Source organism: Variovorax sp. Varisp41, from assembly GCF_047325085.1.
In the GTDB taxonomy this organism is placed as follows: Bacteria; Pseudomonadota; Gammaproteobacteria; order Burkholderiales; family Burkholderiaceae_C; genus Variovorax.
The window spans coordinates 6,508,502-6,561,412 of sequence record NZ_CP168540.1 but is presented as its reverse complement, the minus strand read 5'-3'; the positions used below and the strand labels follow the sequence as shown (position 1 = coordinate 6,561,412).

Below are 52,911 nucleotides of genomic sequence, written 5' to 3'. Positions count from 1 at the left end.
CCGAGATCAGGATCGTGATCGCCAGGGTGACCGCGAACTCGCGGAACAGCCGGCCGACCACGTCGCCCATGAACAAGAGCGGGATCAGCACCGCGATCAGCGACACCGTCAGCGAGATGATGGTGAAGCCGATCTGCGTGGCGCCCTTGAACGCGGCCTGCAGCGGCTTCTCGCCCTCCTCGATGTAGCGCGCGATGTTCTCGATCATCACGATCGCGTCGTCCACCACGAAGCCGGTGGCGATGGTCAGCGCCATCAGGCTCAGGTTGTTGAGGCTGTAGCCCAGCAGGTACATCAGGCCGAAGGTGCCGATCAGCGAGATCGGCACCGCGATGCTGGCGATGACGGTGGCGCGCAGGCTGCCGAGGAAGGCGAAGATCACCAGCACCACCAGCACGACGGCGAGCACCAGCTCCATCTGCACGTGCTCGACCGAGGCGCGGATGCCGGCCGTGCGGTCGCTCAGCACCTCGACCTTCAGGCCCGCGGGCATGCCCGCCTGAAGCTCGGGCAGTTGCGCCTTGATGGCGTTGACGGTGGCGATCACGTTGGCGCCGGGCTGGCGCTGCACGTTGAGGATGATCGCGGGCGTGAGCGTGCCTTCGGCATCGCCGTTCGTCTTGGTGCCGGCCCAGGCGCCGAGCTGGTTGTTCTCGGCGCTGTTGACCACGCGCGCCACGTCGACCATGCGGATCGGCGCGCCGTTCTTGTACGAGACGATCAGGTTCTTGTAGTCGTCGACCGTGAGCAGTTGGTCGTTCGAGTTGATGGTGTAGGCGCGCTTGGGGCCGTCGAAGCTGCCCTTGGCGCCATTGGAGTTGGCCGCGCTGATCGCGGTGCGCAGCGCGTCGAGGCCGATGCCGTTGGCCGCCAGTGCCTGGGTGTTGGCCTGGATGCGCACCGCGGGCCGCTGGCCGCCGCTGAGCGACACCAGCCCCACGCCCGAGACCTGGCTGATCTTCTGCGCCAGTCGCGTGTTGACGAGGTTCTGCACCTCGGTCAGCGGCAGGGTGTCGGAGGTGATCGCCAGCGTGAGCACCGGCGCGTCGGCCGGGTTGACCTTGGCGTAGACCGGCGGCGCCGGCAGGTCGGCCGGCAGCAGCGAGCCGCCGGCGTTGATCGCGGCCTGCACTTCCTGCTCGGCGACGTCGAGCGTCTGGCCCAGCGTGAACTGCAGCGTGATGATCGACACGCCCGCCGCGCTGGTGGAGCTCATGCGGTCGAGCCCCGACATCTGGCCGAACTGGCGTTCGAGCGGCGCGGTGACGGTGTTGCTCATCACCTCGGGGCTGGCGCCCGGGTAGAGCGTCTGGACCTGGATCGTCGGGTAGTCGACCTGCGGCAGCGCCGACAGCGGCAGGAAGCGGAACGCCACCAGGCCGGCCAGCACGATGGCGACCATCAGCAGCGAGGTCGCCACCGGCCGCAGGATGAACGGGCGTGAAGGGCTCATGGATTCAATTCGTCGTCGAGGGCGCTGCGGGCGGCGCGGCGGGAGATGCCGAGGCGGAGGGCCGGCGCGTCATTGGCCTTGCGGCGCCTGGCGGCGGCCCTCGCCCTGGCCGCCCTGGCCCTGGCGCTCGGCCATGCGCTGCCAGCGCTCGAGCGCGGCCGGGTCGCCGCGGTCGAGCTGCTCGAGGAAGCGCTTGCGGCGCTCGAGCTGCTCGGGGTCGTCCTTGGCCGCGTCGAGCATGCGCTGGCGCTGCTCGGCGGTGGGGAGCTTGGGGGCCGCGGCGGTCGGTGCGCCGGCGGGTGCGGCCGGCTGGGCGCCGGTGGTGGGTGCGGCCGCGGGGGCCGTTGCCGGTGCCGCCGCTGGCGCAGCGGGCGCCGTGCCCGGCGCGGCGGACGACGCGGCGCCGCCGGCCGGGGCCTGCCCACCCTGCCCGCCCTGGGCACCACCCTGCGCGCCGTCGCGCTGGCGCCGCCCGCCACGGTGCTGGCCATTGGCGGCGGCACCGGGCGCGACCGTGGGCCGGTCGGCCTGGGTCTGCACGCGCGCGCCGTCCTTCAGGCGGTCGCCGCCCTCGGTCACGACCACCTCGCCGGCATTCAGGCCGGCGGTCACGGCGATGTTGTCGACGCTCGATTCGCCACGCGTCACCACGCGCTGCGACACCGTGTTGTCGGCGTTCAGCACATAGACATAGTCGCCGTTCGGGCCGTTACGCATCGCCGTCACCGGCACCACCACGGCGCTGGTCACGGTGCGCAGCAGCAGGCGCAGGTTGACGAACTGGTTCGGGAACAGCGCGCCGTCGGCATTGGCGAAGCGCGCCTTGGCCTTGACGGTGCCGGTCTGGGTGTCGACCAGGTTGTCGAGCGTGGAGAAACTGCCGGCAGCGAGCTGCTTGACGCGCGCGCGGTCGAAGGCGGTGGCGGGCAGCCTGGCGCCGGCGGCCAGTCGCTGCTGGACCTCGGGCACGCGGTCCTGCGGCACCGAGAACACCACGTCGATCGGCGCCATCTGGGTGATGACGGCCACGCCGCCGCTGGTGCCGGTCGAGACGTAGTTGCCCACGTCCACCGGCCGCAGGCCGATGCGGCCGCCGACCGGCGCCGCGATGCGGGTCCAGGCCAGGTTCAGCCGCGCGCTGTTCTCGTTGGCGCGGTCGATCGCGACCGTGCCCTCGAGCTGCTTGACCAGCGCGCTCTGGGTGTCGACGTCCTGGCGCGCGATCGAGTCCTGGCCCAGCAGGGTCTGGTAGCGCTGCAGGGTGACGCGCGCCGCGGCGAGCTGCGCCTCGTCGCGCTGGCGCGCGCCGGTGGCCTGGGCCAGCGCGTTCTGGTAGGGCTGCGGGTCGATGGTGGCGAGCACGTCGCCCTTCTTGACCATCTGCCCTTCCTGGAACAGCACCTGCGTGAGCACGCCCGAGACCTGCGGCTGCACCGTGACATTGGCCAGCGGCGTGACGGTGCCGAGCGCCTCGAGCTGGATCGGGATGTCGGCCTGCCGCGCGGTCGCGATGCCGACGGTGCTGGAGGCGGCACCGCCGCCTCGCCCGCCTCCGGGCCGCCCGCCCGGGCCGCCCGGCCCGCCAGGCCCGGCGCCGGGACCGGCCGCCGGCGTCTTCGAGCGCTGCACCAGGTACCAGGCGCCACCGCCCAGCGCCACGAGCAGGATCAGCGCGATCAGGCTGCCGAACCAGCGGCGGCGACGGACCTGGGGATGCGTGGGCGACACGGTGGCCGGCAGGGGTTCGGGAGGCGTTTGGGGATCCATGGGAGAGAGAAGAGAGCCTGATCGGGTGCGGCCTAGAGTACAGCGCCAAAAGGTGTATGCAGAGTTTGCTGTGCCGTAAACGGGCGGTAAAGCTCGCGTACCCCCGCTTGCCGCAGGACGGCGTGCCGTTCCGGCGTCGCTCGAAGCCGCGCGCATTTCGCGCCGCCGGCAGGCACTTCGCGCCGCCGGCCCCGCATTTCATCGCAACACCGTGGCAGTCCCGCGAGCGGGCCGGCACAGTCCGCTCCAACGCCACCGGGCCTCCATCCTTTCTCCCGAACCCTTCGTCCGCCTTTCAACCCTTCAACCGATCCAGGAGTCTTTCCATGCTGATCCAGATCCTCCTCCATACGCCCAAGTGGGTGTTCGCCGTCTTCGCGCTGCTGGTCTGGTTCGGCGGCAAGCAGCTGCTGTCGGGCAGCGTGGGCCTGACGCGCATCACGCTGATGCCGATCGCGATGGGCGCGCTGTCGCTGATGGGCGTGGCCTCGGCCTTCGGCGATTCGCTCGGCGCCCTGCTCGGCTGGGCCGCCGCCGCGGCCGTGATGATCGCGCTGGTGCTGCGGCGCCCGCTGCCCGCGAGCACCCGCTACGACGCCGCCGCGCGCCGCTTCCACCTGGCCGGCAGCGCGGTGCCGCTGGCGCTGATGATGGGCATCTTCTTCACCAAGTACGTGGTGGGCGTGGCGCTGGCCCTGCACCCCGAGCTGCGCCACGACAGCGTCTTCGCGGTCGCGATCCCCGTGCTCTACGGTGCCTTCAGCGGCGTCTTCGCGGCCCGCGCCCTGCGCCTGTGGAAGCTGGCGATCGCCACCGACGCCATGGCCAGCCGGGCCGGCGCCGCCTAAGATCGCCGCCGTCCATTCCCTCCCCATCCGCCTGCAGGAAGCGCCATGTCCGTCCTCGTGCTGATCCTCAAGATCTCGGTGTCCGTGGTGCTGATCGCCTCGCTGGCCGAAGCGCTCGTGCTCTCGTGGCGCAACGGCTGGCGCGGCTACGACTGGAAGGCGGCCGGCATCTCGGTGTTCGACTTCCTGGTGCGCGAATACCCGCTGCGCTGGCTGCTGCCGCTGGCCTTCTGGGTCGGCGCCATGGACTGGCTCTACGCGCACCGCCTCATCACCCTGCCGATGGACCACTGGACCGGCTGGGCCGCCTGCTTCATCGGCCAGGAGTTCTGCTACTACTGGTACCACCGCGCCGCGCACCGGGTGCGCTGGTTCTGGTGCACCCATGCGATCCACCATTCGCCCAACGAGCTCAACCTGTCGGCCGCCTACCGCTTCGGCTGGACCGGCAAGCTCACCGGCACACTGGCCTTCTTCATGCTGGCGCCGCTCCTGGGCATGCCGCCGCGCGTGGTGCTGATCATGCTGACCCTGAACCTGCTCTACCAGTTCTGGATCCACGCCACCTGGATCCCGAAGCTCGGGCCGCTCGAATGGGTGCTCAACACGCCCTCGGCGCACCGGGTGCACCATGCCTCGAACCTCGAGTACCTGGACGGCAACTACGGCGGCGTGCTGATCGTGTTCGACCGCCTGTTCGGCACCTACATCCCGGAACGCGCCGACCTGCCCTGCCGCTACGGCCTCGTGAAGCCGATCACCTCGTACAACCTGCTCGAGATCGAGTTCGGCCAATGGCGCGCGCTGTTCGAGGACCTGGCCTCGGCCCGCTCGGTGCGCGCCTTCGTCGGCTACCTCGTGAAGCCGCCGGGCTGGAACCCCGACGGGCCCGGCGAGACCACCGAGGAGCTGCGCCGGCGCGCGGCCGTGCAAGCCCCGGCGCCCGTCCCCGCCCCCGATTTCATTCCCGTCCAGATCAAGGAGCCGTCATGAACATGTCCTCGTCCCCCTCTCCCGCGGAGCTCGAGAAGCGCGCCCGCCGCCGCGCCGGCGCCAAGATGGGCTGGTACATCCATGCCTTCGTCTACGTGCTGGTCAACCTCGGGCTGGTCGTGCTGTCGGCCTCGAAGGGCCACACCTGGGCCGTCTATCCGCTGATGGGCTGGGGCCTGGGGCTGCTGGTGCACGGCGCCGTGATCTGGTTCATCGCGCCGGGCGGCGACTTCTACGAGCGCCTGGTCGAACGCGAGCGCCGCGCGCTGGCCGCCGGGGAGCGCCGTTGAGCCAGGCCCCTGCCGCCGCCCGCCCCAGGTTCGGCACCGAGAACCTGCGCGACCTGCTGCGGCACGGGCTGATCACCGCCGTCTTCTGCTGCCTGATCGCGGCCGCGCTCAGCATCTCGAGCGGCCGCAGCTGGGTCAACCACATGGTCTATTCGATGTCGATCGGCCTGATCAGCTGGCTGTGCATCGACGGCGGCCGGCTGCTGATGAGCGGCCACCGCGAAGTGCTCTGGCCGCATGGCCCGCAGAGCATCGCGCTGATCGGCTTCGGCGTGACCGCCGGCTTCCTGCTCGGCAACCTGATCGGCGACGCCTGGAGCGGCGCCCCCTTGCTCGACTTCCTCGACTACCGCGGCCACAAGCTGGCGACCACGCTCACCATCACGCTGGTCGCCACCGCCGGCGCCTGCTTTTTCTTCTACAGCCTCGGCAAGAGCAAGCACCTGCAGGGCCAGATCGAAAAAGCCAGGCGCGATGCGACCGAGGCACGGCTCAAGCTGCTCGAAACCCAGCTCGAGCCGCACATGCTGTTCAACACGCTGGCCAACCTGCGGGTGCTGATCACGCTCGATCCGCCGCGCGCCGTGGCCATGCTCGACCGGCTCAACAGCTACCTGCGCGTCACCCTCAGCGGCTCGCGCACGCTCGCGCACCCGCTGGGGGCCGAGTTCGACCGGCTGGCCGACTACCTCGAGCTGATGTCGGTGCGCATGGGCGAGCGGTTGCGCTACACGCTCGAGCTGCCGGCCGAGCTGCGCGAGGTGCCGGTGCCGCCGCTGCTGCTGCAGCCGCTGGTGGAGAACAGCATCCGCCACGGCCTCGAGCCCAAGGTCGAGGGCGGCGAGATCGCGGTGCGCGCGCGCCGCGAGGGCGAGCTGCTGGTGATCGAACTCAGCGACACGGGCATCGGGCTCGATGCCGCGTCGCCGTCGACGTCGCGCGACGGCGGCGGCTTCGGCCTCGAACAGGTGCGCGAGCGGCTGACCACGGTCTATGGGCCGCGCGCCGCCCTGACGCTCGCGCCCGGCGAGCACACGGGCACCCGCGCCACCTTGCGCTTTCCGCTGCAGGCTTCCTCCACCGGCGATGCGCCGGCCGCCTCCCCCACGCCATGAACACTGCCACCTCCCCCACCGCGCTGATCGCCGAGGACGAACCGCTGCTCGCGCAGGCGCTGAAGGCCGAACTGGCCGCCGCCTGGCCCGAGCTGAAGATCGCCGCCATCGCGGGCGACGGCCGCAGCGCCGTGCGCGAGGCGCTGCGGCTGCTGCCGCAGGTGCTGTTCTTCGACATCCGCATGCCGGGCCTCGACGGCCTGGGCGCCGCCACCGAGCTGGCCGATGCCTGGCCCGCGGACGAGGCACCGATGCCGCAGCTGGTCTTCGTGACCGCCTACGACGAGTACGCGGCCCGCGCCTTCGAAGCCCAGGCGATCGACTATGTGCTGAAGCCGGTGCAGCCCGATCGGTTGCGCAAGACGGTGGCGCGGCTCAAGCAGGCGCTGGCCGCGCGGCCGACGGCCGAAGCGCCGCCCGACGAGGCGCTGGACCGCACGCTCGCGCGCTGGCGCGAGGTGCTGGCGGCGGCGGGTGGCGCCGGCGCGCCGCTGCCCGAACCCTCGGCCGCGCCGCTGCGCATGATCGCCGCCAGCGATGCCGGCGGCAGCACCGTGCGCATGGTGCCGATCGACGAGGTGCTGTATTTCGAGGCCGCCGACAAGTACCTGCGGGTGCTGACCGCGGACCATGAATACCTGATCCGCACGCCGCTCAAGCAGTTGCTGCCGCAGCTCGATGCGCAGACCTTCTGGCAGGTCCACCGCGCGGTCGTCGTGCGCGCCTCGGCCATCGAGGCGGTGCACCGCGACGAGGCCGGCAAGCTCGCCCTCGACCTGCGCGGGCGGCCCGAGCGGATCCCGGTCAGCCGGCTCTACGCCCATCTTTTTCGCGCCATGTGAAATCCGGGCCGGTGCGTCGCCCAAAGAAAAAGCCGGCTCCGAGGAACCGGCTTTTTCATTTGCTCACGTCTACCGTGGCATTTCAGCGCCAGTGGCCATGGCCGCGGTAGTAGCCGCGACCGTAGTAGCGCGGGCCGTAGTAGGCCGGCGGCGCGTAGTACACCGGGGCCGGACGGTAGTAGACCGGCGGCGGGCGGTAGTACACCGGCGGGGGCGGCGCGTAGTAGACCGGGGCCGGCGGCGCGTAGACCGGCGCCGGGTAATAGGCCGGGGCACCCACGCCCACCGACACGCCGGGAACGCCGACGCCGATGGACCAGCTCACGTCGCCGCGAGCGCTGGCTGAGGTGGCCGCGAACAGGGCACCGGCGGCGACGACGCCTGCGGCGGCCCACTTGAAGAAGGTAGAACGGGTGACGCTCATGATGTTGGACTCCTTGTAGGGTGGGCATTCGCTGCCCATGTACGTATTGAACGCGCCAAATGCAAAGTGGTTGCCCGCCACATTGTGAAGAGCGTTGCCAAAGGTAACCTGAAGAGTCCCCTAATTAGAATGCGTCGATGACCTCCCCGACCGACAAAGACGTCGCAAAAACACCCGCCGCACCCAGCAATTTCCTGCGCCACGTGATCGAAAACGACCTCGCCCAGGGCGCCTACGCCGGCCGCCGTTGGGGCGGGGCCCCGGGCGATGCCGAGCACCACGCCCATGGCATGAGCGATCCGGCCCGGGTCCGCCTGCGCTTTCCGCCCGAGCCCAACGGCTACCTGCACATCGGCCACGCCAAGAGCATCTGGCTGAATTTCGAGCTCGCGCGCGAGTACGGCGGCGTCTGCCACCTGCGCTTCGACGACACCAACCCCGAGAAGGAAGAGCAGGAGTACGTCGACTCGATCCGCGACGCCGTGGAATGGCTCGGCTACGAGACCTACCTGGCCGACCGCCCGAGCGCGCCCGGCGTGATGCAGCCGCACGAGTACTTCGCGAGCGACTACTTCGACTTCATGTACCGCGCGGCCGAGTACCTGATCGGCGCCGGCCTGGCCTACGTCGACGAGCAGTCGGCCGACGAGGTGCGCGCCAACCGCGGCGACTTCGGCAAGCCCGGCACCGACAGCCCGTACCGCAGCCGCAGCCCCGAGGAGAACCTCGCGCGCTTTCGCGAGATGCGCGACGGCAAGCTCGCCGACGGCGCCGCCACCCTGCGCGCCAAGATCGACATGGCGAGCCCCAACATCAACATGCGCGACCCGGCGCTCTACCGCATCCGCCGGGCCACGCACCACAACACCGGCGACAAGTGGTGCATCTACCCGATGTACACCTACGCGCACCCGATCGAGGACGCGCTCGAGCAGATCACCCACAGCATCTGCACGCTCGAGTTCGAGGACCAGCGCCCGTTCTACGACTGGCTGCTCGACCGCCTCGCCGAAGGCGGCCTGATCGCCAGCCCGCATCCGCGCCAGTACGAGTTCGCGCGCCTCAACGTGACGCATGTGCTCACCAGCAAGCGCAAGCTGCGCCAGCTGGTGGAGGAAAAGCATGTCGACGGCTGGGACGACCCGCGCATGCCCACGCTGGCCGGCCTGCGCCGCCGCGGCTACACGCCCGAGGCGCTGCGCCTGTTCTGCGAACGCAGCGGCACCACCAAGTCGGGCGGCTGGATCGACTACGCCGCGCTCGAGGCCGCGCTGCGCGACACCCTCGACCCCGTGGCGCCGCGCGCGATGGCGGTGCTCGACCCGGTCAAGCTGGTGATCACCAACTGGGGCGAACTCATGGGCGGCGACGCTGCGCTCGACGACTGCTCGGCGCCGATCCATCCGCACCATCCCGAACTCGGCAAGCGCGCCTTCAAGCTGGGCCGCGAGGTCTGGATCGAGCGCACCGACTACGAGGACGTGCAGCCCAAGGGCTTCTTCCGCCTGTTCCCCGGCAACAAGGTGCGGCTCAAGTACGGCCATGTCATCGAGTGCACCGGCGCCACGCGCGATGCCGAGGGCAAGCTCATCGAGGTGCAGGCGAAGCTGGTGCCCGACACCAAGAGCGGCACCCCGGGCGCCGACGCGATCAAGGTCAAGGGCAACATCACCTGGGTGGCCGTGGCCGACGCGGTGCAAGCCGAGGTGCGGCTCTACGAGCGGCTGTTCTCCGAAGCCAATCCCGGCGGCGGCGAGTTGCTCGAGGAGCTCAATCGCCACAGCCTCGAGGTCTGCGCGGCCTATGTCGAGCCCTCGCTCGCCGACGCGAAGCCCGAGGCGGCCTTCCAGTTCGAGCGCCACGGCTACTTCGTGCTCGACGCCAAGGCGGCCGCCGCCGGGCAGCGCGTGTTCAACCGCGCGGCGGGCATGCGCGACAGCTGGGGCAAGTAGGCCCCGGCGCTCTCGCCGCATCACGAACCGGGGCCGCGTGCCCCGGTTTTTCATGGTGCTTTCCGACAACCGGGCGCGGGCCATGCCGCCACAATGCGGCCCATGTCACGCATCCTTCACGCTCCGCTCTCCACCCGCCGCACGCTCCTGATCGGCACCGCCGCCCTGCTCGCCCTGCCCGCCACGGCGGCGACCAAGAAGGCCGGTGGCGCCAAGCCCCAGCCCCCCGAAGTCTGGCCCCGCGCCTCCCAGGTCCCGGGTGGCATCGCGCGCCTCTCGCTCGGCCCCGCGGCCGCGCGCCCGCTGGCCACCACTGGCGGCGACGGCAACCAGCCCGTGCTGGTACTCGGCGACGCCATCGAATGGACCGCCCTCGTCGGCATTCCGCTCGCGGCCGAACCCGGCGAGGCCAGCATCTCGGTGCAGGCCCGCCCCGATGCCGCGCCGCGCCAGCTCGGCTACAGCATCGCGCCCAAGCAGTACCGCGAGCAACGCCTGAACGTGGCGCCGCGCACCGTCGACCTCTCGCCCGAGGACCAGGCGCGCTACGAGCGCGAGCGCGACCACCTCGCCACCGTGACCGCCACCCGCACCGAGCTGCGCCCCGATGCCGCGCTGCAGATGCGCGTGCCGGTGCCCGGCCGCCGCTCCAGCTCTTTCGGCCTGCGCCGTGTGTTCAACGGCCAGTCGCGCAATCCCCACAGCGGCATGGACATCGCGGCCGGCACCGGTACCCCCGTGCTCGCGCCGCTGCCGGGCAAGGTCATCGACACCGGCGACTACTTCTTCAATGGCGGCACCGTCTGGCTCGACCATGGCGGCGGCCTGCTGACCATGTACTGCCACCTGAGCCGCGTCGACGTGAAGGTCGGCGACGTGCTCCAGACCGGCGACAAGCTCGCCGCGGTGGGCGCCACCGGTCGCGTGACCGGCCCGCACCTGCACTGGTCGGTGATGCTCAACCGCGCCATGGTCGATCCGGCGCTGTTCATTTCCGCCTGAACGTTGCGCCGGCACCTCGCCGGCGGTCCGGGCCGGGGCGCCTCTGTTGGCAAGGCGCTCGACGCAAGTAACAATTCGTTTTCAGACCGCGCGCCGGGAGGCCCCATCTCGGGGACGCGCGCCGGTCCGTTTCACTTGCACCAGCCCTCATGCAGAAGAACACGACCAGCGCGACCCGGACCGGCAATGCCATGCCCATCAGCGACGTCCAGATCCAGAAGGCCGTCGCGACGCTCTCGAACGCGCTGCGCGCCGAGAACATCCAGGACCAGAGCTACCTCGGCCTGTACGTGGGCGAGGACGCGCTGCACGACATCCACAACCTCAACAACCAGGTCATCTATGGCCGCCGCGGCTCGGGCAAGACCCACCTGCTGAAGGCGCTGCAGGAGAAGATCAACAACGACTTCGCGGCCTCGCGCCGGATCGCGGTCTACATCGATGCGCGCACCATCCTGCCGCATGCCGAGGCCGACGGCCTGAGCTGGGAGCAGTACGCGGTCATCCTGTTCAAGAACATCATCCGCAGCCTGGTGAACGCGTTCTCGAGCAACCTGCGCGCCATCCACGGCCGGGACGACGTCATCCCGCTGCGCCGCGATCCGCTCGACGCCGAAGCCGAGCGCCAGCTGCAGCACCGGCTCGAGGCCATCCAGCGCGAGCTCGACGGCAGCTCGCTCAACAAGCTCAAGGAGACGGCCCTCGCCGTCGAATCGATCGCGCAGGCCGGCGCCTCGCTCAAGCTCTCGAAGGCGCCCGAGCTGCAGGCCTCGGGCAGCCTGCAGACCAAGTCGCAGGAGTCGAGGCTCAAGGACCAGTTCATCAGCGTCTTCGACATCGCGAACCTGCTGCAGGAGCTGAGCGAGGAACTGCAACTGAACCGCGTCTTCTGCCTGATCGACGAATGGTCCGAGATCCCGAACTCGGCCCAGAAGCACCTGGCCGAACTGGTCAAGAAGTCCTTCATCGCGAGCCGCTTCAGCTTCAAGATCGCCGCGATCCCGAACCGCACCGACCTCGGCCACAAGACCGACGAGAAGTTCTACGGCCTGGAGGACGGCGGCGACATCTTCGGCTACCAGCTCGACAACCGCTACGTGTTCGAGATCGACAAGGCCAAGACCCGAAACTTCTTCAACCAGCTGCTGTGCAAGCACCTCGAGCAGCACAGGCCCAGCCTGTCCGACGAACTGCTGCTGCCCTCGCGCAAGAACAACGACGCCTTCATCAACGCCTTCCTCACCAACAAGGCGCTGGGCGAGCTGCTGATCGCGAGCGCGGGCATCCCGCGCGACTTCATCAACCTCTTCATCCATTCGTACGCGCAGTTCAAGAGCTCGGGCTCCAAGCACATCTCGATCAAGAACGTGCGCGCCGCCACCTCGGGCTGGTACGAGACCGACAAGAAGAAGCAGGTCGACGAGCACTCGGTCGAGAAGAACCTGCTCGAGAAGATCGTGCAGGAGATCGTGGTCGGCAAGAACTCGAGCCATTTCATGATCAGCGAGAAATACTCGGCCAATCCGCACATCCTCGGGCTGGTGGATTTCCGCGTGCTGCACCTGCGCAAGAAGGGCTACTCGCACAAGGACATGGCGGGCGAGACCTTCAACGTCTACTCGATCGACTACGGCTGTTACAACCACCTGAACATCACGCGCACCGCGCTCGACAACAACACGCTCGAGAACCTCAAGGTGCGCGACGACATCCGCGACATCCGCCGCATCCACCTGAGCGACGCCTTCTTCCAGAAATTCCAGCTCGCGGTCGGCGAGGCCTTCATGTGCGAGCACTGCAAGAAGCCGGTCGACACCACGCACGCGGCCTTCGTGAAGCAGTCGCTGTGCAACCACTGCTTCGAGAAGATTCCGGCGCGCAGTGCGCTGGCGGCTTGAGCGGCGCCCGTCTCAGATCGGCTGCGTCAGGTAGAGCGCCTCGCGCCCCACGATCACGCGCTGCGCGGGCATGAACACGGTGCAGTCGTCGACCGGCGCACGGATCTCGTCGGGGCCGTTGGTGGCGATCAGCTCGCCCTTGGCGAAAGTCTCGAAGCCGATCAGCGGGCGCACGAAGGCGAAGTCCTCGCTCTGGATCACGTGCGTCTGCAGCAGCTTGAAGCGACGCTGCGGCTCGGGCGTGGGGGCGGCCGGGTCCTTGTCGACCAGGCCGAAGTAGGCGAGGAAGTCGTAGGTGACGGCGGTGGCAAGGTCCGATGCCGAGCGCAGGAAATGCTGGCCGCACTCGACCACCATCGCCACGCCCTTTCCGTCGGGCCCGCCGTGGCTGCCGTACTGGATCAGCGGCGTGCCCGAGCCCAGGCCATCGGGCATCACGAGATGCACGGGCGGCCGGCCGATGGCCATCGCCACCTTGGCATTGCGCTCGAAGGACGGATAGACCCAGAACGGCACCACCGGCTGGCTGGTGGAATGAATGTCGAGGATGTGATCGGCGGCCTCGACCACCGGCCGCAGGATGCGCGCGCGGCGCAGCTCGGGGCTGTCCTCGGTGCCATCGAGCCACTCGGGCGACCAGATGCGGTTGAGGTTGTGGACGATCTGGCGGCTGTCGTAGGGCGCGGCTTCGGTGAAGGACTCGTAGGCGTCGATGTTCGCGAAGCTCACGGTGAGCGTGCCGATCTTCGGCCGCACGCCATGGTCGAGCAGGTGCGTGGCGGCCGTCATGCCGCAGATCTCGTTGCCGTGGGTCAGGGCATTGATGAGCACGTGCGGGCCGGGCTTGCCCGATTCGAAGCGGTGCACGTAGTCGACGCCGACATTGCCCTGGCGGTAGGCGGAGAGGTCGCGCGGGAGGACTTCGAGAGCGGGTGGGGATTGCGTCATGGTGGGGTGTGGCGGCTCGGGCGGGATCGGGGTCGCGCGAGTTTGCTACAGGCGGCGCGTTCTTGCTGGGCGCCGGTTCCGGCCCGATACGCTTCAAATTTGAAGCGTATCGGCGCAATTTGCGCTTCAGGCCGACGATTCCCCGCGCCGCGCCAGGCACTCGGCCAGCGCCTCGACCCCTAGCTGATAGACCCCCTGCCGCCGATGCACCTCGAACCCCAGCCGGCGGTTGATCGCGAGGATCGGCGCATTGGCCTCGGCGTTGTAGGTCACGACGGTGCGCAGTTCGGGATGCAGCGCGCGCACGCTGTCGAGCATCGCGGCCTTCACGGCCTTGGCCAGCGAGCGGCCGCGCCAGGCGCGCGCCACGCCGGTCAGGCGCTGGTGCAGGCGGTCGGGGGTGCGCGGGTCCCAGTGCGCCTCGCACATCGCGGCCAGCGTGCCGTCGGTGTCGACCAGCAGCACCAGGTGGTGCTCGCCGCCGCTGCGGTCGAGTTCGCGGTACCAGTTGGCGTAGCCGTCGAGCTCGTAGCGCGCGGGCGGCAGCTCGAGTTCGCCGAGCGGCATGTCGTTGAAGAGGTCCGAGAACGGCGCCAGCAGTTGCGCCAGGCGCTCCATCGGCGTGCGGCCGGGATGGATCTCGAAATGCAGCGCGCCGCCGGCCGTGCCCTGCGCCTTCCAGCGTGCGAGCTCGTCCGCGTCGAGGCCGTCGATCCGCATGCGGTTCTCGACCACGCGGTGCTTGAGGACCGCGCCCGAGGCTTCGAGGAAGGCATGGCCCGGAGGGTAGAAGGTGTTCATCGTCGCGACGGTCTTGCCGTGCTCGCGCATGAAGGCCAGCAGCGGCACCAGCAGCCGGCTGCCGATGCCGCGGCGCCGGTGCGCGCCGAGCACGCCGAGCCAGGCTTCCATGTGCAAGGCGAAGGGCTCGCTGTTCGGTGCGTCGGGCCGGCGTCGCCAGAGGATGATGTTGCCGACCAGCTCGTCGCCCTCACGCGCGACGAAACGCTCGGCCTCGAAGAAGGGCATGCGGCGCCGCGCGTCGTGCTCGAAATCGGCATCGGCGGCCTGCGGCTCGCCGGGGTGCAGCTCCTCGTCGCGGATGCGCCGGTATCTGTGGAAGCGCGCCCATTCGGACGCGTCGTCCGCATGGACATCGAAGCGCCGGATCTCGATCGTGTCGTTCGCCATCTCCCGTCCTCCGTGTTCTTGCCGGGGGCGCGATTGTGCCGAAGCGCGGTCGCGTGGCGCGCGCGGGCGAACGCATCTTTGGCTTGGCCGAAGGTTGGCGCTTCGACAATGGCGTTTCCGCCACCTTCGACGAGGAGTTCGCACATGCCCTTCCCGCCGCTGTCCCGCCTGGCCCTGGCCGCCGCGGCCCTGCTCGCACTCGCGGGCGCCGCCGCGCAGGAAACGAAGACCGACCCCGTCTACACGCGCGCGCGCCTGATGTCCTCGCACGAGGAGCCCGGCGGCAAGCTGTACCTGCACCTGAAGATCCCGCCGCGCTCGAAGATCCCGTTCACCACCCAGACCTTCAGGCTGGCCGACCGCAGGCTCGCGGCCGACATCGCCGACGGCACGCCGGTCGAATTCCTCTCGCGCCGGCTCGACGGCGAGAACACGGTGGTGGCGATCCGCGCGGTGGCCGAGTGCCCGCGCTTCCAGAAGTGCTGAGCCGCCCCCACCGCGAACCGTTCACCAGTTGACTTCGCGCTCCGGCGTCGCCGAGATGTGGTGGATCGAGAGGTCGGCGCCGTCGAATTCCTCTTCCTGCGACAGCCGCAGCCCGACGGTCTTCTTGAGCACGCCGTAGACCACGGCGCCGCCGAGCAGCGCCCAGACCACGCCCATGACGGTGCCGATGAGCTGCGCGCCGAGGTTCACGCCGCCGATGCCGCCCAGCGCCTGGGTGCCGAAGATGCCGGCGGCGATGCCGCCCCAGGTGCCGCACAGGCCGTGCAGCGGCCAGACGCCGAGCACGTCGTCGATCTTCCACTTGTTCTGCGTCAGCGTGAACATCGCGACGAAGATGGCGCCGGCCACGCCGCCCACCACCAGCGCGCCGATCGGGTGCATCAGGTCGGAGCCCGCGCACACCGCCACCAGGCCGGCCAACGGGCCGTTGTAGACGAAGCCGGGGTCGTTCCTGCCCATGGCCAGCGCCACCAGCGTGCCGCCGACCATCGCCATCACGGAGTTGACCGCGACCAGGCCCGAGATCTTGTCGATGGTCTGCGCACTCATCACGTTGAAGCCGAACCAGCCCACGCACAGCACCCAGGCGCCGAGCGCGAGGAACGGGATGTTCGACGGCGGATGCGCGGCCAGCGAGCCGTCGCCGCGGTAGCGGTTGCGCCGCGCGCCCAGCAGCAGCACGGCCGGCAGCGCGAGCCAGCCGCCCACGGCATGCACCACCACGGAGCCCGCGAAGTCGTGGAATTCATGGCCCGTGACCGAGGCGATCCAGTCCTGGATGCCGAAGTGCTTGTTCCAGGCGATGCCCTCGAAGAAGGGATAGACCAGCCCGACGATGACGGCGGTGGCGATCAGCTGCGGCCAGAATTTGGCGCGCTCGGCGATGCCGCCCGAGATGATGGCCGGGATGGCGGCCGCGAAGGTCAGCAGGAAGAAGAACTTCATCAGGTCGTAGCCGCTCCTGGCCGACAGCTCGGTGGCGCTGACGAAGAAATGGGTGCCGTAGGCCACGCCGTAGCCGACGAGGAAGTAGACGATGGTCGAGACCGAGAAGTCGACCAGGATCTTCACGAGCGCATTGACCTGGTTCTTCTTGCGGACCGTGCCGAGTTCGAGAAAGGCGAACCCCGCATGCATGGCCAACACCATGATCGCGCCTAGAAGGATGAACAGCGCGTCTGCGCCCTGTTTGAGTGCGTCCATTGGAGCTTCTTGCTGGTTTTTGGATTGATTTGGTGCGCCGCACCTGAATTCAGCAGGACGGCGGGCCAATGAAGCAAAAATGGTGCCCACAAGCTCGTCAATGGTGCGAAACGGGCCGAGATGGGGCTCAACGAACCCGGTGGGCAGGCACGGCGCACCGGAACGGATGCCGCCTGACGGTGCATGGCGGCACCCCGCGGCGGTTCAGGAGGCCGTCGCGCCGCGCAGGGCCTCGCGGTAGCGCCGGCTGCACGGCACGGTGCTGCCGTCGTGCATGTGCAGCCGGGCATCGCCGCCGTCGAGCGGCTCGATCTCGCGCAGCCGCGAAAGATTGACCGCATGGCTGCGGTGCACGCGCACGAACAGCGCCGGGTCGAGCTGGGTCAGGAAGTCGGTCAGGGTGGCGCGCAGCAGGTAGTCGTGGCCATTGACGTGCAGGCCGACGTAGTTGCCCTCGGCCTGCAGCCAGTCGATGTCGCTGGCGGCGATCAGGAATTCGCGGCGCAGCTTGCGCACCAGGAAGCGCTCGGGGCGCGCGGGCGCCGGGGGCGGTGAGGGTTCGGCGGGCGGCGGCGCGGGCGCGGCATCCGCCGGCTGCGGCGACGCTTCCGGTGCCTCGTCCGGCGCGTCGAGCACTCGCGCCTCGCCCTGCCAGCGCAGCATGAACATCCGGTAGGCCCAGATCCCGAACACGATCGAGACGTAGGCGCGCACGTCCTTCAGGTATTCGTAGCCCCACTGCGCGGCCCAGCCGCCGAAGGCGTAGTGCTCGCCGGCCACTGCATAGGCCAGCGAACGCAGCGCGAACATCGCCATCACGTGGACCCCGCTGAACACCACGCTGGCCGCCAGGTGCCATGCCAGGTAGCGCGCCAGCCTGCCGGGCGCCAGCGAGGCCAGCGGCGAGAGCCGGCGCTCCAGCGCCACGATGGCCGGCACCAGCAGCAGCAGGACCAGGTGGCTCGAGCCCTCCCAGACCACGATCTCCCAGGTCTCGCGCGGCACGGCGCGCGAGCGCGCGTCGACCATCGCCACCATGGTGTTGAACAGCGCCTGCAGCGCCATCACGACGATCCAGAAGCCGACCTCGACGTAGCGGCGGATCGGCTCGTAGCGGTGGTAGAGGTCTTTGCGCGGGCCGGCCATGGCCGGCGATTGTCGCGATCCGCGTGGCGAATGGGGCGACAGGGGCGGCCCAGGGGGCGGTTTTCTCCCCTGGTTTCGTCCCAGCGGGCTCACCGCTCGTCACAAAGTGCCGGCGATCCGTCCCCGGGGCGCGCCGCGGCGGCATCGCGCCTCGACCATGGCCACCTTTGCAGTCAGGAGCCCCCATGCCCGCCACCCCACCGCCCGCCGTCGAGCGCCGCCACGACATCGACGCCCTGCGCGCCCTCGCCTTCCTGCTCATCATCGTCTACCACGTGGCGATGTACTACGTGGCCGACTGGCCCTGGCACCTCAAGAGCCCGCATGCGGCCGAGTGGCTGCAGTGGCCGATGCGGCTGCTGAACCTGTGGCGCATGGACCTGGTGTTCCTGATCTCGGGCGTCTCGCTGGCCTTCCTCGCCCGCCATCAGGGCACGACGGCGCTGCTGGGCGGCCGCGGGCTGCGGCTGATGCTGCCGCTGGCCTTCGGCATGGCGGTGGTCGTGCCGTACCAGGCCTATGCCGAGGGCGTCGCCAACGGCCTGGTGGCGCCGGGCTTCGGCGCCTTCCTCGCGCGCTACCTGACGATAAGCCAGCCCTGGCCCAAGGGCGCCTTCGCGGGCGCCGAGTTCGGCATCACCTGGAACCACCTCTGGTACCTGCCGTACCTGTTCGTCTACACCGCCGCGGTGGCGTTCACGCTGCCGCTGTGGCGCTCGGCCGCGGGCCAGGCGCTGCGACGGGCCTTCAACGGGCTGCGCGGCGGCTGGCTGCTGCTGGTGCCGGCGCTGCCGCTCGCGGCCTTCACGCTGCTGCTGGCGCCGCACTACCCGCCGACCCACGACCTGGTGCGCGACCCCTTCCTGCACAGCATCTACTTCACCGTCTTCCTCTACGGCTACTGGATGGGCGCGGACAGCGGCATCTGGCGCGAGCTCGAGCGGCTGCGCCGCGTGTCGCTGGCGCTGGCCGTGGCGGTGGTCGCCGCCTACATCGCGTCGCGCACGCTGGGGGCCGGCCGGGTGCCCGACGAGGTCAACGCCGTGCTGCGCTCGCTCTACCTCTGGGCCGCGGTCGCCACCCTCCTCGGCCATGGCCACCGCCACCTGAACCGACCCTGGCCCTGGCTGCGCTGGGCCAATGCCTCGGTCTATCCCTGGTACATGCTGCACCAGACGCTGATCGTGCTGGCGATCGTCCGGCTGGCGCCGCTGGCGCTCGGCCCGGTGCTCGAGCCGGCGCTGATCCTCGCGGCCACGCTGGGCGGCTGCTGGCTGCTCAACGACGCGCTGATCCGCCGCGTGCGCTGGCTGCGGCCGCTGTTCGGCCTGCCGATGCGGGAAAAGCGGGCGCCGCGGCCGGCGCCCGCGGCGGCCCTGACGGCCGCGCGCTGAAGGCCTCAGCCCTTGTCCTCGACCGGCACCAGGATCGTGCTGCCCGTGGCCACCAGTTTCAGCGTGCCGTCCTCGGCCTCGCCGAACAGCTCGGCGGCGGTGAAGACCTGCTTGCGCCCGGCCTTCACGACGCGCCCGCGCGCCACGAAGGCGCGGCCCAGCGCGGGCGCGATGCAATCGACCGAAAAGTGCGAGGCCAGCACGCGGCCCGCCACGGTGGCGGCCGCGAAGCCGCAGACGGTGTCGAGCAGCGCGCCGATCATGCCGGCATGGAGGAAGCCGGCGTACTGGCCCATGTCGGCCTCGCGCCATGCCATGCGCAGCTCGGCCTCGCCCTGTTCCGCACGCACGACTTCGAAGCCGGCCCAGCGGTTGAATGCGGCCGATCGGTTCACGGCCTGGATGGTGTCTAGCATCGGATGCTCCTTCGAGAGGGGGACTCTCCTTGTCGACCGGAATGGGTCGAGTCCACTCTACGAAGCGGCCCCCGGCCGGCCCGTCGCGCCCGCGACCGGAACGCGCGCGGCAGTTGCGTCGGCGACAGCGCGCACCGCGGCCGCGCCAAGGGATGGCCGGGCGCCCGGGAAGGCGCCTCAGGCGGCCGCGTCGTCCTCGGCGGCCGCGGCCTTGCCGCCCTTGCGCTGCTGCTTGCGCGCGGCCTTCTTCGCCTCGCGCTCGGCATCGGCGCGCTGGCCCTCGGCCAGCCATTGGGCGAACTCCTCGGGCGTCTCGAGCGTGATGCGCCCGAGGTTGCCGGCGCGGAACTCGTGCATCACGATCTCGGCCGCCTTCTGCAGGTTCACGCGCCCCTTGCCGAGCAGCGCGCCGCGCTTGCGGCCGATGGTGTCGAGCAGCGCCTCGTCGCGCATCTCGGCGAGCTCCGCGGGTTCATGTTCGTGCTCGACCAGCTTGAAGCGCGCGACCAGCCCCGCCGCGTAGTGCTGCTTGAGGTAGCCGAGCAGCTCGAGCGCCACCTCCTCCTCGTCGAAGGCGTTGCGCCCGACCGCGCCGCTGGCCGCGAGGTTGTAGCCGCTCTTGGGCACCACGATGCGCGGCCACAGCATGCCGGGCGTGTCCCAGAGGTAGAAGTCGTCGGCCAGCGTGATGCGCTGCTCGAGCTTGGTGATGCCGGCCTCGTCGCCGGTCTTGGCCTTGCGACCGCCGGTCAGGGTGTTGATCAGCGTCGACTTGCCCACGTTCGGAATGCCGCAGATCAGCACCCGCATCGGCTTGGCGAGCCCGCCGCGGTTGGGCGAGAGCGCGTGGCAGGCGCGCACGATCTGCTGCGCGGGCGTCGACAGGCTGGCGTCGAGCGGGATCGCGCGCGTGGCCGGCAGGCCGTTGTAGTGCGCGAGCCAGCGCTCGGTGCGCTCGGGGTCGGCCAGGTCCTGCTTGTTGAGCACCTTGAGTGCCGGCCGGTTGGCGGTCAGCCGCGCGAGCATCGGGTTGGCGCTCGAGCCGGGCAGCCGCGCGTCGAGCAGCTCGATCACCACGTCGATGTCCTTCACGCGCTCGGTGATCGCCTTCTGCGTGAGATGCATGTGACCGGGGAACCACTGGATCGCCATCGGTGCGTGTTCTTTCTTGTGTCTGTGGCTGCGGGAGGGGGCCGGGAGACGGTGCGTGCACCGGTCCGGGGTGCGCATTGTGAACCGCGAACCTGAATCGATCGATACGCCCCCGCCGCGCGGGGATACCGGGGTCTTTGCCGCGCGCGGCATGGCCGCACGCTTGCAAAGTCTTGCGCCGCTCGCGCGTGCCAGCCCCTATGATTTGTCGCAGAGCGCGCCTTCCGGCGTCGGTCGAATCCAGACTTTTTTTCAAGGAGTTGCCGCGATGAAACCCGTCTCCGAACTGCTCAAACGTCACGACTCCGCGGCCTGGCGGACCTCGCCGGGCACCACGGTGTTCGATGCGCTGGCCACGCTGGCGCATTTCGAGGTCGGTGCCCTGATGGTGATGGAGGGCGACCGGCTGGTCGGCTTCCTCTCCGAGCGCGACTACACGCGCAAGGTCGCGCTGCAGGGCAAGAACTCCAAGGAGGTCAAGGTCTCGGAGATCATGACGCCCGACGTGATGACCGTGAACCCGCAGACCCCCACCCACACCTGCATGGCGCTGATGAGCCAGCGCAAGTTCCGCCACCTGCCGGTGGTCGACGGCGACAGGGTGGTGGGCATGATCTCGATCCAGGACCTGATGGACGACATCATTGCCGACCACGAGCAGACCATCGAGCAGCTCACCCACTACATCCAGAGTTGAGCGAAGGGGCGCCGCCGCGCCCTAATTCCCGCGTCAGGCAGACGCAACACGGCGACGCTAGACTGCGCGCGCCCGCCCTCGCGGCCGGGCGCCGTTTCCTGGTTCCTCTCCCCAGATCATCGAACAACAAGGGCCTGCAATGAGCCTGCAGTCGGCCGAGCTGCTTTTCCGGCAGGGCCAGTATTCCGCTGCGCAGAAAGTGCTGCTGCAGCTGCTGAAGAAAGGCCAGCACATGGCCGCCGCGAACCGGCTGCTGGGCTTCATCGCGGGCCAGGCGCAGGATTTCTCGCAGGCCATCGAGCGGCTGCGCGTCTCGCTGCGCTACGACCCGAATTCCCTCGAGAGCTGGTACTACCTCGGCGTGGCCTGTCAGAAGTCGGGCCAGCACCGCGCCGCGGCCGAGGCCTTCGGCGCGCTGCTGCAGCGCCAGCCGAACCTGTTCGAGGCCGAGCACGACCTGGGCCTCGCGCTGCTCGCGCTCGGCAAGGCCGGCGAGGCGCTGGCCCATTTCGACCGCGCGGTGCAATTGCGCCCGGGCGCCTTCGAGGCCCACATGAACCGCGGCGCGGCCTGCGGCAAGCTGCGCCTGCATGCACAGGAACTTCAGTGCTACGAAAGCGCGCTGGCGCTGCAGCCGGCGCATCCCACGCTGATCGAGAACTACGGCACCGCGCTGTGCCAGGCGCGGCGCTTCGCGGACGCGGCACGCCTGTACGACCGGACCCTGCGCGAGCATCCCGGCGACACCGACTACGCCTTCGCGCGCGGCGGCCTGCTCTATGCGCGCGCGGCCATCGCCGACTGGCAGGACTTCGACGCCCAGATGGCGCTGCTGCGCGAGGACATCCGCGCGCAGCGCGAATGCATCGAGCCCTTCGCGCTGCTGATCCTGCCTTCCACGCCGCAGGAGCAGCTGCAGGTGGCGCGGCTGCATGCGCAGCGCCACTACCCGATGGCGCCCGAACCGCTGCACGCGCCGGTGCGCGCCGAGGGCGATCGCCTGCGCGTCGGCTACATCTCGGCCGACTTCGGGCGCCACGCCACTTCCTTCCTGGTGGCCGAGGTGTTCGAGCGCCACGACCGCGAGCGCTTCGAGGTCACGGCGATCTCGCTGCGCCAGAGCGACGGCAGCGCGATGCGCGAGCGGCTCGAGCGGGCCTTCGACCGCTTCGTCGACGCGCACGAGCTGTCGGACAGCGAGACCGCGCAGGCCATCGCCGACCTCGGCATCGACATCCTGGTGGACCTCGGCGGCTACACCATCGATGCGCGGCCCTCGGTGCTGGCGCTGCGGCCGGCGCCGCTGCAGCTCAGCTACCTGTGCTTCCCGGGCACGCTGGGCGCGCCCTTCATCGACTACCTGGTGGCCGACCCCTTCCTGATTCCCGAGGCCGCGCGCGCGGACTACAGCGAGAAGATCCTCTACCTGCCCGACGCCTACCAGCCCAACGATTCGCGCCGCGAGACGGCGACCGGGCCGCTGTCGCGTGCCGATGCCGGCCTGCCGGAAGGGGCTTTCGTCTTCTGCAACTTCAACAACGGCCAGAAGCTCACGGCCGCGTTCTTCGACATCTGGCTGCGGCTGCTCGCGCGCGTCGAGGGCAGCGTGCTGTGGCTCAAGGGCGGCACCGAGGCCTACGAACGGAACCTGCGCGAGCGCGCCAGCGCCCACGGCATCGCGCCCGAGCGGCTGGTGTTCGCGCCCTGGGCCGAGCAGTCGGCCCACCTGCAGCGCCTGGCGCTGGCCGACCTGTGCCTGGACAACCTGCCCTACAACGCCCACACGACCGCCAGCGACGCGCTGTGGGCCGGGCTGCCGCTCGTGAGCTGCGTGGGCCAGACCTTCGCCGGCCGCGTGGCGGGCAGCCTGCTGGGTGCTGCCGGCTTCCCGCAGCTCGCGACCGACTCCCCGGCCGCCTACGAGGCGCTGGCCCTGGCGCTCGCCACCGACCCGCCGCGCCTCGCGGCGCTGCGCGCCGAGCTGGCCGCCGCGCGCGGGCACTGCGCGCTGTTCGATACCGCGACCTATACGCGCCACCTCGAAGCGGGCTTCGCCGCGGCCTGGGAGCGCCACCGCGCGCAGTTGCCGCCCGATCACATCGTGGTGTCGCGCCTGGGCGCGTAGGCCGGTCTCTTCATCGCCGCATCGCCAACCCTGCCCGGCCCGCCGGCAGGGCCTTGGCCTACGCTCGCCGCCATTTCAACGTTCAGAGTGGAGTCTCGTTTCGATCCTCCAACCTGACATCCAAGAAGGGAGACATTGGGCATGCAGATCCAGGTCAACACGAGCAACGGCATCGACAACAAGGAAGCGCTCGAGCGCTGGGCCGACACCGAGATCCAGCAGCAGCTGCAGCGCTTTCGCGACGACGTGACGCGGGTGGAAGTGCACCTGAGCGACGAGAACCACGAGAAGGCCGGAGAACGCGACAAGTGCTGCGTGATGGAGGCGCGGCTCGCGCACCACCAGCCGCTGGCCGTGAAGCAGCACGCTTCCAGCATGGACGAAGCCTTCCGCGGTGCGTCCGACAAGCTCAAGCGCCTGCTCGACAGCACGCTGGGCCGGCTGCACAACCACCGCGACCGCGAGTCGATCCGCCGCGACGGCGGCGCGGGGCTGGTGGCCGAATAGCCTTCTTCAGCGTCGGCGCGCGCGGCGCGAGGGCGCGGGCTCGTCCGGCTGGCGCGGCGGGAGCGCCGGCTCGGGCTCCCCGGTGGGAATGAGCGGCGGGCGCTGCCCGCTTTCGATCCAGGCGTCGTAGAAATCGATCTTGCGGTCGACCAGCGACAGCGCGCGCTTCCATTCGGCGATGGTCCGGTTCACGCGCTCGCGGTGCGCCGCGAGCAGCGCGCGCCGCTCGGCCAGGGTGGCGCGGCCGCGCAGCGCGAGTGCCGTGTACTCGCGCATCTCGGCGATCGACATGCCGGTGCGGCGCAGCCTGTCCATCAGGTCGAGCCAGCCGATGTGGGGCTCGCCGTAGAGACGCCGCCCGCCCGCGTCGCGCACCACGCCGGGCACCAGCCCCTGGCTCTCGTACCAGCGGATCGCGTGCACGCTGCGGCCGGTGCGCTGCGCCAGCTCGCCGATCAGGAACGGCGTGCCCTGCGCGACGCCGCGCCGGGCCTCAGGCGCCGGCATCGGCCGGGGCCGGGACCGGGACCGGGACCGCCGGCGCTTCCAGCGCCGAGGCCACCAGGCCGGTGTCGAAATATTCGATCAGTTCCTTCACCAGGCCTCCCTCGAGTCGGTAGACGTAGCAATAGCGGTTGTTGTAGCGGCGCCCGGCATGGGTCAGCACGTCGCCGCTGAATTGCACCACCACCCGGTCCTCGTCGGCCAGGACGTGCTCGGTGCGGCTGGTGTAGGGGGTGGCGAACTGGGCGAACAGCGGGTTCAGCAGCTCCTCGCGGATCGCCTTCCTGCCGCGGTAGGTGCGCGACCAGGCGGTGCTGCCCTCGAGCTTCCAGGTCGCGTCGTCGGCGAAGCCCTCGAGGAAGGGCCGGCTGTTGCCCTGGTCGAGCTGGGCGTGGATGTGCTGGATGAACGCCTTGTTGCTGGCGGTGGTGGTGGTCGTGGTCATGGCGATGTCCTCTGGAGGGTCGATGGAAAGCACCGGAAGGCCCGGTGAATTCCATTGGAAGTGCTCGTGTGCACTCGAGGTCAAGCGCCCTGAACGCCCGGCCGGAATTCAGCCGCGCGCCGCCTTCGCCTTCGCGACTTCGTTCGCGCCCTGCGCGGTGCCGCTCTGGGGCACCTGCTCGCCCTCGCGCGCGCGCACCTCGTCGAGCCGGGCGGCCAACTGCTCGGGCGTGTCGCCGCCGATGCCGATCCACGCGCCCTGCGTGAGCGTGATGTGCGCGGCCTCGAAGGTGCCCGCACCCGCGCACAGGATGGCGCGCGTGGGCGCGTTCTCGGCCGCCAGCACCAGCATCGCGGGCACCACGGCCTCGGGCTGGAAGGCCTCGAGCATGTCGGGCGGGAACAGGTCCTCGGTCATGCGCGTGGCCGCGGTGGGCGCCAGGCAGTTGACGCGGATGTCGTTCTTCGCACCCTCGATGCTCAGGGTCTGCATCAGCCCCACCAGCGCCAGCTTGGCGGCGCCGTAGTTGCTCTGGCCGAAGTTGCCGTACAGGCCGCTCGAGGAGGTGGTCATCACGATGCGGCCGTACTTCTGCGCGTTCATCAGGGCCCAGACGGCCTTGGTGCAATTCACGGCGCCCATCAGGTGCACGTCGACCACCAGTTTGAAGTCGGCCAGTTCCATCTTGGCGAAGCTCTTGTCGCGCAGGATGCCGGCGTTGTTCACGAGGATGTCGACCCGGCCCCAGGCATCGACCGCCTGCTGCACCATGGCCTGCACGGCCTCGAAGTCGGTGACCGAGGCGCCGTTGGCGATCGCCTCGCCGCCCGCGGCCTTGATCTCGTCGACCACCGCCTGCGCCGCGCTCACCGAGCCGCCCGAGCCGTCGCGCGCGCCGCCGAGGTCGTTGACCACCACCTTGGCGCCGCGCGCCGCGAGGGCCAGCGCATGCTGGCGGCCCAGGCCGCCGCCGGCGCCGGTCACGATGGCCACGCGGCCCTGGAAGTCGATGCTGCTGCTGTCGTTGCTCATGTCGTCTGGGTCTCTCGGAGGATGGATGGAAGACGCGTCCGAACCGCACGCGCCGCGGCGCGTTTTACCTCAGAAAGCCCCGGAGGCCCGCGACCGGGCCGCCTTGCCAGTCACCCGTGCGACGAGGTTTCGTGCAGGGTTTCGCAGTAGGCGACGAGCTGGTCGAGCTCGGCCGACTTGTCGAAGAAGGCGTCGGCGCCCAGCAGGCGCGAGCGGTCGCGCATCTCGGCGGTGGCGTAGTTGCTGAGTACCACCACCTTCTGGTGCGGCGCGCGCTGGCGGCAGGCATCGAGCACGCCCAGGCCGTTGCCGCGTTCGAGGAACAGGTCGACGATGGTCAGGTCCCAGTCGTCGCGGTGGCGCTTGAGCCATGCCACCGCCTCGTCCTCGCTGCCGGCCACGGCCAGCACCTCGGTCTCGGTCACGTCCTCGAGGAAACCCACGAGGTTCTCGCGGATCACGGGGCTGTCTTCGACGAGGTAGGCCTTGAGACTCATGATCGCCCGCCCCGCGCGGCGCCTCCCTGCGGATCGGCCAGGGAGCGAAGCGGTGCGGGAAGGAACGGCGGGCTGACGACGGCTTGCATGAGGCCATCCTCTCAGCCATGCGGCGGTGCAGCGTGAGCCAGCGGCACCGACCGCCTGTAGGCCACGGGCCAAGACGGCTGTCGTCAGCCGGAGGCCCGGCGGCCGGGCTTCAGGCCGCGACGGCCACCCGCTGGCCCCGGCCCACGCCCAGGCGCGCGGGCGAGACGTACTGCTCGCGGTAGATCTCGAACGGCAGGGTGTCGGCCATCTCGATGCGCTTCTGCTCCTGGATCGAGTCCTCGGTCATGCGCGCGAACTCGGCACGCTGCGCCTCGGAGAAGGGCAGCGCCATGAGCGCGGCGCGGGTCTGCTCGGAGCGCGCGCGAACGAAGCCGACGAAGGAGTTGGCATGCTCGCGCTCGATCGCCGCGAGCACCCGCGCCGAGGGCAGGCTGTCGGGGTTGCCGAGCGCCTCGCGCGCCGCGCGCACCGCCTCGGCATGGGCCGTGCCGCCGTGCGCGGCATCGAGCCGCTCGGCGATCGGCGCGCACTGCTCGATCAGCTCCAGGCCCCAGTCGACCAGCGTCACCGGCTGGCCGCCGCGGCGCAGCGCCAGGCCCGGCTCGCGGCCGCGCGCGGCCGTCAGGTGCTGGTTGTGCGCGAGGTCGGCGATCTCCTGCGGCGTGTCGTCGGGACTGTCGCTCAGCAGGCAGTGCAGCAGGAACACGTCGAGGAAGCGCATCGTCTGGGCGTTGATGCCCACGGTCTCGAAGGGATCGAGGTCCATGAGCCGGACCTCGACGTACTCCACGCCGCGCTCGCGCAGCGCATGCAGCGGGCGCTCGCCGGGGTTGATCACGCGCTTGGGGCGGATCGTGCCGTAGAACTCGTTCTCGATCTGCAGCAGGCTGGTGCCGAGCTGGTTGTAGTCGCCGCCGAGGTTGCGGATGCCGATGGCCTCGTAGGCCGGCCACGGGCGCGTGAGCGCGTCCTGCAGCGAGGCGCCGTAGCCCTCGAGGCTGTTGTAGCTCACGGCCAGCGAGGCCTGCGCGTCGCTCTGGTAGCCCAGGCGGCCCATGCGCAGCGAGGTGCCGTGCGGCATGAACATGCTGCCGTCGCCCAGCGGCTGCAGCTCGTGCGGGCGGCCCGCGACGAAGCTCGAGCACAGCGCCGGCGAGGCGCCGAACAGATACAGCAGCAGGAAGGCGTGGCGGCGGAAGTTGCGGATCAGCGCGAAGTACTCCTCGCTCGAGACCTCGGGCAGCGACCAGTTGTAGTGAATGCCCGAAATGGTCTGCATGCGGCGGCCGTAGCGGTGGCTCAGGCCCATGCGGTAGACGCTCTTGGCGCGGCCCACGTTCGAGGAGCCGTAGCGGCCGATCGGAATGGTCTCGTCGGTCGGCAGGCCGCAGGGCATGCTCGAGACCCACATGCGCTCGTCGCCGAGCTGGTCGAGCACGCGGTAGGTGAACTGGTGGACGCGGGTCAGCTCGTCGAGCGCGGCCTCGGCATCGCCGTGCACGCCCGTGATCAACTCGAGCTGCGACTCGCTGAAGTCGGTCGTGATGTGCGGATGGGTCAGCGCCGAGCCGAGCGCGAGCGGATGGGGCGTCAGCGCGAGCTTGCCGTCGGGCAGCGCGCGCAGGCTTTCCTTCTCGATGCCGCGCCGCATGCCCTTCAACCGCCCGGCCGAGAGCGAACCCAGCCTCTCCTGCAATCTGTTGCTCATATTGTTATGACCCATCAATCTTCTGAGGGGCTGGAAGGTAGCACGGCGGCGCGGGCGCTGCTCGTGCAGGGAAACCCGCTGCCGGCTATGCTGCGGCTCGCTATTTTTTCCATAGCATCACCTTTCGATTCGGTGGGGCGATCAGCTCTTTTCGGGGGGCCGTGAAGCAGCGCCCGAACGGCCCGCGAGGCCGGCCAGGTCGATCTCCTCGGACTGGTAGACATGGATCTGCGGCGGCCCGTCGGCCATCGCGGCCAGCGCCTTGCCGAAGGCGCGCGAGGCCTCGACGCGGAAATGCACCTGCAGCGCCGCCATGTCGCTCCAGCGCTCGACGAAGGTGAGGCGCAGCGGCTGCATCGCATCGGTCGAGACCTCGTGCGAGAGGCAGCCGGGCTCGGCGCGCGAGCGCTGCACGTGCTCGACGCTGATCGCGAGCATGGCCTGCAGGGTGTCGGGCTTGGCGGTGGCATGGCCGATGACGAGGATCATGGGGTGTCTCCTTTTTCGTGTCGCGGGCGCCTCGGCCCGCCGGTTCAGGGGGCGAGCACGCGCAGCAGGAAGGCGTTGAGGTCGCCGATCTCCTCGAGGCAGACCGAGTGCGCCATCGCGTACTCGCGCCATTCGACGGCGTAGCCCAGCGCCGCGAGCGCGTCGCGCGACTGCTGGGCGCGCGCGATCGGCACCACCGGGTCCTGCCGGCCATGGGCCAGGAACACCGGCGTGTCGTGGTTGGACGCATGGCGCTCGGCCGCGGTGGTGGCCGCGATCGGCAGGTAGCCCGAGAGGCCGACGATGCCCGCGAGCCGCTCGCCATGGCGCAGCCCGGTCATCAGCGCCATCGCGCAGCCCTGCGAGAAGCCGGCCACCACGATGCGCCCGGCCGCGATGCCGCGCGCCTTCTCGTTGGCGATCAGCGCCTCGATCGTGGCCTGCGAGCGGCGCAGGCCGGTCTCGTCCTCGCGCGCCACCAGGTCGGCCACCGCGATGTCGTACCAGGCCGGCATCTGGTAGCCGCCGTTGATGGTGACCGGGATCACGGGCGCGTTCGGGAACACGAAGCGCACCGGCCCCACGCTCGAGAGGTCGAGCTCGTTGGCGATGGGCACGAAGTCGTTGCCGTCGGCGCCCAGGCCATGCATCACGATCACCGTGGCGGAGGGATGGGGGGCGGTTTCGATCTCGATGGGGGGACGGGACATGGTCGGTGAAAGTCGTGAAAAAGTACGCCAAACAGGCGCGGATGGCCGGACCTTAGCGCATTCGGGCCGGCGGGGGCATTGATCCGGCACAGGGATTCGCCCCATCCCGCGCACCCGGACGGCCGCTTGGCCGACTTGCGCGGCGCGGCCTCGCCCCCAAGATGGTCCGCAAGAACCCCAGCGAAGGACCCCGCGTGAGCCATTCCCCACCCCTGGTCGATACCAAGCTGGCAGGCCTCGTGCTGGTCTGCGGCGAGTGCGAGGCGCGCAAGGACGGTCCCGCGAAGCTGCAGGCCAGGCCGGTGCGCAAGGAACTGAAGCACGAACTGCGCGATGTGCCGCTGCGGCTGCGCGTGGTGCAGTCCAGCTGCCTGGGCCTGTGCCCGAAGAAGGCGATGGCCCTGGCGGCCGTGGCGCAGGGCCATGCGCCGCTGGTGGCGGAAGTCTGCCGCGACGAGGATGTCGCGGCCTTCGCCCGGGCGCTGGCCAAGTCGGTGCGTTGACCGGCTTCTATTCCGCCTTGATGCCGTTCGCCTTCACGATCTGCGCATAGCGCTCGTACTCGGCCGCCACCTGGCCCTGGAACTGGCGCTGCGCGAAGCCGGTGGCCTCGATGCCCTGGGCCGCGAGGTCGGCGCGCGCGGCCGGCGTGCGCACGATGCGGCCGGCCTCCTGCGCGATCGCGTCGACCACCGGCTGCGGCGTGCCCGCGGGCGCGAACAGCCCGAACCAGGTACCGGCGCGGTAGCCAGGGTAGCTCTCGGCCAGGGTCGGCACCTCGGGCAGCAGCGGATGGCGCTTCTCGCCGCCCGTGCCCAGCGCCACCAGCCGGCCGCTGCGGATGTGCGGCAGCGCCGGGCCCACGGCGATCAGCATCACGTCGACCTGGCCCGCGATCACGTCCTGCATGCCCAGCGGACCGCCGCGGTAGGGGATGTGGGTCACGTAGATGCCGGCCTTCTGCTTGAACAGCTCCATGCCCAGCTGCTGCGGGCTGCCGTTACCGGCCGAGGCGTAGTTGATGCGGCCCGGCTGCGCCTTGGCGGCGCGCACGAAGTCGGCCACGCTGCGATAGCCGGTCTTGGGATTGGCCACCAGCACGAAGTCGATCTGGCCCAGCGACACCACCGGCAGCAGGTCGCGCCGCGCGTCGTAGGGCAGGCTGGCCTGCAGGTTCGGCAGGATGGTGATCGGGCCGTCGGCACCGACCAGCAGCGAATAGCCGTCGGCCTGCGCCTTGGCGAGCCCGTCGGCCGCGAGGATGCCGGCCGCGCCGGCCTTGTTGTCGACCACCACCGGCTGCTTCCACTGCGCCGACAGCCGCGACGAGAGGTAGCGCGCGAGCACGTCGGGCGAACTGCCGGGCGTATTGGCCACGGTGATGTGAACGGCCTTGGCCGGATAGGAAACGTCGGCGCTTTGCGCCTGCGCGCCCAGGGCGATCGACGCGCCGGCCCAGAACAGAAGGGCCGGCTTGAACAGGGAGGGGACGCGCATGGAGAACTTTCGGGTACGGACTGGAGAACGCGCGCGATTCTGTCGCGCCCTCGTCCGGACGCGAACGACCCATTCGTCAGATGCTTAGGTCGATCCGGACATAAGCGCCCCGCTCAAGCCGCGCGCAGCGCGTCCAGCTGGCCGTAGAACGCGTCGACCTGCCGCTGCGCGCCCTCGCGCATCGCCGCGTTGCGCAAGGCGCAGCCCGCGGCGTCCTCCACCGCCCCGGCCTCGCCCACCCGGCGCGAGGCGTCCTGCACGAAGCGGCACATCGGATAGCGGCGCTCGCCGAAGGCGCCCAAGGTGGCGTCCGAGATGCCGTGCTCGGCCAGCATCCGGGCCAGCACCACCGCGTCCTCCACCGCCATCGCCCCACCCTGCCCCATGAACGGCGTCGAGGCATGGGCCGCGTCGCCGATCAGCAGGAGGCGCCCCGCATGCCAGGGCAGCGGCGCCTGCACCTCCTCGACCGCCGTGTAGAGCAGCTCCGAGTCCGCGCCGAGCTGGTCGAGGAAGGGCCGCGCCGGTCCGCCGAACTCGGCGAAGCGCTCGCGCATGCGCGCGGGCCATTCCTCCTTCGGATACCAGCGGCCGGCCGGCTCGGCGACGGTGCCGAAGAGGTAGAGCCGGTCGTCGGCGATCGGCATGATGCCCAGCCGCTTGCCGATTCCCATCATCATGATCTTGGCCACCAGCGCGCGCGGCCGCTCGTGCACGCTGCGCCAGACGCCGAAGCCGGTGTAGCGCGGCGCGAGCGGCCCCGCCACGTGTTCGCGCAGCTGCGAACGGATGCCGTCGGCGCCGACGACCAGGTCGAAGGCCTGCGCCGTGCCGTCGGACAGCAGCACCCGCGCGCGCTCGCCCTCGGTGTCGACCCGCTCCACCGTGGTCGCGAGCCGGATCTCCACGCCCAGCGCCGACAGCCGGTCTGCCAACACGCGATGCATCTCCGAGCGCTTGATGCCCACGATCGGCGCCGCGCCGCCCTGCGAGCGCGGATAGAACACGTCGACGATCGGCGCGCCGAGGTGGTCGAGGTAGACGTTGCGCCCGTCCTCGATCGCGAAACCGGCCTCGAGGATGCGCGGCAGCACGCCCACCGCGCGCAGCGCCTCGAGACCGTTACCGTAGATGAAGATGCCCGAGCTCTGGAAACGCCATTCGGCCTGCTTCTCGACCAGCGTGACGCCGAAGCCCCGGCTCGCCAGCGCGATCGCCGCCGAACAGCCCGCGATGCCGGCGCCCACGACGAGGATGCGTTCGGGCCGCGTCATGCGCGCACCGCCGCGAGCGCGGCGCTCACCCGTTCGATGTTCGAGGCATTGAGCCCCGCGACGCACAGCCGCCCCGAGCCCACGAGGTAGACGCCGAAGCGTTCGCGCAGCGCATCGATCCGTGCGGGCGCGAGCCCCGTGTAGCTGAACATGCCGTGCTGCGCCACCAGGTAGTCGGAGCCCGGCCCTAGCGCCCGATGCAACGCGCGATGCAGCGCCGTGCGCATCGCCCGCATGCGCAGCCGCATCGCCTCGAGCTCGGCGCGCCATTGCGATTCGAGCGCGCGGTCCGTCAGGATCGCCTGCACCAGTGCCGCGCCCTGCCCCGGCGGGCACGAATAGCTGCGCCGGATGCCGAGCTTGAGCCGGCCCAGCAGCCGCGCCGCGTCGGCGCCCGGCGCATGCACGGCGAGCGCGCCCACGCGTTCGCCATAGAGCGAGAAGATCTTCGAGAACGAGCTCGCCACCAGGCAGGCGATGCCGCGCCGCACGCATTCGCGCACCGCCCAGGCATCCTCGTCCACGCCCTGCGCGAAGCCCTGGTAGGCCATGTCGAAGAAGGGCAGCAGGCCGCGCCGGGCGATGGTGTCGAACAGCGCGCGCCATTCGTCGTGCGAGGGATCCACGCCGGTCGGGTTGTGGCAACAGGGGTGCAGCAGCACGATGTCGCCGGCCGGCAGCTTGCCGAGCGTGGCGATGGCGCCATCGAGGTCGAAGCCGCCGGTCCTGCCGTCGTAATAGGGATAGTGATCGACGCGCAGCCCCGCACCCTCGAAGATCGCCGCATGGTTGGCCCAGGTCGGGTCGGGCATCCACACCGTGGCCTCGGGAGACAGGTCCTTCAGCAGGTCCGCGCCGGTCTTGAGTGCGCCCGTTCCGGCCACGGTCTGCACCACCACGATCGGCGCCGTTTCGAGCTCGCCGAACACCAGCCGCCGCACCGCGTCGCGGTAGGGCTGCGCCCCCTCGGTCGGCGCATAGACGCTGGGCGCGTCGGCCTCGGCCAGCAGCGCGCGCGCCGCGCGCACCGAAGCCAGCACCGGCACGCGGCCCTGCTCGTCGCAATAGATGCCGATGCCGAGATTGACCTTGTGCGGCCGCGGGTCGGCCTTGTACGCCTCGAACAGGCCGAGGATGGGATCGTCGGCATAGGCCGGCAGTTGCTCGAACACGCGTGCTCCAGAAAGAAAAACGAAAGAAAAGGCTCAGAGCCGCGTGCGCACCGACCACAGCTCGGGAAAGAAGCGGTGGTCCACCACGCTGCGCAGCCAGCCCACGCCGGCCGAACCGCCGGTGCCGGGCTTGAAGCCCAGGATGCGTTCGACCGAGACGAAATGGCGCCAGCGGTACTGCGAGAACACGTCGGCGATGTCCATCAGCGCCTCGCCGAGCCGGTAGAGATCGTTCTCGGGCGCCGGATCGCCGTAGACCTGCAGCCACGCTGCCTCCACGCCCGCGTTGGGTGCGTAGCTCGCCGACCAGTCGCGCTCGAGCGCCTCGGCCGGCACGGGCACGCCGCGCCGGTGCAGCAGCGCGAGCACGTCGTCGTAGAGGCTCGGCGCATTCAGCGCGCGCTCCATCTGAGGCCAGACCTCGGGGTTGTTGGCATGCGCGCGCGCCAGCGGAATCGACTTGTTGCCGAGGATGAATTCCACGTGCCGGTACATGTAGGACTGCTGGCCCGAGGCGATGCCCAGCGTGTTGCGGAACTGGTTGAACTCGTGCGGCGTGATGGTCGAGAGCACGTCCCAGGTCTTGGCCAGGAACTCGAGCAGCGCGCGCACCCGCGGCGCGAGCTGCAGCGCGCCGACCACGTCGTCGGCGCGCACGCGCAGCTGCATGTTCGAGAGTTCGTAGTGGATCGCCTTGAAGCTCAGTTCCTTGCAATGAGTGATGCACATGAAGACCATCTCGTCGTGGCCTTCGCTGCGCATGTGCTGCAGGCTCAGCAGCAGGTCGTTGCGCTGGTGCTCGAGGTAGGGGTTGCTGCGGCCCTCGAACCGCAGCAGCGGCTCGCCGTCGGTGTCCCGCACCGTGGCCGCGCGCTGGTGGTTGTCGCCGGCCGCGATCGGCTTGACCAGCGAAAGCTCGAGCGCGGGATCGCGCACCGCGGGAATCACGCGCTGCCGCCGGGCGCGCGAGGGGGAAGCCGTCATGTCGTCGTCTCTCTGGCCTGCATGCTGCGCGGGCCGTGATGGGGATGCGGCGATTCTTCGGCCCCGGGGCCGGCGGCTCAACCTCCGGCGCGCCGGATTTGGTCACCGTTCGTCCGTGACCGGACGATGACGGCGTTCAGGCGGCGCCGTGGCGCCGGGCGTAGGCGCTGGGCGTGAGCCCGGTCCAGCGCTGGAAGGCGCGCGAGAACGCCTTCTCCGACGCGTAGCCCACCGACTCGGCCACCTGGTACAGGCTCAGCTGCCGGTTCTTGAGCTTCTCGGCCGCCAGCGTCATGCGGTAGGAGCCCAGGTAGTGCATCGGCGTGACGCCCACCAGCGCGCGGAAACGCTCGCTGAAGATGGTGCGCGACAGATAGCTGGCCTGCGCCAGCGTCGCCACCGACCACGGATGCGCGGGCCGCTCGTGCATCAGCGCCATGGCGCGCGCGATGCTCTCGTCGTCGAGTCCACGCAAGGTGCCCAGGCGCTCGGCCGGCGCCGTGGCCGGCTGCGCGTAGAGGTGCTCGCAGAGGATGTGGACCAGCAGCAGGTCGGCCATGCGCGCGGCTGAGAGCTGCCAGCCCGGGCGCTGCGCCACGGTCTCGTTGACCAGCGTCTCCATCGCCAGCGCCAGCGAGGCGGTGGTGGGAATCTGCGCCTGGCGCAGCACGATCAGCGGCGGCAGGCTCGCGATGATCGAACCCAGCCCCTGGGCAGGAAGCCACAGGTGCAGCGAGAACAGTTCGGTGACCGGACCGCCGCCGCCGTGCGAGAACACGATAGGGTGGTCGCCGTGGCGGCCGGTGGAATGCGCGGCGATCAGCTCGCGGAACGGCCGCGCCTCGAGCCCCGGCGCCGACGACACCGTGTGCGCGCCGCCCTGCGGCAGCATCGCGATGTCGTGCGGCGCCACCTGCACCGGTTCGGCATCGCCCACCGAAATCCAGTAGGGCGCGCCGGTGCACAGGCGGATCAGCGGGCCGTCCACGCCGGTCGAGTGCAGCGCCCACGGCGCCGAGAGCGAGAAGCGCGCCGTGACGGCGCGCTCGGACTTGTAGCCCGCGAGCAGGTGGCTCAGTGCGTCGCCGTCGCGTCCCGTGTCCATGCTGTCGTGTCGTGGCGTCCGTGGTCTGTCCGATTCGCGCGGATTATCTGGCATGGAAGCCGGGCGATTCACCGCGGCGCGCCCACGACGACGCGGGATGCAACACAATGGCGGCTCGCATGAAGACAACGACCTCGCAACCGAAGCCCCGAATGGCCCACGCAACCTTCGACAGCGAAAGCCAGCTGCGCGACCGCGGACTGCGCGTCACGCGCGCCGCCCAGACCGTGCTCGAGCTGCTCGAGCACACCTCCCAACCGCTCACGCACGACGAAGTCGCCGCGGCCTACACCACCGCCACCGGGGAGGAACCCGACCGGGTCACGATCTACCGCGTGCTCGACCGGCTGGTCGAGGTCGGCCTGTGCGACCGCCGCGTCGGCGCCGACCGCGTGAACCGCTTCGCGCGCCACGTCGAGGCCGCCTCGGGCAACACCTTCGAGTGCGACCAGTGCCACAAGGTGCTGGCCCTGCCCTCCGACCCCGAACTGCCGAAGGTCATGGGCCGGCTCGGCCGCGCGCTGCGCAAGCAGGGCATCGACACCCGCCGCACCGCGCTCACCCTGCACGGCACCTGCGGCGACTGCGTGCCCGCCGAAGCCGCACCCGCGGCCCGGCCCGCCGCCCGCCCTACGCGTTCCAGGACGGGAAAGGGTCCGGCAGGTTCTGCCACCACGAGGCGCCGTAGCGCATCTCTTCCTCGGTGAGCAGGCAGGCATCGAGCCGCGCGCGCAGCGCGGCCTCGTCCATGCCGATGCCGATCAGCACCAGTTCCTGGCGCGCATCGCCCGTGGCCGGGTCCCAGTTGGCCTGGATCAGCGCCAGCCCCTCGGGATCGCCGGGCCAGTGCTCGCGCGGCACCGCCGCCCACCAGAAACCCGCCGCGCCGTAGCGGCAGGCGCCGCCGGCCTGCGACCAGCTGCCCGCGCGCGTGGGCCGGCTCGCGAGCCAGAAGAAGCCCTTGGAGCGCACCACGCCCTCCCATTCCTGCTGCACCAGGTCCCAGAAGCGCTGCGGATTGAACGGCAGCCGCGCGCGGTAGACGAAGCTGCGGATGCCGTAGGCCTCGCTCTCGGGCAGGTGCTCGCCGCGCAGCTCGGCCAGCCAGCCCGGCGCCTGCTCGGCCTGCGCGAAATCGAACAGGCCGGTGTCGAGCACCCGGTCGAGCGCAATGCGGCCGAACTGCGACAGCTCGATGCGCGCGCGCGGATTGAGGCTCTTGAGGATCGCCATCAGCCGCTCGCGCTCGGCCGCGCTCACCAGGTCGGTCTTGTTGAGCACCAGCACGTCGCAGAACTCGATCTGCTCGATCAGCAGGTCGACCACGGTGCGCGCGTCCTCGTCGCCCAGCGACTGGCCGCGCTGCCGCAGGCTGTCGGCCGAGCCGTAGTCGCGCAGGAAATTGAAGGCATCGACCACCGTGACCATGGTGTCGAGCCGCGCCACGTCGGCCAGGCTCTTGCCGTCCTCGCCCGCGAAGGTGAAGGTCTCGGCCACCGGCAGCGGCTCGGAGATGCCGGTCGACTCGATCACCAGCTGGTCGAAGCGGCCCTCCTTCGCGAGCCGCCCGACCTCGATCAGCAGGTCCTCGCGCAAGGTGCAGCAGATGCAGCCATTGCTCATCTCGACCAGCCGCTCGTCGGTGCGCGACAGCTCGGCCCCGCCCTCGCGCACCAGCGCGGCGTCGATGTTGACCTCGCTCATGTCGTTGACGATCACCGCCACGCGCCGGCCCTCGCGGTTGTGCAGGATGTGGTTGAGCAGCGTGGTCTTGCCGGCGCCGAGGAAGCCGGACAGCACGGTGACGGGAAGGCGTTGGGGCATGGCGTGGGTCTCGTTGATATGCAACTACATTGCATTATATGAATGACGCAACACGGTTGCATGTAAAGCGGAAAAGCGCCCGTCGCCGCCGCCTCCGGCCGCGCCGATAGACTCGGGGCCCGCCTCCGCCTTCCCGCCGCCGATGACCCCGCCCGTGCTCTACAGCTTCCGCCGCTGCCCCTATGCGATGCGCGCCCGCCTCGCGCTGGCGGCGAGCGGCCAGCGCTGCGAGCTGCGCGAGGTCGAGCTCAAGCGCAAGCCGCCCGAGATGCTGGCCGCCTCGCCCAAGGGCACGGTGCCGGTGCTCGTGCTGGCCGACGGCACGGTGATCGACCAGAGCCTGGACATCATGCGATGGGCGCTCGCGGCCCACGATCCGCTGCGCTGGCTGCAGCCCGGCGACATCGAGGCGCTGGTCGCCGCCTGCGACAACCATTTCAAGCCGCAGCTCGACCGCTACAAGTACCCGGGCCGCTTCGCCGACGCGGTGCAGGCCGAGGCGCGCGAACAGGGCGCGCGCTTCCTGCGCGAGCTCGAGGCGCGGCTGGCCGCCTCGGCCTTCCTGCTCGGCGCCCACGCCACCCTGGTCGATGCCGCGCTGATGCCCTTCGTGCGCCAGTACGCGATGGTCGAGCCGGCCTGGTTCGAGGCCCAGCCCTGGCCGCGGCTGCGCGCCTGGCTCGCGGACTGGATCGCCTCGCCGCTGTTCGACAGCGTCATGCGCAAGAACCCGCCCTGGCGCAGCGGCGAGGCCGGCATCGCCTTCCCATGAGCACGCGCCTGCATTTCGACCTCACGACGGTCCAGCTCTTCATCGCCACCGCCGAGCTCGGCGGCGTCACGCGCGGCGCCGAGCGCATGCACATGGCGCCGGCCGCGGCCTCGCGCCGCATCCTCGAGCTCGAATCGCAGTTCGGCGTGGCGCTGTTCGAGCGCCGCCCGCACGGCATGGTGCTGACCGATGCCGGGCGCGCGATGCTCGCGCATGCGCGCAACATCACCCACACCGTGCTGCGCATGCAGGACGACGCGGCCTCCTATCTCGGCGGCGAACAGGGCGTGGTGCGCGTGGCGGCGCCGAAGTCGGCCGTGATCCAGTTCATGCCGCGCGACATCGAGCGCTGCGCCGCCGCCTGCCCCAGCGTGCGCATCGACCTGCAGGAGATGAACAGCCAGGTGGTGCAGCAGGCGCTGCGCCGCGGCACGGTCGACATCGGCATCTACGAGGCCAGCCTCGGCGCCATCGACCTGCCGATGCTGCCCTACCGCGGCGATGAGCTGGTGGCCGTCACCGCGCGCGGCCATGCGCTGGCCGGCCGGCGCCAGGTGGTGCTCGAGGACATCCTGGCCTGCGACCTGATCGTGCTCAACGAGGGCTCGGCGATCTCGCTCATGCTGGCACGGCTGGCCGACGAGACCGGCCAGCTGCTGCGCATGCGCATGCGCGTGGGCGGCTTCGACAGCATCGCGGCGCTGGTGGCGCAGGACCTGGGCATCGGCGTCATGCCGGCGGCGATCGCGCGCCATGTGGCGGCGGGCAGCCGCTTCGCGCGATTGCCGATCCGCGGCGACTGGGCGCGGCGCCAGTTCGTGCTGTGCCATCGCGCCGGGGATTCGCTGTCGCGTGCCGCGGCCAGCGTGGCGCGCGTGCTCGCGGATACGCAAAACGCGAATCCAGCCTCGCCCAAATAGCGATGGCGCCCGGTGCGGGCCTTGCGCACCATCCGTCGAATCGACAGAACGACGGAGACATCGCAGCATGCAACGCAGAAGCTTCACCCTGGCGGCCGCGGCCGCCCTCGCCGCACCGGCACTGGTGCGCGCCGCGAACGAGGCGGCGCCACCGGCCGGCCCCGTGAAGATCGTGGTGGGCTTCGCGCCCGGCGGCGGCACCGACGTGCTGGCGCACGTCATCGGCCAGAAGCTGGGCGCGATGTGGAACGCCTCGGTGGTGGTCGAGAACAAGCCCGGCGCCACCGGCGCGATCGCGGCCGACTACGTGAGCAAGCAGCCGCCCGACGGCAACACCCTGCTGATGGCGCACGTCAACAGCCACGCAATCGCGCCGGCGCTGCTGACCGGTGTGCGCTACGACCCGCGGCGCGACTTCACGCCGCTGACCCTGGTGGGCGTGACGCCGAACATGCTGACCTGCGCGCCGGCACAGAAGGCGCGCACCCTGCCCGAGGTCGTGGCGCTGTGCCGCGAGCGGCCGGGCCGCGTGTCCTTCGGCTCCTCGGGCATCGGCTCGGCGCAACACCTGGCCTTCGAGATGTTCAAGCTGCAGGCCAAGGTCGATGCGGTTCATGTGCCCTACAAGGGCTCGAGCGCCCTGATCGTCGACCTGCTCGGTGGGCAGATCGACTATGCCTTCGACACCATGACCGCCGCCACGCCCTTCGTGAAGCAGGGCAAGGTGATTGCGATCGCGCAGACGCGGCTGCAGCGCGCGCGCAGCCATCCCACCGTGCCCACGCTCGCCGAGTCGGGCTTTCCGGGGCTGGACGCGGCCTCGTGGTACGGCCTGGTCGGCCCGCGCGGCATGGCCGCGCCGATGGTGCAGCGCATGAGCGAGGACATCAACCGCGTGCTGGCCCTGCCCGACATCGCGCAGCGGCTCGACGAGTTCGGCGCCGAGGACGCGGGCGGCAGCCCCGAGAAGTTCGGCGCCTTCATCGCGAGCGAGTACGCCAAATGGGGCCGCATCGTGAAGGAAGCCGGCGTGCGCGCCGACGCCTGAGACCATTTTCCTTTCCCCCTGAAAGACGCCAACCGATGAGCGACACCTCCTCCTCCCGTCCCCTCCCTTTGGCCGGCGTGCGCGTGCTCGACGTGAGCCAGGTCATGGCCGGCCCCTATGCCTGCATGCTGCTGGCCGACCTCGGCGCCGACGTCATCAAGGTCGAGCCGCCGCAGGGCGGCGACCAGACGCGCGGCGCCATGGGCTTCAAGCTCAAGGGCACGGACAGCATGGGCTTCCTCAACATGAACCGCAACAAGCGCTCGATCGCGCTCGACCTCAAGTCCGACAGCGGGCGCGAGGTGCTCTACAAGCTGGTAGCGCAGGCCGACATCCTGGTGGAGAACTACCGCCCCGGCGTGATGAAGCGGCTGCGCACCGACTACGAGACGCTCAGCGCGATCAACCCGCGGCTGGTCTACGTCAGCATCTCGGGCTTCGGCCAGACCGGGCCCTGGGCCGGCCGGCCGGGCTTCGACCTGATGGCGCAGGCGATGTCGGGAATCATGAGCGTGACCGGCCATCCCGACGGCCCGCCCGCCAAGGCCGGCGTGCCGGTGGCCGACATCGGCTGCGCGCTGTTCGCCACCTACGGCATGCTGTCGGCCTATATCGGCGCCAAGGCCACGGGACGCGGCCAGTACGTCGATGCCTCGCTGTTCGATTCCGCGCTGGCCTTCTCGATCTGGGACATCAGCGAGTACTGGGGCACGGGCCGCGAACCCGAGCAGCTCGGCACCGCCAACCGCATGAGCGCGCCCTACCAGGCGATGAAGGCGGCCGATGGCCACTTCGTGATGGGCGCCACCAACCAGAAGCTGTGGCAGACGCTGTGCGCCACGCTGGAGCGGCCCGACCTGCTCGATGACGCACGCTTCGCGACGGTGTCGCTGCGCCTCGCGAACCGGCATGCGCTGGTCGAGAGCCTCGAGCGCAGCTTCGCGCAACAAGGTTGCGAGCACTGGATCGACCGGCTGCTGGCCGTGGGCATTCCTGCCGGGCCGATCCTCAGCTACCCCGAGGCCTTCGAGAGCGAGCATGGCCGCCACCGCCGCATGCGCATCGAGATCGACCACCCGGTGGAAGGCAAGGTGCCGAACATCGGCTTCGCGGTGAAGATGGGTGGCACGCCGCAGCAGGTGCGGCGCGCCCCGCCGCTGCTCGGGCAGCACACGGCCGAGGTGCTGGCCGAGCTCGGCATCGATGCGCCGGCGCAGCGCGAGCTGGCCGCGGCCGGAGCCTTCGGATCATGAGCGAAGGCAGCGTTCATCTCTCGGTGACGGAGGGCATCGCCACGCTGGTGTTCGACCGGCCGGCCGCGCGCAATGCCATGACCTGGGCCATGTACCAGTCGCTCGCCGCGCACTGCGAATCGCTGGCCGCGCGCGCCGGCGAGGTGCGCGTGGCGGTGCTGCGCGGCGCGGGCGGCCAGGCCTTCGTGGCCGGCACCGACATCGCGCAGTTCCGCGACTTCGCGGGCGGCGACGACGGCGTGGCCTACGAGCGGCGCATCGATGCCGGCATCGGCCTGATCGAGGCGCTGCCGATGCCGACCGTGGCGGTGGTCGAGGGCTGGGCCGTGGGCGGCGGACTCGCGATCGCGACCGCCTGCGACTTCCGGCTGGCAACGCCGGGCGCGCGCTTCGGCGTGCCGATCGCGCGCACGCTGGGCAACACGCTGTCGTCGCTGAACTTCGCGCGGCTGCGCGCGGCCTGGGGCCTGCAGCCGGTGCGGCGCATGCTGCTGCTGGCGCAGATCCTCGATGCGAACGAGGCGCTGGCCTGCGGCTTCCTCGAGCAGGTCTGCGCGAGCGAGGCGCTCGACGGCGCGCTGCAGTCGCTGTGCGCACGGCTGGCCGCGCTCGCGCCCGTGACGCAGGCGGCCGCCAAGGAAGCGCTGCGCCGCGGCACGGCGCAGGGCGCGCCCGACACCGACGACCTCGTGCGCCGCTGCTACGGCAGCGCCGATTTCGCCGAGGGCGTGGCGGCCTTCACCGAGGGACGGCCACCGGCCTGGCGCGGCCGCTGATCAGGTCGCGACCGCGCGCGCCGAGGCGCGCTGGATGCATTCGACGAAGTGCTGCGCGGCCGGCGTCAGCAACTGGCCGCGGCGCTTGACCACGCAGACGTTGAGCGTCGGCAGCGTCTCGACCACGTCCACGCGCCGGATGCCGTGGCGCTTGAAGCTCAGCGCGGCCAGCGGCTCGACGAACAGGCCGATCAGGTCCATCTGCCCGACCAGCGACAGCGCGACCGTGACCGAATGGCCCTGGATCACGCGCTGCGGCGCCGGCAGGCCCAGCGGCAGCAGCGCCGAGATCGATTCACGGCCGCTGAAGTGATCGTCGCCCGGCAGGATCCACTCGGCGGTCGCGAGCTCGGCCATCGAGCGGCTCGCGCGCAGCGGATGGCGCTCGCGCAGTCCCACCACCAGCTTCACCGGGAACAGCTCGATGGCCTCGAACTGCGGATCGAGCCGGCCCGGCACCACGTGGGCCACCGCGAAGTCGAGCGAGCCCTCGCGCAGGCGCGCCAGCATCCAGGGCAGCACCGCCTCGCTGAACTGCACGTCGACGGCCGGCAGCCGGCCATGGAAGTCCTTGAACGCCGCCGGCAGGATGGTCTGCGCGAACGAGGTGCTGACGGCCAGCGCGACCCGGCCCGTGAGCCCGTCGCGGATCTGCGCGATCTCCTCGCGCGCGCGCTGCATGTCGGCCAGCAGCATGCGCGCGCGCGGCGCGAAGGCCTCGCCGAAGGGCGTGAGCCGCACGCCCTTGACGCTGCGCTCGACCAGCGGCGCGTCGACCTCGCGCTCGAGCTCGCGCACGATCTTGGTCACCGCGGGCTGCGAGATGCCGAGCACGCGCGCCGCGGCGCGGATGCTCATCTGCTCGACCACCGCGACGAAGGCGTGCAACTGGTTGGGTTTCATGGAGGACGGGTGCCGGACGGGCGACAACCAAAAGTTATCGTACTGGCCCAATTATTGTCTTTTCAGCGAGCAACCGACTCTCTAGCATCCGTCGCGGCCGAAGACCTTCGACCTACCCGCATTCCCACAGAACCACACCAACACCCCGAGACATGAGCCCCACCCGTCCCGCGCACAGCGCCGCCAGCCGGCGCCAGACCATCGTCGCCACCACCATCGGCAACGGCCTCGAGTTCTTCGACTTCACCGTCTACGGTTTCCTCGCGCTGGTGATCGGCAAGCTGTTCTTTCCCACCTTCAGCGGCTACGGCCAGCTGCTGCTCACCGTCGCGACCTTCGGTGTCGGCTTCATCATGCGGCCGCTGGGCGGCATCGTGATCGGCGCCTATGCCGACCGCGCGGGCCGCAAGAAGGCCATGACCTTGACCATCTTCCTGATGGCGCTGGGCTGCGCGGTGATCGCCTTCACGCCCACCTACGCGAGCATCGGCGTCGCGGCGCCGGTGCTGATCGTGCTGGCGAGATTGATCCAGGGCTTCTCGGCCGGTGGCGAGGTCGGCGCCTCCACCACGCTGCTGGTAGAACATGCGACGCCGCAGAACCGCGGCTACATGGCGAGCTGGCAGTTCGCGAGCCAGGGCCTGGGCGTGATGCTCGGCGCGGTGGTGGTGGGCGCGCTCACCTTCACGCTGTCGCCCGAGAACATGCAGAGCTGGGGCTGGCGCGTGCCCTTCGTCATCGGCATGCTGATCGCGCCGGTGGGCATGTACATCCGCCGCCATCTCGAGGAATCGCTGCAGATCGCGCCCGAATCGGCCACCGCGCCGCGCCGCGAGAGCAGCCTCAAGATCGTCTGCTCGCAGCACGGCAAGACCGTGCTGGCCGCCATCCTCGCGCTGGTCGGCGGCACCACCGCGGCCTACGTCGTCACCTTCTACATGCCGACCTACGCGGTGCGCGAACTCGGCCTCACGCCCTCGGTGGCGCTGTTCGGTGCCGCGCTCACCGGCCTGATCTCGTTCGCCTTCGCGCCCTTCGTCGGCCTGCTGTCGGACCGCGTGGGCCGCAAGCCGCTGATCCTCTGGAGCCGCGTGTTCCTCGTGGTGCTGATCTACCCGGGCTTCCTCTGGCTCAATGCCTCGCCCACGCCCGCCGTGCTGTTCATCGTGCTCGGCGTGCTGAGCCTGGGCCTGGTGGGCCAGACCGTGCCCGGCATCACGATGCTGCCCGAGATGTTCCCGAAGCCGGTGCGCGCCAGCGGCATGTCGCTGGTCTACAGCGTGGGCGTGGCGCTGTTCGGCGGCTTCGCGCCCTTCATCAGCACCTGGCTGCTCAACGCCACCGGCAGCAAGCTCGCGCCAGCCTGGTACCTGGTCGTCATGACCCTGGTCTCGCTGCTGGGCCTGCTCTGGCTGCGCGACCACACGGGCCGCGACATCGACGCAGCCGGCGCGCACGCCTGATCTCCATCGTCTCGAACATTCCTCCCCACGATCCCCCATGACCGCTCTCACCCACAGCACCGCCGCCACGCGGCATTTCTCGGGCACCTATGTCGAGGCCCGCGCCAAGTTCCTCGAAGCCGCGCGCGCTCGCGGCGCGGCTATCGAGTCCTTCGTCAATGAAGCGCATCGCGGCGCGCTCGGCGAGGAACTCGCGACCGACGTCGCGCTGCTCGGTGCCATCGACGCCAAGAAGCTGCTGCTCGTGACCTCGGGCACGCACGGCCCCGAGGGCTTCTGCGGCTCGGGCACGCAGGTCGCGACCCTGCATGACGACGATCTGCTCGCGCGGCTGCAGCAGGCCGGCGTCGCGCTGCTGCTGGTGCATGCCGTCAATCCGCACGGCTTCTCGCACCTGCACCGCACCAACGAGGACAACATCGACCTCAACCGCAACCACATCGACTTCGGCGCGCCGCTGCCGGTGAACGCCGAGTACACCGACGTCGAACCGCTGGTGCTGCCCGCGAGCTGGCCGCCGACGCCGGACGACGAAGCGGCCGTGGCCGCCTACATCGACAAGCACGGCATGCGCGCCTTCCGCGCCGCCGTCACCAAGGGCCAGTACGTCTCGCCCGACGGCCTGTTCTACGGCGGCACCGCGCCTTCGTGGAGCAACAGGACCATCCGCGCGATCCTGCGCAAGTACGCGGCCTCCGCCACCCACATCGGCTGGATCGACGTGCACACGGGCCTGGGCCCCTACGGCCACGGCGAGAAGATCTACCCGGGCCGCAACACGCCCGAAGACCTGGCCATGGCCCATGCCTGGTGGGGCGCCGACGTGTTCGCGCCCTTCGCGGGTGACTCGGCTTCTGCCGACGTCTCGGGCCCGGTGATCTCGACCGCCTACGACGAATGCCCGAACGCGCGCATCGCGCCCATGGGCCTGGAGTTCGGCACCCTGCCCGACAACGAGGTGCTCACGCGCCTGCGCGCCGACACCTGGCTGCGCCGCCATCCCGAAGCCTCCGACGCGCAGAAGCGCGAGATCCGCCGCCAGCTGCGCGATGCCTTCTACTGCGACAACGACGAGTGGAAGGGCATGGTGCTGGGGCAGACGCGCGTGGTGCTGCTGCAGACGCTGCAGGGCCTGCGCAAGGCCTGAAGACGGGGCGCGTCAGCCGAAGTTCGGCGCGCGCTTCTCGCGCAGCGAGGCCACGCCCTCGCGCACGTCGGCGCCCGCGAAGCCCATGAATTCGAGCGCCAGCGAGGCGTCGAAGGTGGGCCCGGCCTGGCGCAGCCAGTTGTTGAGCGCGTACTTGGTCAGGCGGATCGCGCTCTGGCTGCCGGCCGCGAGGCGGTCGGCCACCTCGTAGGCGCGCGGCAGCAGTTCCGCGTCTTCGACCGCCAGCGACACCAGGCCGATGCGCTCGGCCTCCTCGCCGCTGACCGGCTCGCACAGCAGCAGGTGGTACTTGGCCTTCGCCATGCCGCACAGGAGCGGCCAGACGATCGCCGCATGGTCGCCAGCCGCCACGCCCAGGCGGGTGTGGCCGTCGACGATCTTCGCGCCGCGCGTGGCGATCGAGATGTCGGCCAAGAGGCCCGCCACCAGCCCCGCGCCCACGGCCGGGCCGTGCATCGCGCTCACGATCGGCTTGTCGCAGTTGATGATGTTGTAGACCAGGTCGCGCGCCTCGCGCCACACGCGCTGGCGGATCGCGTCGTCGGCCGTCATGTCCTGCACCATGCCGAGGTCGCCGCCGCCCGAGAAGCCCATGCCCTCGCCGCGTAGCACGGCGCAGCGCACCGAATCGTCGGCCGAGACGTCGCGCCAGATCTCGGCCAGTTCGCGGTGGCCGTCGTGGCCGGCCGTGGGCAGCTTGCCGTTGGTCGCGCGCATCTGGATGTCGAGCACGGTGCCGTTGGCGCCGCGGCGCGTGATGGCGAGGGTCTGGTAGCGGGCGTAGTCCATGGTCTTTCCTGTCTCCGGTGCGCGCCGGTCGCGCACGCTCGTTGTTCTTTCAGCGCTGCGCCGCCACCTCGCGGCAGCGCTTCACGTTGGCATCGAGGCGCGGCGCGAGCCCGGGCTCGCAGACATCGCCCGCGGGATCGAGCCGGCACAGGCCGACCACCACGTAGTCCATCACGGCGTCGGTGCACATCGGGTACTTGGCGAGCTGCGGGTTGGCCCTGGACTTGAAGCCCCAGCGCTCCGAGAACTCGATGGTGCGCGCCATCGCGCCATGGAAGAACTCGCGGTTCCTCGAGGCGACGGCGGCCTCCATGCGCGGCAGCTCCTCGTTGAGGTAGCCGACCGATTCGAGCGGGAAGTCGGCCGGGTTCTGCGACTGCGCGCAGGCGAGCGAGGCGCCCAGCAGCAGCGGCAGCAGGCAGGCGGCGCGCGGCAGGCGCGGATGCGTCGTCGAGGAAGGTGCGGTGCGTGGCATGGCCGTCGATTCTGCAACGTTTGCTGACAGTTTTGCTTTCGTCCGATGCGCCGGCGCCACGCGGGAAGCCCCTAACGCCCCTTCTTCTGCTTGTCGAACTTGCGCCAGTACTGGAACTCGTCCTCGTGCACCTCGAGGTCGACCTCCGACACGCGCGCCTGCAGCCGCTCCTGCACGTCGGCCACGGCCTTGTTGTAGATCGTGGGGCCGATCTCCTCGAGGAGGAAGCCGAGCAGCGCGCCCGCCGCGACGTTGCCGATCGGCTCCTCCATGTTCTCGCGGAAATAGCGCTCGATCGAGGTGATGGCCTGCTGGCGCAGCTCGCGCGAAATCTCGATGGTCATGCGGCGGGGTCCTTGCTGGATGCTCGAATGGGGCATTGTGCCGATGCGTGGAGAATCGGGGCCCCGGCCGCGGCACGAACGCGGCCGCCGCCGTCCCACAACCGAACCGATCGATCCCATGGCCCGTCCCTCCCGCCAGCCCCGCATGCTCGAACGCGGCATCCTCTGCCTGCTCATCGGCGCCGCCGTGCTGCTGGGCCCGCACTTCCTGCAGGGCACGCGCTGGTTCGAGATGGTGGCGGGGGCCTCGGTGGTGGGCTGGTTCGCGCTCGCGCTGGGCGCGGCGCTGGTGGTGGTCGAGCTGGTGAAGCGCGGCAAGGATTCGCAACAGCGCTGAGCCGCGCGCCGCTCAGCGCCGCAGCTTCTTGACCAGTTCGACGACCGCGAGCACCACGGCGCCCGCGACGATGCCGACGCCGGCATTGACCAGCATCGAACCCAGCGTGCCGAACACGCCCGAGGTCGCGGCCCAGGCCTCGACCGCATGGCCGAGCGCGGGCACGCCGTGCACCAGGATGCCGCCGCCGACCAGGAACATCGCGGCGGTGCCGGCGATCGACAGGCCCTTCATGAGCCAGGGCGCGCCCGCCAGGAGCGCGCGGCCCACGCCGCGCGCGGCGGCGCTGTCGCGCTGGCTCAGGTAGAGGCCCGCGTCGTCGAGCTTCACGATGCCGGCCACCAGGCCGTAGACGCCGATCGTCATGATCAGCGCGATGCCCACCAGCACGCTGAGCTGGGTGGTGAAGGGCTGGCCCTGCACGGTGCCCAGCGTGATCGCGATGATTTCGGCCGAGAGGATGAAGTCGGTGCGCACCGCGCCCTTGATCTTGTCCTTCTCGACCGCCACCACGTCGACCGCGGCGTCGGCCACGGCCTGCTCGTGGCGCGCGGTGTCGGCCGCGTGTTCCTCCTTGTGCAGGAACTTGTGGGCCAGCTTCTCGCAGCCCTCGAAGCACAGGAAGGCGCCGCCCACCATCAGCAGCGGCGTGACCAGCCAGGGCAGCCAGGTGCCGATGGCCAGCGCGGCCGGCACCAGGATCGCCTTGTTGACCAGCGAGCCCTTGCACACGGCCCAGACCACGGGCAGTTCGCGATCGGCCTTGACGCCGGTGACCTGCTGCGCGTTGAGCGCGAGGTCGTCGCCGAGCACCCCGGCTGTCTTCTTGGCGGCGACCTTGGTGAGGACCGAGACGTCGTCGAGCACGGTCGCGATGTCGTCGAGCAGCAGGAGCAGGCTGGAGGCCATGAATGGGCGAAAGGAAAATGAAAGGCGCGAGCTTAGCCGCAGCCGTGTGCAGGGCCCGTGAATATCCGCACGTACAGCGCCCGTGCCCTGGGGCACGGCCGCCGTATGTACGCCGAAAGCAGTCGGCCGGGGCCGCTACGCCGTCAAAGCGCGCTCAGCGCAATGGCCAGCATGGTGGCCAGCGAGACGCCGAACACCGCGAGGCCGACGACGCGGCGGCGGTGCGTGAGCAGCCACAGCGCCACGCCCGAGAGCGACAGGAAGATCAGGCTGCCGGCCAGCGTGTCGACCAGCAGGATCCACGCGAGCGGCATGCCGCCGCCCTTGTGCATGTTGGTGAGGGTGGCGACGAGGCCGTTGCGCGTGGTGGCGACGCCCACCGAGCGGTTGCCCTGCCAGTAGTCGGCCTGCACGATCTCGTTCGGGCCGCCGAAGTTGAAGGTCCAGTGCGCGGGCTGGGTCAGCGCGGGCGCCTCGGGATCGGCCTTGCGGTCGACCCAGGCCACCGGCTTCGCGGGCTCGATGCGCGTGGAGCGCGGCGGGCCGTCGGTGCGCAAGGCCTGCTGCAGCCAGGCGGCCATGGCCTCGGGCGTGGCCGGTGCCGGTTCGGGCAGCGCGAGCTGGGCCCGGCTGCGCTCCTGCGATTGCGGCAGCTTCATCACGTTGCGGTGGTTGAGCCAGATGCCGCTGAAGCCGAACAGCAGCCCGAGCACCGCGCCCCAGAGGCCGAACCAGCCATGGGTGCGGCGGATCCACTGCACGGCGAGCGTGCGGCGCTGGTGCGATTGCACCCGGCGGGCGTGGCCCGGGGCGTGTCCGGCGTCCATGTCAGGCGACGTCGCGCTTGAGGCGGATTTCTTCGATCCGCACGCTGCCGAGCTGCGTGGTCTTGGCGGTCTTCATCTCGCGCTTGAAGCCGGCCAGCTCATGGAAGCGCATGGCGCGGTCGTTGCGGATCGGCACCCAGATGGTGACGGTGGTGCAGCCCTCTTCCTCGAGGCCTTCGCGCGCGGCGTCCCAGAGGGCGACGCCGATACCCTTGTCCCAATGCTCGGGACGCACGTAGAGGGCCCAGATCTCGCCCGCGGTGGACGGCGTCTTGGGGTCGCGCGAGCGGTCGAAGCCGACGAAGCCGACGACCTTGCCGTCGAGCTCGGCCACATGGACCTGCGGTTCGCTGAACTCGATGGCTTCGCGCCACTTGGCCTCGCGCGAGGCGAGCGCCAGCGCGCGCAGCTCCTCTTCGGGCAGGATGCCTTCGTAGGCGGCCTTGGCGGCGGCGGCGTGGACTTCTGCGATGGCCTTGGCATCGCGCATCGTGGCGGGGCGAACTTCGTGGTCGGACATGAATGCGGGAAAAACGGATGGAACCGCCTATTGTCGCCGCACCGCTAAACTCCCAGCCCATCACCGCAGCAGCTCAGGAGAAACCTCATGGCCAAGGGTCAGCAACGTTCCAACAAGGAAAGCAAGAAACCGAAGAAGGACACCTCCCCGCCGAAGGCCCCGGCACTCGGCGGCGAGCCGGTGCGCGCGGTCGTCACCACGGCGGTGATTCCGCGCGGCAAGCTCAAGAACAAGTGATCCGCCACCCGTGAGCGACGCGCCGGCCTCGCCGCCCTCCCCCACCGCGCCCCCGGCCCAGCCGCGCAATCCGCTGCACGGGCTGACGCTCGAGGCCATCGTGACGGCGCTGCACGCGCACTACGGCTGGCAGCAGCTGGGCGAACTGGTGCCGGTGCGCTGCTTCACGCACGAACCCAGCGTGGGTTCGAGCCTGCGCTTCCTGCGCAAGACGCCGTGGGCGCGCGAGAAGGTCGAGAGCCTCTACCTCTTCATGCTGCGCGAGCAGCGCCGCCAGGGCACCTCGACGCCGCGGCCATGAAGGTCCGCCTCGAGCCCTCGGGCCTGGTCTTCGAGACCGAGGCCGGCACCAGCGTGCTGAAGGCGGCCGAGGCGGCCGGCATCGAGATGCCGAGCTCGTGCCGCAACGGCACCTGCCGCACCTGCATCTGCCGATTGCTCGAGGGCGAGGCGCGCCACACCATCGAATGGCCGGGCCTGAGCGCCGAGGAAAAGGCCGAGCGCTGGATCCTGCCCTGCGTGGCCGAGGCGCTGGGCGACATCGCGATCGACGCGCCGCAGGCCTTCTCGCTGTTCGACGACGCCTGACTCAGCCGCGCACGGCCGGCGCCGCCACCACCAGCCGGTCGCGCCGCGCCAGCGAGGGGAAGAGCCTGAACCAGGTCAGCGCGACCAGCATCGTGCCGACACCGCCCACCACCACCGAGCCCACCGGCCCGAGCAGCGCCGCGGTGGCGCCCGACTCGAATTCGCCGAGCTGGTTGCTGGCACCGATGAAGATCGAGTTGACCGCGCTGACCCGCCCGCGCATGGCATCGGGCGTCTCGAGCTGCACCAGCGTCTGGCGGATCACCACGTTGACCATGTCGGCGCCGCCCGAGACCGCGAGCGCGACCAGCGAGACGATGAAGCTGCGCGAGAGGCCGAACACCACCATGCACAGGCCGAACAGCGCGATCGCCATCAACAGCGCGCGGCCCACGCGGCGCTCGATCGGCCGGCGCGTGAGCGCGATCGACATCACGAGCGCGCCGACCGCCGGCGCGCCGCGCAGCAGGCCCAGGCCCCAGGGACCGGTGTGCAGGATGTCCTTGGCATAGATCGGCAGCAGCGCCACCGCGCCGCCCAGCAGCACCGCGAACAGGTCGAGCGAGACCGCGCCGAGCACCGGCTTGCGGTTCCAGATGAAGTTGACGCCCGCGAACACCGTGCCGAGCGTGACCGGCTCGCGCGCCTTGGGCACGTAGGCATAGCGCAGCCGCAGCACCAGCGCGCAGGCCACCACGAAGAACAGCACGCTCGCGCCGTAGACCACCGCCATGCCCGCCACGAACAGCAGGCCGCCGAGCGCCGGCCCGCCGATGATCGCGCCCTGCATGCCGGCCGAGCTGAAGGCCATGGCGCGCGCCAGCATGGCCGGCGGCACCAGCATCGGCGTCAGCGCCTGCTGGGCCGGCATCTGGAATGCGCGCACCGCGCCCAGCACCAGCGACAGGCCCAGCAGCAGCGCACGGCTGTCCTGGCCGCGCAGCACCGCGAGCAGCAGCGCCAGCGCCACCAGCCCCTGCACCGCGAAGCAGGCCGCGACGATGCGCCCGCGATGGTGGCGGTCGACCACATGGCCCGCCAGCAGCGCCAGCAGCAGCGCCGGCACGAACTGGTAGAGCCCGACCAGGCCCAGGTCCCAGGCGCTGCCCGTCAGGTCGTACATGTGCCAGCCGATGGCCACCAGCAGCATCTGCGAGGCGGCGGTGCCGAACAGGCGTGCCACCCACATCTGCATGAACGGGCGTTCGCGCGTGAGGTCGGAAAAACTCGGTGGGGACGGCACCGCGCCGGCGGCGGCATCGAGGGGAGAGGAAGCGGAGGCTGGGGAGCCAGTGGCGGGGCCGGACATCCGTCCGAGGATAGCCCACCCACCATGAGCCGCGCATGAGGGCCCGCGCGGCGCGCTTCTACACTCGGGCCCTCCCATGGTCCCCCCGCCCCCGCTGCAACCCGTTCACGAAGACGCCCACCTGCTGGTGCTCGAGAAGCCCGCCGGCCTGCTGTGCGTGCCCGGCCGCGGCGAGGACAAGCAGGACTGCCTGAGCGCGCGCGCCCAGCGCCAGTGGCCCGATGCGCTGATCGTGCACCGGCTCGACATGGCGACCAGCGGCCTGGTGCTGATGGCGCGCGGCCTCGAGATGCAGCGCGCGCTTGGCGACGCCTTCGCCACGCGCCGCGTCGACAAGCGCTACGAGGCGGTGGTCGACGGCCTGCTGCCCGTGGACGCGGAATGGGCCCGCATCGATGCGCCCTTGATGGCCGACTGGCCGCGCCGCCCGCTGCAGAAGATCGACCCGGCCGGCAAGCCCAGCCTCACGCGCTGGCGCGCGCTGGGCGGCATCGACGGCGAGGCGCCCTGCAGCTACCTGCTGCTGGAACCGCTCACCGGCCGCTCGCACCAGTTGCGCGTGCACCTCGCGTCGATCGGCCATCCGATCCTCGGCGATGCGCTCTACGGCAGTCCCGAAGTGCAGGCGCGCGCGCCGCGCCTGCTGCTGCATGCGAGCGCGCTGGGCTTCGAGCACCCGGCCACGCGCGAGCGCATGCGCTTCGCGAGCCGGCCCGATTTCGGGCCGCGCTTCGAGGCGTTGCGGGAGGCGGGAGAAGGCTCGGAGTGAGCGTCGGGAATCGGCGGGATTCGAAGCGGTGGCGCGGCGTTCTTCTCAGCCGCCCTTGACCACCAGCACCGGCACCATCGAGTCCTGCAGCACGCGCTGCGTCACGCTGCCGAGCAGCAGCTTCTCGATGCCACTGCGGCCGTGCGAGCCCATCACGATCAGGTCGGCCGCGATGGCGATGGCCGTGTCCACGATGCCTTCGTGCACCACGTGGCCGTCGATCACGCGCTGGTCGCTGTGCAGGCCTTCGGCCGCCAGCGCGGCCACGCCGCGCGCGAGTGCCGCATTGGCGCTCGAGGTGGCCGCGGCGAGGTACTCGTTCTGGCCCAGCGCATAGTCCGC

At 70.4% G+C, this 52,911-nt stretch carries 58 protein-coding genes (2 of these 58 only partly in view); 27 read left to right on the top strand and 31 right to left on the bottom strand.

Annotation, left to right across the window (positions count from 1 at the left end; translation table 11 throughout):
- Together ACEN9J_RS30435 and ACEN9J_RS30430 are read right to left on the bottom strand one after the other, a co-directional pair.
- A protein-coding gene (locus ACEN9J_RS30435; RefSeq protein WP_413762869.1) for an efflux RND transporter permease subunit crosses the window boundary here: on the bottom strand, positions 1 to 1,453 show its 5' portion. It extends 1,676 nt beyond the left edge of the window; 1,453 of the gene's 3,129 nt are visible here — the first part of the coding sequence; it begins with the start codon at positions 1,451 to 1,453; its stop codon lies beyond the left edge, outside the window.
- A gap of 69 nt (positions 1,454 to 1,522) precedes the next feature.
- Complete coding sequence (locus tag ACEN9J_RS30430; protein WP_413762868.1) at positions 1,523 to 3,220, bottom strand: efflux RND transporter periplasmic adaptor subunit; 1,698 nt, start codon at positions 3,218 to 3,220, stop codon at positions 1,523 to 1,525.
- A gap of 326 nt (positions 3,221 to 3,546) precedes the next feature.
- Between ACEN9J_RS30430 and ACEN9J_RS30425 the strand changes: the two genes are divergently transcribed.
- Genes ACEN9J_RS30425 through ACEN9J_RS30405 form a run of 5 tightly spaced genes read left to right on the top strand, consistent with a single transcriptional unit; the run spans position 3,547 to position 7,308 of the window.
- Positions 3,547 to 4,068 carry a DUF6622 family protein gene (locus tag ACEN9J_RS30425; protein WP_261217391.1) on the top strand — a complete coding sequence of 174 codons (522 nt, stop codon included), beginning with the start codon at positions 3,547 to 3,549 and terminating at the stop codon, positions 4,066 to 4,068.
- Positions 4,069 to 4,113: 45 nt separating this feature from the next.
- Positions 4,114 to 5,061 (top strand): sterol desaturase family protein, encoded by a 948-nt coding sequence (locus ACEN9J_RS30420; RefSeq protein ID WP_413762867.1) that lies wholly within the window; start codon positions 4,114 to 4,116, stop codon positions 5,059 to 5,061.
- Positions 5,062 to 5,063: 2 nt separating this feature from the next.
- On the top strand, positions 5,064 to 5,351 hold the full coding sequence (locus ACEN9J_RS30415; protein ID WP_413762866.1) for a 2TM domain-containing protein: 288 nt from the start codon (positions 5,064 to 5,066) through the stop codon (positions 5,349 to 5,351).
- Positions 5,348 to 6,466, top strand: a complete 1,119-nt coding sequence (locus ACEN9J_RS30410; RefSeq protein WP_413762865.1) for a sensor histidine kinase — start codon at positions 5,348 to 5,350, stop codon at positions 6,464 to 6,466. The genes ACEN9J_RS30415 and ACEN9J_RS30410 overlap by 4 nt, the downstream gene beginning before the upstream one ends.
- Positions 6,463 to 7,308 (top strand): LytR/AlgR family response regulator transcription factor, encoded by an 846-nt coding sequence (locus ACEN9J_RS30405; RefSeq protein WP_057592851.1) that lies wholly within the window; start codon positions 6,463 to 6,465, stop codon positions 7,306 to 7,308. Before ACEN9J_RS30410 ends, ACEN9J_RS30405 begins: the two co-directional genes overlap by 4 nt.
- Before the next feature lie 82 nt (positions 7,309 to 7,390).
- Here ACEN9J_RS30405 and ACEN9J_RS30400 read toward each other — a convergent pair whose 3' ends face one another.
- On the bottom strand, positions 7,391 to 7,732 hold the full coding sequence (locus ACEN9J_RS30400; RefSeq protein ID WP_261217399.1) for a hypothetical protein: 342 nt from the start codon (positions 7,730 to 7,732) through the stop codon (positions 7,391 to 7,393).
- Between the two features lie 137 nt (positions 7,733 to 7,869).
- On the opposite strand from ACEN9J_RS30400, the gene ACEN9J_RS30395 reads away from it, so the two are divergent.
- The 3 genes from ACEN9J_RS30395 to ACEN9J_RS30385 all read left to right on the top strand — a co-directional run bounded on the left by ACEN9J_RS30395 (position 7,870) and on the right by ACEN9J_RS30385 (position 12,584).
- Complete coding sequence (locus tag ACEN9J_RS30395) at positions 7,870 to 9,684, top strand: glutamine--tRNA ligase/YqeY domain fusion protein (RefSeq protein ID WP_413762864.1); 1,815 nt, start codon at positions 7,870 to 7,872, stop codon at positions 9,682 to 9,684.
- Positions 9,685 to 9,786: 102 nt separating this feature from the next.
- Positions 9,787 to 10,686 (top strand): M23 family metallopeptidase, encoded by a 900-nt coding sequence (locus ACEN9J_RS30390; protein WP_261217404.1) that lies wholly within the window; start codon positions 9,787 to 9,789, stop codon positions 10,684 to 10,686.
- Between the two features lie 149 nt (positions 10,687 to 10,835).
- Positions 10,836 to 12,584, top strand: a complete 1,749-nt coding sequence (locus tag ACEN9J_RS30385) for a hypothetical protein (RefSeq protein ID WP_413762863.1) — start codon at positions 10,836 to 10,838, stop codon at positions 12,582 to 12,584.
- Positions 12,585 to 12,596: 12 nt separating this feature from the next.
- On the opposite strand, the gene ACEN9J_RS30380 is transcribed toward ACEN9J_RS30385, so the two are convergent.
- Positions 12,597 to 13,532 (bottom strand): succinylglutamate desuccinylase/aspartoacylase family protein, encoded by a 936-nt coding sequence (locus tag ACEN9J_RS30380; RefSeq protein ID WP_413762862.1) that lies wholly within the window; start codon positions 13,530 to 13,532, stop codon positions 12,597 to 12,599.
- A gap of 126 nt (positions 13,533 to 13,658) precedes the next feature.
- Positions 13,659 to 14,723 (bottom strand): GNAT family N-acetyltransferase, encoded by a 1,065-nt coding sequence (locus ACEN9J_RS30375; protein WP_261217408.1) that lies wholly within the window; start codon positions 14,721 to 14,723, stop codon positions 13,659 to 13,661.
- 144 nt (positions 14,724 to 14,867) lie between these two features.
- Between ACEN9J_RS30375 and ACEN9J_RS30370 the strand changes: the two genes are divergently transcribed.
- The gene (locus tag ACEN9J_RS30370; RefSeq protein ID WP_413762861.1) at positions 14,868 to 15,209 is read left to right on the top strand and encodes a hypothetical protein; all 342 of its coding nucleotides are present in this window, start codon (positions 14,868 to 14,870) and stop codon (positions 15,207 to 15,209) included.
- Between the two features lie 21 nt (positions 15,210 to 15,230).
- Here ACEN9J_RS30370 and ACEN9J_RS30365 read toward each other — a convergent pair whose 3' ends face one another.
- Entirely contained in the window at positions 15,231 to 16,433 is a 1,203-nt protein-coding gene (locus tag ACEN9J_RS30365; RefSeq protein ID WP_413762860.1) for an ammonium transporter, read from the bottom strand.
- Positions 16,434 to 16,637: 204 nt separating this feature from the next.
- Positions 16,638 to 17,579 carry a LytTR family DNA-binding domain-containing protein gene (locus tag ACEN9J_RS30360; RefSeq protein WP_296731039.1) on the bottom strand — a complete coding sequence of 314 codons (942 nt, stop codon included), beginning with the start codon at positions 17,577 to 17,579 and terminating at the stop codon, positions 16,638 to 16,640.
- A 185-nt stretch (positions 17,580 to 17,764) separates the two neighbouring features.
- On the opposite strand from ACEN9J_RS30360, the gene ACEN9J_RS30355 reads away from it, so the two are divergent.
- A complete protein-coding gene (locus ACEN9J_RS30355; RefSeq protein WP_413762859.1) occupies positions 17,765 to 18,973 on the top strand; it encodes an acyltransferase family protein in 1,209 nt (402 codons plus the stop codon).
- A gap of 5 nt (positions 18,974 to 18,978) precedes the next feature.
- Here the strand turns inward: ACEN9J_RS30355 and ACEN9J_RS30350 are convergent, their stop codons facing one another.
- Positions 18,979 to 19,389 (bottom strand): PaaI family thioesterase, encoded by a 411-nt coding sequence (locus ACEN9J_RS30350; protein WP_261217414.1) that lies wholly within the window; start codon positions 19,387 to 19,389, stop codon positions 18,979 to 18,981.
- Positions 19,390 to 19,566: 177 nt separating this feature from the next.
- Positions 19,567 to 20,541: a ribosome biogenesis GTPase YlqF gene (gene ylqF / locus ACEN9J_RS30345; RefSeq protein WP_413762858.1), complete on the bottom strand. Its 975-nt coding sequence runs from the start codon at positions 20,539 to 20,541 to the stop codon at positions 19,567 to 19,569.
- Positions 20,542 to 20,809: 268 nt separating this feature from the next.
- On the opposite strand from ylqF, the gene ACEN9J_RS30340 reads away from it, so the two are divergent.
- The 3 genes from ACEN9J_RS30340 (at position 20,810) to ACEN9J_RS30330 (ending at position 23,870) form a co-directional block, all read left to right on the top strand.
- The gene (locus tag ACEN9J_RS30340) at positions 20,810 to 21,238 is read left to right on the top strand and encodes a CBS domain-containing protein (protein ID WP_413762857.1); all 429 of its coding nucleotides are present in this window, start codon (positions 20,810 to 20,812) and stop codon (positions 21,236 to 21,238) included.
- Positions 21,239 to 21,377: 139 nt separating this feature from the next.
- Entirely contained in the window at positions 21,378 to 23,363 is a 1,986-nt protein-coding gene (locus tag ACEN9J_RS30335; protein WP_413762856.1) for a tetratricopeptide repeat protein, read from the top strand.
- A 141-nt stretch (positions 23,364 to 23,504) separates the two neighbouring features.
- Complete coding sequence (locus tag ACEN9J_RS30330) at positions 23,505 to 23,870, top strand: HPF/RaiA family ribosome-associated protein (protein WP_057595657.1); 366 nt, start codon at positions 23,505 to 23,507, stop codon at positions 23,868 to 23,870.
- Between the two features lie 6 nt (positions 23,871 to 23,876).
- Here the strand turns inward: ACEN9J_RS30330 and ACEN9J_RS30325 are convergent, their stop codons facing one another.
- The 7 genes from ACEN9J_RS30325 to ACEN9J_RS30295 all read right to left on the bottom strand — a co-directional run bounded on the left by ACEN9J_RS30325 (position 23,877) and on the right by ACEN9J_RS30295 (position 29,306).
- Positions 23,877 to 24,377 carry a MerR family transcriptional regulator gene (locus ACEN9J_RS30325; RefSeq protein WP_057595656.1) on the bottom strand — a complete coding sequence of 167 codons (501 nt, stop codon included), beginning with the start codon at positions 24,375 to 24,377 and terminating at the stop codon, positions 23,877 to 23,879.
- A complete protein-coding gene (locus tag ACEN9J_RS30320; RefSeq protein WP_413762855.1) occupies positions 24,364 to 24,819 on the bottom strand; it encodes a nuclear transport factor 2 family protein in 456 nt (151 codons plus the stop codon). Before ACEN9J_RS30320 ends, ACEN9J_RS30325 begins: the two co-directional genes overlap by 14 nt.
- A gap of 108 nt (positions 24,820 to 24,927) precedes the next feature.
- Positions 24,928 to 25,851, bottom strand: coding sequence for an SDR family NAD(P)-dependent oxidoreductase (locus tag ACEN9J_RS30315; RefSeq protein ID WP_203202048.1), 924 nt, complete (start codon positions 25,849 to 25,851; stop codon positions 24,928 to 24,930).
- Positions 25,852 to 25,961: 110 nt separating this feature from the next.
- Complete coding sequence (locus ACEN9J_RS30310; protein WP_261217431.1) at positions 25,962 to 26,348, bottom strand: response regulator transcription factor; 387 nt, start codon at positions 26,346 to 26,348, stop codon at positions 25,962 to 25,964.
- Between the two features lie 199 nt (positions 26,349 to 26,547).
- Complete coding sequence (gshA, locus tag ACEN9J_RS30305) at positions 26,548 to 28,107, bottom strand: glutamate--cysteine ligase (protein WP_413762854.1); 1,560 nt, start codon at positions 28,105 to 28,107, stop codon at positions 26,548 to 26,550.
- A gap of 141 nt (positions 28,108 to 28,248) precedes the next feature.
- Entirely contained in the window at positions 28,249 to 28,596 is a 348-nt protein-coding gene (locus ACEN9J_RS30300; RefSeq protein ID WP_261217435.1) for a putative quinol monooxygenase, read from the bottom strand.
- Between the two features lie 44 nt (positions 28,597 to 28,640).
- Entirely contained in the window at positions 28,641 to 29,306 is a 666-nt protein-coding gene (locus ACEN9J_RS30295; protein WP_413762853.1) for an alpha/beta hydrolase, read from the bottom strand.
- Between the two features lie 194 nt (positions 29,307 to 29,500).
- On the opposite strand from ACEN9J_RS30295, the gene ACEN9J_RS30290 reads away from it, so the two are divergent.
- On the top strand, positions 29,501 to 29,809 hold the full coding sequence (locus tag ACEN9J_RS30290; protein WP_261217440.1) for a hypothetical protein: 309 nt from the start codon (positions 29,501 to 29,503) through the stop codon (positions 29,807 to 29,809).
- Positions 29,810 to 29,816: 7 nt separating this feature from the next.
- Here ACEN9J_RS30290 and ACEN9J_RS30285 read toward each other — a convergent pair whose 3' ends face one another.
- The 5 genes from ACEN9J_RS30285 to ACEN9J_RS30265 form a co-directional block, all read right to left on the bottom strand.
- Positions 29,817 to 30,803, bottom strand: a complete 987-nt coding sequence (locus ACEN9J_RS30285; protein WP_413762852.1) for a Bug family tripartite tricarboxylate transporter substrate binding protein — start codon at positions 30,801 to 30,803, stop codon at positions 29,817 to 29,819.
- A gap of 113 nt (positions 30,804 to 30,916) precedes the next feature.
- Complete coding sequence (locus ACEN9J_RS30280) at positions 30,917 to 32,077, bottom strand: FAD-dependent oxidoreductase (RefSeq protein ID WP_413762851.1); 1,161 nt, start codon at positions 32,075 to 32,077, stop codon at positions 30,917 to 30,919.
- The gene (locus tag ACEN9J_RS30275) at positions 32,074 to 33,249 is read right to left on the bottom strand and encodes an aromatic amino acid transaminase (RefSeq protein WP_413762850.1); all 1,176 of its coding nucleotides are present in this window, start codon (positions 33,247 to 33,249) and stop codon (positions 32,074 to 32,076) included. The genes ACEN9J_RS30280 and ACEN9J_RS30275 overlap by 4 nt, the downstream gene beginning before the upstream one ends.
- 33 nt (positions 33,250 to 33,282) lie before the next feature.
- On the bottom strand, positions 33,283 to 34,233 hold the full coding sequence (locus ACEN9J_RS30270; RefSeq protein ID WP_413762849.1) for a tryptophan 2,3-dioxygenase: 951 nt from the start codon (positions 34,231 to 34,233) through the stop codon (positions 33,283 to 33,285).
- Between the two features lie 136 nt (positions 34,234 to 34,369).
- Complete coding sequence (locus ACEN9J_RS30265; protein ID WP_413762848.1) at positions 34,370 to 35,338, bottom strand: cupin domain-containing protein; 969 nt, start codon at positions 35,336 to 35,338, stop codon at positions 34,370 to 34,372.
- Between the two features lie 152 nt (positions 35,339 to 35,490).
- On the opposite strand from ACEN9J_RS30265, the gene ACEN9J_RS30260 reads away from it, so the two are divergent.
- Positions 35,491 to 36,045, top strand: coding sequence for a Fur family transcriptional regulator (locus tag ACEN9J_RS30260; protein ID WP_256222257.1), 555 nt, complete (start codon positions 35,491 to 35,493; stop codon positions 36,043 to 36,045).
- Here ACEN9J_RS30260 and zigA read toward each other — a convergent pair.
- On the bottom strand, positions 35,969 to 37,162 hold the full coding sequence (gene zigA, locus ACEN9J_RS30255) for a zinc metallochaperone GTPase ZigA (protein ID WP_413762847.1): 1,194 nt from the start codon (positions 37,160 to 37,162) through the stop codon (positions 35,969 to 35,971). The genes ACEN9J_RS30260 and zigA overlap by 77 nt on opposite strands.
- Before the next feature lie 142 nt (positions 37,163 to 37,304).
- Between zigA and ACEN9J_RS30250 the strand changes: the two genes are divergently transcribed.
- The 5 genes from ACEN9J_RS30250 to ACEN9J_RS30230 all read left to right on the top strand — a co-directional run bounded on the left by ACEN9J_RS30250 (position 37,305) and on the right by ACEN9J_RS30230 (position 41,931).
- Positions 37,305 to 37,934: a glutathione S-transferase gene (locus ACEN9J_RS30250; RefSeq protein WP_413762846.1), complete on the top strand. Its 630-nt coding sequence runs from the start codon at positions 37,305 to 37,307 to the stop codon at positions 37,932 to 37,934.
- Positions 37,931 to 38,854 carry a LysR family transcriptional regulator gene (locus tag ACEN9J_RS30245; RefSeq protein ID WP_413762845.1) on the top strand — a complete coding sequence of 308 codons (924 nt, stop codon included), beginning with the start codon at positions 37,931 to 37,933 and terminating at the stop codon, positions 38,852 to 38,854. Before ACEN9J_RS30250 ends, ACEN9J_RS30245 begins: the two co-directional genes overlap by 4 nt.
- A gap of 67 nt (positions 38,855 to 38,921) precedes the next feature.
- Positions 38,922 to 39,902, top strand: a complete 981-nt coding sequence (locus ACEN9J_RS30240; protein ID WP_413762844.1) for a tripartite tricarboxylate transporter substrate binding protein — start codon at positions 38,922 to 38,924, stop codon at positions 39,900 to 39,902.
- A gap of 35 nt (positions 39,903 to 39,937) precedes the next feature.
- The gene (locus ACEN9J_RS30235) at positions 39,938 to 41,155 is read left to right on the top strand and encodes a CaiB/BaiF CoA transferase family protein (protein ID WP_413762843.1); all 1,218 of its coding nucleotides are present in this window, start codon (positions 39,938 to 39,940) and stop codon (positions 41,153 to 41,155) included.
- Entirely contained in the window at positions 41,152 to 41,931 is a 780-nt protein-coding gene (locus tag ACEN9J_RS30230) for an enoyl-CoA hydratase/isomerase family protein (RefSeq protein ID WP_413762842.1), read from the top strand. The genes ACEN9J_RS30235 and ACEN9J_RS30230 overlap by 4 nt, the downstream gene beginning before the upstream one ends.
- Here ACEN9J_RS30230 and ACEN9J_RS30225 read toward each other — a convergent pair whose 3' ends face one another.
- The gene (locus ACEN9J_RS30225; protein ID WP_261217476.1) at positions 41,932 to 42,834 is read right to left on the bottom strand and encodes a LysR family transcriptional regulator; all 903 of its coding nucleotides are present in this window, start codon (positions 42,832 to 42,834) and stop codon (positions 41,932 to 41,934) included. It abuts the gene before it with no gap.
- Between the two features lie 152 nt (positions 42,835 to 42,986).
- Here ACEN9J_RS30225 and ACEN9J_RS30220 point away from each other — a divergent pair, with 152 nt between their 5' ends.
- On the top strand, positions 42,987 to 44,297 hold the full coding sequence (locus ACEN9J_RS30220) for an MFS transporter (protein ID WP_413762841.1): 1,311 nt from the start codon (positions 42,987 to 42,989) through the stop codon (positions 44,295 to 44,297).
- Positions 44,298 to 44,334: 37 nt separating this feature from the next.
- Positions 44,335 to 45,444, top strand: coding sequence for a M14 family metallopeptidase (locus ACEN9J_RS30215; protein ID WP_413762840.1), 1,110 nt, complete (start codon positions 44,335 to 44,337; stop codon positions 45,442 to 45,444).
- A gap of 12 nt (positions 45,445 to 45,456) precedes the next feature.
- Here ACEN9J_RS30215 and ACEN9J_RS30210 read toward each other — a convergent pair whose 3' ends face one another.
- From ACEN9J_RS30210 to ACEN9J_RS30200, 3 genes are all read right to left on the bottom strand, one after another.
- Positions 45,457 to 46,254 carry an enoyl-CoA hydratase/isomerase family protein gene (locus tag ACEN9J_RS30210; protein ID WP_261217879.1) on the bottom strand — a complete coding sequence of 266 codons (798 nt, stop codon included), beginning with the start codon at positions 46,252 to 46,254 and terminating at the stop codon, positions 45,457 to 45,459.
- Positions 46,255 to 46,303: 49 nt separating this feature from the next.
- Positions 46,304 to 46,729, bottom strand: coding sequence for a hypothetical protein (locus ACEN9J_RS30205; protein WP_057597819.1), 426 nt, complete (start codon positions 46,727 to 46,729; stop codon positions 46,304 to 46,306).
- Between the two features lie 71 nt (positions 46,730 to 46,800).
- Entirely contained in the window at positions 46,801 to 47,073 is a 273-nt protein-coding gene (locus ACEN9J_RS30200) for a DUF2164 domain-containing protein (RefSeq protein ID WP_413762839.1), read from the bottom strand.
- Between the two features lie 118 nt (positions 47,074 to 47,191).
- Between ACEN9J_RS30200 and ACEN9J_RS30195 the strand changes: the two genes are divergently transcribed.
- Positions 47,192 to 47,410, top strand: coding sequence for a hypothetical protein (locus tag ACEN9J_RS30195; protein WP_413762838.1), 219 nt, complete (start codon positions 47,192 to 47,194; stop codon positions 47,408 to 47,410).
- Between the two features lie 12 nt (positions 47,411 to 47,422).
- Here the strand turns inward: ACEN9J_RS30195 and ACEN9J_RS30190 are convergent, their stop codons facing one another.
- The 3 genes from ACEN9J_RS30190 to ACEN9J_RS30180 form a co-directional block, all read right to left on the bottom strand.
- Positions 47,423 to 48,319, bottom strand: a complete 897-nt coding sequence (locus ACEN9J_RS30190; protein WP_261217874.1) for a DUF808 domain-containing protein — start codon at positions 48,317 to 48,319, stop codon at positions 47,423 to 47,425.
- A gap of 143 nt (positions 48,320 to 48,462) precedes the next feature.
- Positions 48,463 to 49,146 (bottom strand): PepSY-associated TM helix domain-containing protein, encoded by a 684-nt coding sequence (locus ACEN9J_RS30185; RefSeq protein WP_413762837.1) that lies wholly within the window; start codon positions 49,144 to 49,146, stop codon positions 48,463 to 48,465.
- A gap of 1 nt (position 49,147) precedes the next feature.
- Positions 49,148 to 49,666, bottom strand: a complete 519-nt coding sequence (locus ACEN9J_RS30180) for a GNAT family N-acetyltransferase (protein WP_057597824.1) — start codon at positions 49,664 to 49,666, stop codon at positions 49,148 to 49,150.
- Positions 49,667 to 49,753: 87 nt separating this feature from the next.
- Between ACEN9J_RS30180 and ACEN9J_RS30175 the strand changes: the two genes are divergently transcribed.
- From ACEN9J_RS30175 to ACEN9J_RS30165, 3 genes are read left to right on the top strand one after another with little or no spacing between them, the layout of a single operon-like run.
- Positions 49,754 to 49,903 (top strand): hypothetical protein, encoded by a 150-nt coding sequence (locus tag ACEN9J_RS30175; RefSeq protein WP_177239215.1) that lies wholly within the window; start codon positions 49,754 to 49,756, stop codon positions 49,901 to 49,903.
- Positions 49,904 to 49,913: 10 nt separating this feature from the next.
- Entirely contained in the window at positions 49,914 to 50,204 is a 291-nt protein-coding gene (locus ACEN9J_RS30170; protein WP_413762836.1) for a VF530 family DNA-binding protein, read from the top strand.
- Positions 50,201 to 50,491 (top strand): 2Fe-2S iron-sulfur cluster-binding protein, encoded by a 291-nt coding sequence (locus ACEN9J_RS30165; protein WP_296740244.1) that lies wholly within the window; start codon positions 50,201 to 50,203, stop codon positions 50,489 to 50,491. Before ACEN9J_RS30170 ends, ACEN9J_RS30165 begins: the two co-directional genes overlap by 4 nt.
- A gap of 1 nt (position 50,492) precedes the next feature.
- Here ACEN9J_RS30165 and ACEN9J_RS30160 read toward each other — a convergent pair whose 3' ends face one another.
- Positions 50,493 to 51,800, bottom strand: a complete 1,308-nt coding sequence (locus tag ACEN9J_RS30160) for an MFS transporter (protein WP_296740246.1) — start codon at positions 51,798 to 51,800, stop codon at positions 50,493 to 50,495.
- Between the two features lie 76 nt (positions 51,801 to 51,876).
- Between ACEN9J_RS30160 and ACEN9J_RS30155 the strand changes: the two genes are divergently transcribed.
- Entirely contained in the window at positions 51,877 to 52,569 is a 693-nt protein-coding gene (locus tag ACEN9J_RS30155; RefSeq protein WP_413762835.1) for an RluA family pseudouridine synthase, read from the top strand.
- Positions 52,570 to 52,614: 45 nt separating this feature from the next.
- Here ACEN9J_RS30155 and ACEN9J_RS30150 read toward each other — a convergent pair whose 3' ends face one another.
- On the bottom strand, positions 52,615 to 52,911 hold the 3' portion of the coding sequence (locus ACEN9J_RS30150; protein ID WP_057597897.1) for a universal stress protein. The gene runs 144 nt beyond the window's last position; 297 of the gene's 441 nt are visible here — the last part of the coding sequence; its start codon lies off the right edge, out of view; the stop codon is at positions 52,615 to 52,617.

Bases quoted from the DNA above. Each gene is read 5' to 3' on its own strand.
- ACEN9J_RS30430 (WP_413762868.1), bottom strand. From the start codon at position 3,220: ATGGATCCCCAAACGCCTCCCGAACCCCTGCCGGCCACCGTGTCGCCC.
- ACEN9J_RS30425 (WP_261217391.1), top strand. From the start codon at position 3,547: ATGCTGATCCAGATCCTCCTCCATACGCCCAAGTGGGTGTTCGCCGTC.
- ACEN9J_RS30420 (WP_413762867.1), top strand. From the start codon at position 4,114: ATGTCCGTCCTCGTGCTGATCCTCAAGATCTCGGTGTCCGTGGTGCTG.
- ACEN9J_RS30415 (WP_413762866.1), top strand. From the start codon at position 5,064: ATGTCCTCGTCCCCCTCTCCCGCGGAGCTCGAGAAGCGCGCCCGCCGC.
- ACEN9J_RS30405 (WP_057592851.1), top strand. From the start codon at position 6,463: ATGAACACTGCCACCTCCCCCACCGCGCTGATCGCCGAGGACGAACCG.
- ACEN9J_RS30400 (WP_261217399.1), bottom strand. From the start codon at position 7,732: ATGAGCGTCACCCGTTCTACCTTCTTCAAGTGGGCCGCCGCAGGCGTC.
- ACEN9J_RS30395 (WP_413762864.1), top strand. From the start codon at position 7,870: ATGACCTCCCCGACCGACAAAGACGTCGCAAAAACACCCGCCGCACCC.
- ACEN9J_RS30390 (WP_261217404.1), top strand. From the start codon at position 9,787: ATGTCACGCATCCTTCACGCTCCGCTCTCCACCCGCCGCACGCTCCTG.
- ACEN9J_RS30385 (WP_413762863.1), top strand. From the start codon at position 10,836: ATGCAGAAGAACACGACCAGCGCGACCCGGACCGGCAATGCCATGCCC.
- ACEN9J_RS30380 (WP_413762862.1), bottom strand. From the start codon at position 13,532: ATGACGCAATCCCCACCCGCTCTCGAAGTCCTCCCGCGCGACCTCTCC.
- ACEN9J_RS30375 (WP_261217408.1), bottom strand. From the start codon at position 14,723: ATGGCGAACGACACGATCGAGATCCGGCGCTTCGATGTCCATGCGGAC.
- ACEN9J_RS30370 (WP_413762861.1), top strand. From the start codon at position 14,868: ATGCCCTTCCCGCCGCTGTCCCGCCTGGCCCTGGCCGCCGCGGCCCTG.
- ACEN9J_RS30365 (WP_413762860.1), bottom strand. From the start codon at position 16,433: ATGGACGCACTCAAACAGGGCGCAGACGCGCTGTTCATCCTTCTAGGC.
- ACEN9J_RS30360 (WP_296731039.1), bottom strand. From the start codon at position 17,579: ATGGCCGGCCCGCGCAAAGACCTCTACCACCGCTACGAGCCGATCCGC.
- ACEN9J_RS30355 (WP_413762859.1), top strand. From the start codon at position 17,765: ATGCCCGCCACCCCACCGCCCGCCGTCGAGCGCCGCCACGACATCGAC.
- ACEN9J_RS30350 (WP_261217414.1), bottom strand. From the start codon at position 19,389: ATGCTAGACACCATCCAGGCCGTGAACCGATCGGCCGCATTCAACCGC.
- ylqF (WP_413762858.1), bottom strand. From the start codon at position 20,541: ATGGCGATCCAGTGGTTCCCCGGTCACATGCATCTCACGCAGAAGGCG.
- ACEN9J_RS30340 (WP_413762857.1), top strand. From the start codon at position 20,810: ATGAAACCCGTCTCCGAACTGCTCAAACGTCACGACTCCGCGGCCTGG.
- ACEN9J_RS30335 (WP_413762856.1), top strand. From the start codon at position 21,378: ATGAGCCTGCAGTCGGCCGAGCTGCTTTTCCGGCAGGGCCAGTATTCC.
- ACEN9J_RS30330 (WP_057595657.1), top strand. From the start codon at position 23,505: ATGCAGATCCAGGTCAACACGAGCAACGGCATCGACAACAAGGAAGCG.
- ACEN9J_RS30325 (WP_057595656.1), bottom strand. From the start codon at position 24,377: ATGCCGGCGCCTGAGGCCCGGCGCGGCGTCGCGCAGGGCACGCCGTTC.
- ACEN9J_RS30320 (WP_413762855.1), bottom strand. From the start codon at position 24,819: ATGACCACGACCACCACCACCGCCAGCAACAAGGCGTTCATCCAGCAC.
- ACEN9J_RS30315 (WP_203202048.1), bottom strand. From the start codon at position 25,851: ATGAGCAACGACAGCAGCAGCATCGACTTCCAGGGCCGCGTGGCCATC.
- ACEN9J_RS30310 (WP_261217431.1), bottom strand. From the start codon at position 26,348: ATGAGTCTCAAGGCCTACCTCGTCGAAGACAGCCCCGTGATCCGCGAG.
- gshA (WP_413762854.1), bottom strand. From the start codon at position 28,107: ATGAGCAACAGATTGCAGGAGAGGCTGGGTTCGCTCTCGGCCGGGCGG.
- ACEN9J_RS30300 (WP_261217435.1), bottom strand. From the start codon at position 28,596: ATGATCCTCGTCATCGGCCATGCCACCGCCAAGCCCGACACCCTGCAG.
- ACEN9J_RS30295 (WP_413762853.1), bottom strand. From the start codon at position 29,306: ATGTCCCGTCCCCCCATCGAGATCGAAACCGCCCCCCATCCCTCCGCC.
- ACEN9J_RS30285 (WP_413762852.1), bottom strand. From the start codon at position 30,803: ATGCGCGTCCCCTCCCTGTTCAAGCCGGCCCTTCTGTTCTGGGCCGGC.
- ACEN9J_RS30280 (WP_413762851.1), bottom strand. From the start codon at position 32,077: ATGACGCGGCCCGAACGCATCCTCGTCGTGGGCGCCGGCATCGCGGGC.
- ACEN9J_RS30270 (WP_413762849.1), bottom strand. From the start codon at position 34,233: ATGACGGCTTCCCCCTCGCGCGCCCGGCGGCAGCGCGTGATTCCCGCG.
- ACEN9J_RS30265 (WP_413762848.1), bottom strand. From the start codon at position 35,338: ATGGACACGGGACGCGACGGCGACGCACTGAGCCACCTGCTCGCGGGC.
- ACEN9J_RS30260 (WP_256222257.1), top strand. From the start codon at position 35,491: ATGGCCCACGCAACCTTCGACAGCGAAAGCCAGCTGCGCGACCGCGGA.
- zigA (WP_413762847.1), bottom strand. From the start codon at position 37,162: ATGCCCCAACGCCTTCCCGTCACCGTGCTGTCCGGCTTCCTCGGCGCC.
- ACEN9J_RS30250 (WP_413762846.1), top strand. From the start codon at position 37,305: ATGACCCCGCCCGTGCTCTACAGCTTCCGCCGCTGCCCCTATGCGATG.
- ACEN9J_RS30245 (WP_413762845.1), top strand. From the start codon at position 37,931: ATGAGCACGCGCCTGCATTTCGACCTCACGACGGTCCAGCTCTTCATC.
- ACEN9J_RS30240 (WP_413762844.1), top strand. From the start codon at position 38,922: ATGCAACGCAGAAGCTTCACCCTGGCGGCCGCGGCCGCCCTCGCCGCA.
- ACEN9J_RS30235 (WP_413762843.1), top strand. From the start codon at position 39,938: ATGAGCGACACCTCCTCCTCCCGTCCCCTCCCTTTGGCCGGCGTGCGC.
- ACEN9J_RS30230 (WP_413762842.1), top strand. From the start codon at position 41,152: ATGAGCGAAGGCAGCGTTCATCTCTCGGTGACGGAGGGCATCGCCACG.
- ACEN9J_RS30225 (WP_261217476.1), bottom strand. From the start codon at position 42,834: ATGAAACCCAACCAGTTGCACGCCTTCGTCGCGGTGGTCGAGCAGATG.
- ACEN9J_RS30220 (WP_413762841.1), top strand. From the start codon at position 42,987: ATGAGCCCCACCCGTCCCGCGCACAGCGCCGCCAGCCGGCGCCAGACC.
- ACEN9J_RS30215 (WP_413762840.1), top strand. From the start codon at position 44,335: ATGACCGCTCTCACCCACAGCACCGCCGCCACGCGGCATTTCTCGGGC.
- ACEN9J_RS30210 (WP_261217879.1), bottom strand. From the start codon at position 46,254: ATGGACTACGCCCGCTACCAGACCCTCGCCATCACGCGCCGCGGCGCC.
- ACEN9J_RS30205 (WP_057597819.1), bottom strand. From the start codon at position 46,729: ATGCCACGCACCGCACCTTCCTCGACGACGCATCCGCGCCTGCCGCGC.
- ACEN9J_RS30200 (WP_413762839.1), bottom strand. From the start codon at position 47,073: ATGACCATCGAGATTTCGCGCGAGCTGCGCCAGCAGGCCATCACCTCG.
- ACEN9J_RS30195 (WP_413762838.1), top strand. From the start codon at position 47,192: ATGGCCCGTCCCTCCCGCCAGCCCCGCATGCTCGAACGCGGCATCCTC.
- ACEN9J_RS30190 (WP_261217874.1), bottom strand. From the start codon at position 48,319: ATGGCCTCCAGCCTGCTCCTGCTGCTCGACGACATCGCGACCGTGCTC.
- ACEN9J_RS30185 (WP_413762837.1), bottom strand. From the start codon at position 49,146: ATGGACGCCGGACACGCCCCGGGCCACGCCCGCCGGGTGCAATCGCAC.
- ACEN9J_RS30180 (WP_057597824.1), bottom strand. From the start codon at position 49,666: ATGTCCGACCACGAAGTTCGCCCCGCCACGATGCGCGATGCCAAGGCC.
- ACEN9J_RS30175 (WP_177239215.1), top strand. From the start codon at position 49,754: ATGGCCAAGGGTCAGCAACGTTCCAACAAGGAAAGCAAGAAACCGAAG.
- ACEN9J_RS30165 (WP_296740244.1), top strand. From the start codon at position 50,201: ATGAAGGTCCGCCTCGAGCCCTCGGGCCTGGTCTTCGAGACCGAGGCC.
- ACEN9J_RS30160 (WP_296740246.1), bottom strand. From the start codon at position 51,800: ATGTCCGGCCCCGCCACTGGCTCCCCAGCCTCCGCTTCCTCTCCCCTC.
- ACEN9J_RS30155 (WP_413762835.1), top strand. From the start codon at position 51,877: ATGGTCCCCCCGCCCCCGCTGCAACCCGTTCACGAAGACGCCCACCTG.